This is a genomic window from Sphingomonas sp. SUN019 (assembly GCF_024758705.1).
GTDB lineage: Bacteria > Pseudomonadota > Alphaproteobacteria > Sphingomonadales > Sphingomonadaceae > Sphingomonas.
In genome coordinates this window covers 624,100-681,282 of the sequence record NZ_CP096971.1, presented here as the reverse complement: position 1 = coordinate 681,282, position 57,183 = coordinate 624,100, and the positions used below count along the sequence as shown (strand labels likewise).

At 66.3% G+C, this 57,183-nt stretch carries 51 protein-coding genes and 1 tRNA gene (2 of these 52 cut by a window edge); 29 read left to right on the top strand and 23 right to left on the bottom strand.

The window, feature by feature from the left end; translation table 11 throughout:
* The 4 genes from M0208_RS03310 to typA form a co-directional block, all read left to right on the top strand.
* A protein-coding gene (locus tag M0208_RS03310) for a TonB-dependent receptor (RefSeq protein WP_258890310.1) crosses the window boundary here: on the top strand, window positions 1–2,186 show its 3' portion. 184 nt of this gene lie to the left of the window's left edge; the window shows 2,186 of its 2,370 coding nt (coding positions 185–2,370); its start codon lies off the left edge, out of view; the stop codon is at window positions 2,184–2,186.
* A 66-nt stretch (window positions 2,187–2,252) separates the two neighbouring features.
* A complete protein-coding gene (locus M0208_RS03305) occupies window positions 2,253–2,498 on the top strand; it encodes an antitoxin (protein WP_258890309.1) in 246 nt (81 codons plus the stop codon).
* Window positions 2,399–2,890: a type II toxin-antitoxin system VapC family toxin gene (locus tag M0208_RS03300; RefSeq protein WP_309546976.1), complete on the top strand. Its 492-nt coding sequence runs from the start codon at window positions 2,399–2,401 to the stop codon at window positions 2,888–2,890. Before M0208_RS03305 ends, M0208_RS03300 begins: the two co-directional genes overlap by 100 nt.
* A 70-nt stretch (window positions 2,891–2,960) precedes the next feature.
* The gene (typA, locus tag M0208_RS03295; protein ID WP_258890307.1) at window positions 2,961–4,799 is read left to right on the top strand and encodes a translational GTPase TypA; all 1,839 of its coding nucleotides are present in this window, start codon (window positions 2,961–2,963) and stop codon (window positions 4,797–4,799) included.
* 1 nt (window position 4,800) lies between these two features.
* On the opposite strand, the gene M0208_RS03290 is transcribed toward typA, so the two are convergent.
* The 3 genes from M0208_RS03290 to M0208_RS03280 form a co-directional block, all read right to left on the bottom strand.
* The gene (locus tag M0208_RS03290) at window positions 4,801–5,829 is read right to left on the bottom strand and encodes an NAD(P)H-binding protein (protein ID WP_258890306.1); all 1,029 of its coding nucleotides are present in this window, start codon (window positions 5,827–5,829) and stop codon (window positions 4,801–4,803) included.
* A gap of 21 nt (window positions 5,830–5,850) precedes the next feature.
* Window positions 5,851–8,166 (bottom strand): TonB-dependent receptor, encoded by a 2,316-nt coding sequence (locus M0208_RS03285; protein WP_258890305.1) that lies wholly within the window; start codon window positions 8,164–8,166, stop codon window positions 5,851–5,853.
* A 133-nt stretch (window positions 8,167–8,299) separates the two neighbouring features.
* Entirely contained in the window at window positions 8,300–8,698 is a 399-nt protein-coding gene (locus M0208_RS03280; protein ID WP_258890304.1) for an EVE domain-containing protein, read from the bottom strand.
* A 138-nt stretch (window positions 8,699–8,836) separates the two neighbouring features.
* Here M0208_RS03280 and M0208_RS03275 point away from each other — a divergent pair, with 138 nt between their 5' ends.
* Complete coding sequence (locus M0208_RS03275; protein ID WP_258890303.1) at window positions 8,837–9,214, top strand: hypothetical protein; 378 nt, start codon at window positions 8,837–8,839, stop codon at window positions 9,212–9,214.
* Between the two features lie 76 nt (window positions 9,215–9,290).
* On the top strand, window positions 9,291–9,548 hold the full coding sequence (locus tag M0208_RS03270) for a DUF3297 family protein (RefSeq protein ID WP_258890302.1): 258 nt from the start codon (window positions 9,291–9,293) through the stop codon (window positions 9,546–9,548).
* A gap of 7 nt (window positions 9,549–9,555) precedes the next feature.
* On the opposite strand, the gene M0208_RS03265 is transcribed toward M0208_RS03270, so the two are convergent.
* The 3 genes from M0208_RS03265 to M0208_RS03255 all read right to left on the bottom strand — a co-directional run bounded on the left by M0208_RS03265 (window position 9,556) and on the right by M0208_RS03255 (window position 11,409).
* The gene (locus M0208_RS03265) at window positions 9,556–10,575 is read right to left on the bottom strand and encodes a hypothetical protein (protein WP_258890301.1); all 1,020 of its coding nucleotides are present in this window, start codon (window positions 10,573–10,575) and stop codon (window positions 9,556–9,558) included.
* A 77-nt stretch (window positions 10,576–10,652) separates the two neighbouring features.
* Window positions 10,653–10,976, bottom strand: coding sequence for a helix-turn-helix transcriptional regulator (locus M0208_RS03260; protein WP_258890300.1), 324 nt, complete (start codon window positions 10,974–10,976; stop codon window positions 10,653–10,655).
* Window positions 10,963–11,409: an SRPBCC family protein gene (locus tag M0208_RS03255; protein ID WP_258890299.1), complete on the bottom strand. Its 447-nt coding sequence runs from the start codon at window positions 11,407–11,409 to the stop codon at window positions 10,963–10,965. The genes M0208_RS03260 and M0208_RS03255 overlap by 14 nt, the downstream gene beginning before the upstream one ends.
* 95 nt (window positions 11,410–11,504) lie before the next feature.
* On the opposite strand from M0208_RS03255, the gene M0208_RS03250 reads away from it, so the two are divergent.
* Both M0208_RS03250 and M0208_RS03245 read left to right on the top strand, forming a co-directional pair.
* Window positions 11,505–12,779: a cyclopropane-fatty-acyl-phospholipid synthase family protein gene (locus M0208_RS03250; RefSeq protein ID WP_258890298.1), complete on the top strand. Its 1,275-nt coding sequence runs from the start codon at window positions 11,505–11,507 to the stop codon at window positions 12,777–12,779.
* A 107-nt stretch (window positions 12,780–12,886) separates the two neighbouring features.
* Complete coding sequence (locus M0208_RS03245) at window positions 12,887–13,843, top strand: isopenicillin N synthase family oxygenase (RefSeq protein WP_258893156.1); 957 nt, start codon at window positions 12,887–12,889, stop codon at window positions 13,841–13,843.
* Between the two features lie 3 nt (window positions 13,844–13,846).
* On the opposite strand, the gene M0208_RS03240 is transcribed toward M0208_RS03245, so the two are convergent.
* The 5 genes from M0208_RS03240 to M0208_RS03220 form a co-directional block, all read right to left on the bottom strand.
* Window positions 13,847–15,112: an HD-GYP domain-containing protein gene (locus M0208_RS03240; protein WP_258890297.1), complete on the bottom strand. Its 1,266-nt coding sequence runs from the start codon at window positions 15,110–15,112 to the stop codon at window positions 13,847–13,849.
* A gap of 115 nt (window positions 15,113–15,227) precedes the next feature.
* Entirely contained in the window at window positions 15,228–15,749 is a 522-nt protein-coding gene (locus M0208_RS03235; protein ID WP_258890296.1) for a hypothetical protein, read from the bottom strand.
* Window positions 15,750–15,808: 59 nt separating this feature from the next.
* Window positions 15,809–17,239 carry an AMP nucleosidase gene (locus tag M0208_RS03230; RefSeq protein WP_258890295.1) on the bottom strand — a complete coding sequence of 477 codons (1,431 nt, stop codon included), beginning with the start codon at window positions 17,237–17,239 and terminating at the stop codon, window positions 15,809–15,811.
* Between the two features lie 73 nt (window positions 17,240–17,312).
* Window positions 17,313–17,657: a hypothetical protein gene (locus M0208_RS03225; RefSeq protein ID WP_258890294.1), complete on the bottom strand. Its 345-nt coding sequence runs from the start codon at window positions 17,655–17,657 to the stop codon at window positions 17,313–17,315.
* A 142-nt stretch (window positions 17,658–17,799) separates the two neighbouring features.
* Window positions 17,800–18,279, bottom strand: coding sequence for a peroxiredoxin (locus tag M0208_RS03220; RefSeq protein ID WP_258890293.1), 480 nt, complete (start codon window positions 18,277–18,279; stop codon window positions 17,800–17,802).
* A gap of 109 nt (window positions 18,280–18,388) precedes the next feature.
* Here M0208_RS03220 and M0208_RS03215 point away from each other — a divergent pair, with 109 nt between their 5' ends.
* The 9 genes from M0208_RS03215 (at window position 18,389) to trxA (ending at window position 31,939) form a co-directional block, all read left to right on the top strand.
* A complete protein-coding gene (locus tag M0208_RS03215; protein WP_258890292.1) occupies window positions 18,389–18,949 on the top strand; it encodes a YqgE/AlgH family protein in 561 nt (186 codons plus the stop codon).
* Window positions 18,950–19,072: 123 nt separating this feature from the next.
* Window positions 19,073–20,485, top strand: coding sequence for an adenosylhomocysteinase (gene ahcY / locus M0208_RS03210; RefSeq protein WP_408988133.1), 1,413 nt, complete (start codon window positions 19,073–19,075; stop codon window positions 20,483–20,485).
* A gap of 157 nt (window positions 20,486–20,642) precedes the next feature.
* Entirely contained in the window at window positions 20,643–22,991 is a 2,349-nt protein-coding gene (locus M0208_RS03205; RefSeq protein WP_258890290.1) for a PAS domain-containing sensor histidine kinase, read from the top strand.
* Complete coding sequence (gene tsaE / locus M0208_RS03200) at window positions 22,988–23,434, top strand: tRNA (adenosine(37)-N6)-threonylcarbamoyltransferase complex ATPase subunit type 1 TsaE (RefSeq protein WP_258890289.1); 447 nt, start codon at window positions 22,988–22,990, stop codon at window positions 23,432–23,434. Before M0208_RS03205 ends, tsaE begins: the two co-directional genes overlap by 4 nt.
* A complete protein-coding gene (locus tag M0208_RS03195) occupies window positions 23,431–24,399 on the top strand; it encodes an aminoglycoside phosphotransferase family protein (RefSeq protein ID WP_258893155.1) in 969 nt (322 codons plus the stop codon). Before tsaE ends, M0208_RS03195 begins: the two co-directional genes overlap by 4 nt.
* Complete coding sequence (locus tag M0208_RS03190; RefSeq protein ID WP_258890288.1) at window positions 24,396–25,151, top strand: nucleotidyltransferase family protein; 756 nt, start codon at window positions 24,396–24,398, stop codon at window positions 25,149–25,151. Before M0208_RS03195 ends, M0208_RS03190 begins: the two co-directional genes overlap by 4 nt.
* Window positions 25,152–25,216: 65 nt before the next feature.
* Window positions 25,217–28,147 (top strand): double-strand break repair protein AddB, encoded by a 2,931-nt coding sequence (gene addB, locus M0208_RS03185; RefSeq protein ID WP_408988132.1) that lies wholly within the window; start codon window positions 25,217–25,219, stop codon window positions 28,145–28,147.
* Window positions 28,131–31,568, top strand: a complete 3,438-nt coding sequence (addA, locus tag M0208_RS03180; protein WP_258890286.1) for a double-strand break repair helicase AddA — start codon at window positions 28,131–28,133, stop codon at window positions 31,566–31,568. The genes addB and addA overlap by 17 nt, the downstream gene beginning before the upstream one ends.
* A 47-nt stretch (window positions 31,569–31,615) precedes the next feature.
* On the top strand, window positions 31,616–31,939 hold the full coding sequence (gene trxA / locus M0208_RS03175) for a thioredoxin TrxA (RefSeq protein WP_258890285.1): 324 nt from the start codon (window positions 31,616–31,618) through the stop codon (window positions 31,937–31,939).
* On the opposite strand, the gene M0208_RS03170 is transcribed toward trxA, so the two are convergent.
* Window positions 31,936–32,346 (bottom strand): GFA family protein, encoded by a 411-nt coding sequence (locus tag M0208_RS03170; RefSeq protein ID WP_258890284.1) that lies wholly within the window; start codon window positions 32,344–32,346, stop codon window positions 31,936–31,938. The genes trxA and M0208_RS03170 overlap by 4 nt on opposite strands.
* A 10-nt stretch (window positions 32,347–32,356) precedes the next feature.
* Window positions 32,357–33,583, bottom strand: coding sequence for a bifunctional glutamate N-acetyltransferase/amino-acid acetyltransferase ArgJ (gene argJ / locus M0208_RS03165; RefSeq protein WP_258890283.1), 1,227 nt, complete (start codon window positions 33,581–33,583; stop codon window positions 32,357–32,359).
* Between the two features lie 44 nt (window positions 33,584–33,627).
* Here argJ and M0208_RS03160 point away from each other — a divergent pair, with 44 nt between their 5' ends.
* From M0208_RS03160 to secA, 3 genes are all read left to right on the top strand, one after another.
* On the top strand, window positions 33,628–34,206 hold the full coding sequence (locus tag M0208_RS03160; protein WP_258890282.1) for an energy transducer TonB: 579 nt from the start codon (window positions 33,628–33,630) through the stop codon (window positions 34,204–34,206).
* A gap of 55 nt (window positions 34,207–34,261) precedes the next feature.
* A complete protein-coding gene (locus tag M0208_RS03155) occupies window positions 34,262–34,516 on the top strand; it encodes a hypothetical protein (RefSeq protein ID WP_258890281.1) in 255 nt (84 codons plus the stop codon).
* Between the two features lie 97 nt (window positions 34,517–34,613).
* Window positions 34,614–37,349, top strand: a complete 2,736-nt coding sequence (gene secA, locus M0208_RS03150; protein ID WP_258890280.1) for a preprotein translocase subunit SecA — start codon at window positions 34,614–34,616, stop codon at window positions 37,347–37,349.
* 62 nt (window positions 37,350–37,411) lie between these two features.
* Here the strand turns inward: secA and M0208_RS03145 are convergent, their stop codons facing one another.
* Window positions 37,412–38,020: a CC0125/CC1285 family lipoprotein gene (locus M0208_RS03145; RefSeq protein ID WP_258890279.1), complete on the bottom strand. Its 609-nt coding sequence runs from the start codon at window positions 38,018–38,020 to the stop codon at window positions 37,412–37,414.
* A gap of 278 nt (window positions 38,021–38,298) precedes the next feature.
* Between M0208_RS03145 and M0208_RS03140 the strand changes: the two genes are divergently transcribed.
* Complete coding sequence (locus tag M0208_RS03140) at window positions 38,299–38,571, top strand: DUF1488 family protein (RefSeq protein ID WP_258890278.1); 273 nt, start codon at window positions 38,299–38,301, stop codon at window positions 38,569–38,571.
* A 25-nt stretch (window positions 38,572–38,596) separates the two neighbouring features.
* On the opposite strand, the gene M0208_RS03135 is transcribed toward M0208_RS03140, so the two are convergent.
* From M0208_RS03135 to moaA, 3 genes are all read right to left on the bottom strand, one after another.
* Window positions 38,597–38,671: transfer RNA gene (locus tag M0208_RS03135), tRNA-Asn, on the bottom strand.
* 50 nt (window positions 38,672–38,721) lie between these two features.
* Complete coding sequence (locus tag M0208_RS03130; RefSeq protein WP_258890277.1) at window positions 38,722–39,501, bottom strand: NAD kinase; 780 nt, start codon at window positions 39,499–39,501, stop codon at window positions 38,722–38,724.
* Window positions 39,498–40,514: a GTP 3',8-cyclase MoaA gene (gene moaA, locus M0208_RS03125; protein WP_258890276.1), complete on the bottom strand. Its 1,017-nt coding sequence runs from the start codon at window positions 40,512–40,514 to the stop codon at window positions 39,498–39,500. The genes M0208_RS03130 and moaA overlap by 4 nt, the downstream gene beginning before the upstream one ends.
* 141 nt (window positions 40,515–40,655) lie before the next feature.
* Between moaA and M0208_RS03120 the strand changes: the two genes are divergently transcribed.
* Window positions 40,656–42,161 (top strand): bifunctional diguanylate cyclase/phosphodiesterase, encoded by a 1,506-nt coding sequence (locus M0208_RS03120; RefSeq protein ID WP_258890275.1) that lies wholly within the window; start codon window positions 40,656–40,658, stop codon window positions 42,159–42,161.
* Window positions 42,162–42,254: 93 nt separating this feature from the next.
* Here the strand turns inward: M0208_RS03120 and mfd are convergent, their stop codons facing one another.
* Window positions 42,255–45,710 carry a transcription-repair coupling factor gene (gene mfd, locus M0208_RS03115; RefSeq protein WP_258890274.1) on the bottom strand — a complete coding sequence of 1,152 codons (3,456 nt, stop codon included), beginning with the start codon at window positions 45,708–45,710 and terminating at the stop codon, window positions 42,255–42,257.
* A gap of 25 nt (window positions 45,711–45,735) precedes the next feature.
* Window positions 45,736–46,002, bottom strand: coding sequence for a succinate dehydrogenase assembly factor 2 (locus tag M0208_RS03110; protein ID WP_258890273.1), 267 nt, complete (start codon window positions 46,000–46,002; stop codon window positions 45,736–45,738).
* 102 nt (window positions 46,003–46,104) lie between these two features.
* Between M0208_RS03110 and recG the strand changes: the two genes are divergently transcribed.
* The gene (gene recG, locus M0208_RS03105; protein ID WP_258890272.1) at window positions 46,105–48,156 is read left to right on the top strand and encodes an ATP-dependent DNA helicase RecG; all 2,052 of its coding nucleotides are present in this window, start codon (window positions 46,105–46,107) and stop codon (window positions 48,154–48,156) included.
* 38 nt (window positions 48,157–48,194) lie between these two features.
* Here recG and M0208_RS03100 read toward each other — a convergent pair whose 3' ends face one another.
* The 4 genes from M0208_RS03100 to serS form a co-directional block, all read right to left on the bottom strand.
* The gene (locus M0208_RS03100) at window positions 48,195–48,503 is read right to left on the bottom strand and encodes a PilZ domain-containing protein (RefSeq protein WP_258890271.1); all 309 of its coding nucleotides are present in this window, start codon (window positions 48,501–48,503) and stop codon (window positions 48,195–48,197) included.
* Between the two features lie 84 nt (window positions 48,504–48,587).
* On the bottom strand, window positions 48,588–49,820 hold the full coding sequence (tyrS, locus tag M0208_RS03095; protein WP_258890270.1) for a tyrosine--tRNA ligase: 1,233 nt from the start codon (window positions 49,818–49,820) through the stop codon (window positions 48,588–48,590).
* A 153-nt stretch (window positions 49,821–49,973) separates the two neighbouring features.
* On the bottom strand, window positions 49,974–51,029 hold the full coding sequence (locus M0208_RS03090) for a M23 family metallopeptidase (RefSeq protein WP_258890269.1): 1,056 nt from the start codon (window positions 51,027–51,029) through the stop codon (window positions 49,974–49,976).
* Between the two features lie 69 nt (window positions 51,030–51,098).
* On the bottom strand, window positions 51,099–52,376 hold the full coding sequence (gene serS / locus M0208_RS03085; RefSeq protein ID WP_258890268.1) for a serine--tRNA ligase: 1,278 nt from the start codon (window positions 52,374–52,376) through the stop codon (window positions 51,099–51,101).
* Window positions 52,377–52,467: 91 nt separating this feature from the next.
* Between serS and M0208_RS03080 the strand changes: the two genes are divergently transcribed.
* From M0208_RS03080 to M0208_RS03055, 6 genes are all read left to right on the top strand, one after another.
* Window positions 52,468–52,908: a host attachment family protein gene (locus M0208_RS03080; protein WP_258890267.1), complete on the top strand. Its 441-nt coding sequence runs from the start codon at window positions 52,468–52,470 to the stop codon at window positions 52,906–52,908.
* Window positions 52,909–52,974: 66 nt separating this feature from the next.
* Window positions 52,975–53,280: a hypothetical protein gene (locus M0208_RS03075; protein WP_258890266.1), complete on the top strand. Its 306-nt coding sequence runs from the start codon at window positions 52,975–52,977 to the stop codon at window positions 53,278–53,280.
* A gap of 39 nt (window positions 53,281–53,319) precedes the next feature.
* On the top strand, window positions 53,320–53,676 hold the full coding sequence (locus M0208_RS03070; protein WP_258890265.1) for a hypothetical protein: 357 nt from the start codon (window positions 53,320–53,322) through the stop codon (window positions 53,674–53,676).
* 650 nt (window positions 53,677–54,326) lie between these two features.
* Window positions 54,327–54,785, top strand: a complete 459-nt coding sequence (gene dksA, locus M0208_RS03065; protein ID WP_258890264.1) for an RNA polymerase-binding protein DksA — start codon at window positions 54,327–54,329, stop codon at window positions 54,783–54,785.
* A 52-nt stretch (window positions 54,786–54,837) separates the two neighbouring features.
* A complete protein-coding gene (locus tag M0208_RS03060; RefSeq protein ID WP_258890263.1) occupies window positions 54,838–55,182 on the top strand; it encodes a PilZ domain-containing protein in 345 nt (114 codons plus the stop codon).
* A 372-nt stretch (window positions 55,183–55,554) separates the two neighbouring features.
* On the top strand, window positions 55,555–57,183 hold the 5' portion of the coding sequence (locus tag M0208_RS03055) for a TonB-dependent receptor (RefSeq protein ID WP_258890262.1). 1,128 nt of this gene lie beyond the right edge of the window; 1,629 of the gene's 2,757 nt are visible here — the first part of the coding sequence; the start codon lies at window positions 55,555–55,557; the stop codon falls past the right edge of the window.

The following is a 57,183-nucleotide window of genomic DNA, read 5'->3' as shown; positions in this document are numbered from 1 at the left end:
GGATGCGCGAGATCGGGGTCAATTCGCTCGCCGAAGTCGCGCTGTTCGTGCCGGGCCTGCGCATCCAGGAGCAGAGCGCGAACAATCCGGGCTTCGTCATCCGCGGCATCACGTCGGATTCGGGATCGGCGCAGCAGGGCGCGCGGGTCACACTTTACTACAACGGCGTTGACATCAGCCGGTCGCGCGGGGCGTATCAGGATCTGTACGATCTGGAGCGGCTGGAGGTCGTGAAGGGGCCGCAGGCGACGTTGTTCGGGACCGCCGCCGCGATCGGCGCGGTCAGCGTCATCTCCGCCAAGCCGCAGCCGGGTTTCTCGGGCGAATTGCTCGCCAGTTACGGCAATTTCAACCGCACCCAGGTGGCGGGGTTCATCAATGCGGGCAACGATGTGCTGAGCGGCCGGCTGGCCTTCGCGTATAAATATCGCGACGGTTATGTCCGCAACATCGCTGGTGACCCGGATGTGCCGAACCAAAATCAGGGCCGTGTCGATCAGGACGATCTGAACGGACAGGATCAGCGCGGCATCCGCGGGTCGCTGCGCTTCACGCCGAACGACGCGATCACCGCCGATCTCGTGCTGACCTATGACGGTCAACGCAATCCCGGCACCGCGTTCAAGAGCCGCGCCTTCGCGCCGACCGGCGGGCAGACCGGCGATTATGGTTACGCCGAACTGTCGGGATCGCCGTTCAGCGAGAGCGTGCTGGGCAAGCGCAAGCTTGGGCTCGACCGCAACGTGTATGACGCGAACCTGACGGTCAGCGTCGATCTTGCGCCGGGCGTCACCTTCACGACGGTCAACGGCTATCGCCGCTTCGACAGCCTGGAGACGTTCGACGCCGACGGCGGCCCGGCCTGGTATCTCGAATTCGCCGAGGATGCGAAGGGCGATCAGTGGAGCCACGAAGGGCGCTTCGCGTTCAGCGGCGATACGTATCGCGCGTCGTTCGGTTGGAATGCCTTCTTCGAGAACGGCCAGCAGCGCGTGCCGTTCTCGACCGAGGAGGGCACGTATATCGCCTGTTCGGTGGCGACCGGGTTTGCGACCGTGCGTGGCATCCTGAATGGTGCGGGGGTGACAACCGGGCCGAATTGCGTCGCGCCGAACGGCACGATCCCCGCCACCCGCGCGACCGGGATCCTGACGCGCGGCGCGGCGACCGCCATTCCCTATGCGGCGGAGTTCACCAATTACGGCAACAACGACACCTATTCGGTATTCGCGGACGGGACGTGGATTCCAACCCCGGCGGTGGAGATTACGGTCGGCGCGCGCGTACTGATCGAGGACCGCCAGTCCGGCTACAGCTCGGTCCAGCCCAATTCGGTGATCGCGGGTGTCAGCCTGCTCGGCACCGCCAATACAGGGGGGCGCAAGTTCGAGGCGGACAGCAGCTTCACCGCGATCCTGCCACGGTTCAATGCGCTGTATCGCGTGACCGACCAGCTCAATCTGTATGCGACGGTTAGCAAGGGGCGGCGCTCACCGATCGTCCAGCTTGCCGCGCGCGCGGCGGGCGGCGTGGTCGTGCCGAACCTGCAGATCGTGCCCGACGAAGTGGTGTGGAACTACGAGGCCGGGCTGAAGCTGGGCCGCGGGCCGCTGACCGGCACGCTATCGGCCTTCTACCAAACGTACCGCGGGTTCCAGGTGTCGGTGACCAACAACGGCGTCACCACGACGCAGAGCGCCGGGTCAGCGAAAAACCCCGGCGTCGAGGCGGAAGCGACCTACCGCATCGCCGACGAACTCTCGTTGTTCGGCAGCTTCGCTTACATCGACGGCAAGATCGATGAGGGCGGCAATGTCGCGCCGACCTTTGCGGGCGCACGCTTCCGGCTGCAACCGAAGGTTACCGCATCGGGCGGCGCGACGATCCGCCTGCCGTTCACGAACGGGGTCGAATTCTACGCCACGCCGTCCGCCAGCTACCAGAGCAAGGTGTTCTTCGAACTACCCAATTCGGAGGCGATCAGCCAGGACGGCTATGTGCTGGTGAACCTTCGCGCGGGCGTCGAGTTCGCCGAGGGACGCTACCGGATCGGTGGCTTCGCGCGGAACCTGACCAACCGCCGTTACCTGATCGATGCCGGGAACACCGGCGGCGGGTTCGGCGTCCCGACCTATATCGCGGGCGAGCCACGCTTCTACGGCGTGGAGGTTGCGGGGCGATTCTAGGGCTGATTGCGATGGTGCGCGTGCTGCTATATACCAATGATATATAGCAGCACGCGAGGCCTTCCGATGAACGACATGGCCAAGATATTCTGGAGCGGCCGCAGTCAGGCGGTCCGGCTGCCGAAGGAATATCGCTTCGAGGGCGAACAGGTCAGCATCCGCCGTGAAGGCGACAGGGTGATCCTGGAGCCGGTGCCCAAAGACGGCTGGGCATGGCTTTCACGCCTACAACCGATGGATTCCGATGCGGTCCAAGCCACGCTCGATCGGCCGGGGCCAGAGGTGATGCCCGACGGTCCTTCGTTCGATTGATGCTGTATTCGCTCGACAGCAACATCGTCATCGCGCTGATGGCGCATCATCCCGCAGCGCTGAAACGAACGATGCGTCACCGGCCCGGCGATGTCGTCCTTTCCAGCATCGTTGTTCACGAACTGATGTTCGGCGCCTTCAACAGCGAGCGGGTCACGGCCAACCTCGATCGCCTATCCGCTCTGGATTTCCCCGTGCTGTCGTTCGATGCGGACGACGGGCGTGTCGCCGGTGAAATACGCGCGCGGTTGAGGCGCACCGGAACGCCGATCGGGCCGTTCGATGTCCTGATCGCAGGACAATCGCTGGCGCGAGACCTCACCCTGGTCACTGCCAATACGCGCGAGTTCGCCAGGATTAAGGGACTGCGCCTCGAAAACTGGATGGAGTAACCCTTCCCGCAATGCAACAAATGCGCTAGGGGCGCGCGCTACCCAGTCTTACGCACATCGAGAGAATTTCATGAGCCTCCGCAACGTGGCGATCATTGCGCACGTCGATCACGGCAAGACGACCCTGGTCGATCAGCTTTTCCGCCAGTCCGGCACGTTTCGCGACAATCAGCGCGTCGAGGAGCGCGCGATGGATTCGAACGATCTGGAAAAGGAGCGTGGCATCACGATCCTGGCCAAGCCGACGTCGATCGAATGGGACGATCACAAGGGGCACAAGACCCGCATCAACATCGTCGACACGCCCGGTCACGCCGATTTCGGCGGCGAGGTGGAACGCATCCTGTCGATGGTCGACGGCGTAATCCTGCTGGTCGATTCGGCCGAAGGCGCGATGCCGCAGACCAAGTTCGTGACCGGCAAGGCGCTGGCGCTGGGGCTGCGTCCGATCGTCGTCGTCAACAAGGTCGACCGGTCGGACGCGCGTATCCAGGAAGTGCTGGATGAGGTGTTCGACCTGTTCGTCTCGCTGGAGGCGACCGACGAGCAGCTCGATTTTCCGGTGTTGTACGCATCGGGGCGCAATGGTTACGCCTCCACCGACGAGAATGCGCGCGAAGGCACGCTGACGCCGATGTTCGAGACGATCGTCAGCCACGTGCCCGAACCGACCGTCGACGTGGACGCGCCATTCACCTTTCTGGTGACACTGCTGGATCGCGACAATTTCCTTGGCCGCATCCTGACCGGGCGCGTCAATTCGGGCACGGTGCGGTTGAACCAGCCGATCCACGCGCTGGATAACGACGGAAAGATCGTCGAAACCGGCCGCGCGTCGAAGATCATGGCGTTCCGCGGGCTGGACCGCGTGCCGGTGGACGAAGCGAAGGCGGGCGACATCATCTCGATGGCTGGCCTGACCGTCGCCACCGTGTCGAACACGATCGCAGACACGTCGGTCAGCGAACCGCTGCACGCTCAGCCGATCGATCCGCCGACGCTGTCGATGCGCTTTGCAGTGAACGACAGCCCGATGGCTGGGCGCGAGGGCAGCAAGGTCACGTCGCGCATGATCCGCGACCGCCTGCTCCGCGAAGGCGAATCGAATGTCGCGATCAAGGTGACCGAAGCGGCCGATCGCGACAGCTACGAAGTCGCGGGTCGCGGCGAATTGCAGCTTGGCGTGCTGATCGAGACGATGCGCCGCGAGGGTTTCGAACTCGGCATCAGCCGTCCGCGCGTGCTGTTCGGCGAGGACGAAAACGGCGCGAAGACCGAGCCGTATGAAACCGTCATCATCGACGTGGACGAGGAATATTCGGGCACGGTCGTCGAGAAGATGAACGTCCGCAAGGCCGAGATGACCGATATGCGCCCGTCGGGTGGCGGCAAGACGCGCATCACGTTCAGCGCACCCAGTCGCGGCATGATCGGATACCACGGCGAATTCCTGTCCGACACGCGCGGCACTGGGATCATGAACCGGCTGTTCGAGAAATACGGCGCGCACAAGGGCAAGATCGAGGGCCGCAAGAACGGCGTGCTGATCTCCAACGGATCGGGCGAAGCGAACAGCTATGCGCTGGGGCCGCTGGAGGATCGCGGCATTCTGTTCGTCGGCCACGGCGAGGCGCTGTACGAGGGCATGGTGATCGGTGAGAACGCCAAGACGGATGACCTGGAGGTCAATCCGATGAAGGCGAAGCAGCTGACCAACTTCCGCGCATCGGGCGGCAAGGACGATGCGATCCGCCTGACCCCGCCGAAGAAGATGACGCTGGAACAGGCGATCGCGTACATCGACGACGACGAACTGGTCGAGGTAACGCCGAAGTCGATCCGGCTGCGCAAGCGGTTCCTGGACGCGAACGAGCGCAAGAAGGCGAGCCGGGCGAAGGTCGCCGCGTAAGTCAGAACACTGCGTGGGCGCCGCGCTCGGGCGTGGCGTCGCCGCGGATCAGGCCTTCGTAATAGTCGAACAGCGTTTCCGTCCCCGTCGAAGGCGTGGCGTCGGCGTCGTATCGACCGGTCGCGGGATCCAGCACGAGCATCGATTCGGTCGCATAATAGCGGCCGATCCGCGCCAACTCGGCCTTGTCGGCCAGCGCCGGTACGACGCGGCCGAGCGCGCCGAGCACGGTGATGATCGTGTCCAGCAACTTTACGGGCACCTGGCGGAACCGCGGCGGCTGTCCGAGCAGCGCAAACAATCTTTCGCCCTGTTGCCTTGGCGTGATCGCCGCGCCGGGGCCACCGATCGGCAATATCCGGTTCCAGCGCGCTTCATCGGTCAGGCAGTCGGCGATATACGCCCCCAGATTGGCATCGCTGATCGGCTTGCACGCGGTGAGCGCACCGTTTCCGAACAACAGGAACGGTTTGCCACGCTGGACGCGCGCCACTTGCCCCGACAAAGATTTGAAGAACGCGGTCGGGCGGACGATCGAATAGCGTACGCCGGAATCGATCAGCGCCGCCTCGAACGCCAGCTTCGCGTGCTGAAACGCGAGACGCGGTTTCTGCACGCAGATCGCGGACAGCAGGACAAAGTGCGGGATGTTCGCCGCCTTGGCAGCCGCCAGCGCGTCGATGTGCGCCCGATAGTCGACCGCCCAGGCGTCGCCGGGCCTGCCGGTGCGCGAGGCGAGGCACGATATGAGGGCATCGAATCGTTCGCCACGGAGTCCGTCGCGGACGAGTGATCCTGAATCGGTCGCGTCGCCGTAGCGAATGGTCGCGCCGCCGGGCAGTGACTGTCCCGAACCCGGCCGTATCAGGCACACCAATTCATGGCCGCGGTCGATCAGCGCGCGAACCGTCGCGCGGCCGATCGTGCCGGTAGCGCCGAGCATGAAGATGCGCAGTCGTGGCGAGGTGTCGCTTCCGCCTGTCGTCACCGCCGCCTCCCCCGGTAGAGTTTCCGGGGGAAGCACTGTCACGTCATGCGGGATGGAGACAAGTCAGTCGAACCGTCCGCTGAGCGAGACGCCGATGATGCGCGGTTCGTTGAAGACCGCGGCGTTGTAGTTCTCGATCACGCCCTTCAAATTCTTTTCGCCGGTGATGTTGCGGGCGAATGCGGCGATTTCGTATTTCTGGTCCGGCGTGGTGTAGCCGACCTTCAACCCCGCCTCGAGATTGCCATCGGCGTAGAATTCGCGCGTCCGGTACAGCACGAAGTTCGTGTAGCCCTGCACGTTCGCATCGCCGGAAACGAACAGCGCGCCATCGTTCCACAGCGGAATGTCATAGCGCACCGCGGCATTGAGTTGCCATTTCGGCGCGTTGGGCAGGGGGTTGCCGTCGACCTGCGCCAGCGTCGCGGGCTGGCCGAAGATCGTGCGGACGATCGTCGGGTCCAGCACGGTGCAGGTGGTGCGGCCGTTCAGCGCGCAGACCTGAGCGAAGACGCGCTTGTCCTTGATCTCGGTATGCAGCGCGCTGGCGCCGAGCGAGAACGAGATGTTGCGGATCGGCCGCCACTCCGCCTCCGCTTCGATCCCGTACGCGTTGGCGTGATCGGCGTTGAACAACACGCCGTTGCCGTCGGCGTCGTTACCGTTCAGCTGGATGTCATCGACACGCCACGTGAAGGCGGTGGCGTTGAAGCGCAGGTTCGATGTCGGCTGGCTCTTGAAACCCGCCTCATACGACACGATCGTTTCGGCGTCCGCGGTCGTGAACGGCGAGTTGAACACCGCCGAACGCCCCTGGATCGTCGGGCCGCGGAAACCGCGCGCGACGCGGGCGTACAGGTTCAGGTCCGGGTTGACCGTGTAGAGCGCCGACACGTCGAAGCTCGGCTCGGTCGCCTTCAACCGCACGTCGCGCGGCGCGGTCGCGGGGAACAGGTCGACCGTGCCCGCCGCGTTCCGGGTGGAGCGCACGAGCGCCGTGCGCTTCTTGTCCTCGGTGATGCGGCCGCCGACCGTCAGCGTCAGCGCGTCGGTCAGCGCATAGCTGCCCTGCGCGAACGCCGCCCACGACGTGTTGACGTTGTGCAGCCGGACGAAATTGTTCGGATTGTTGGCAGGCGGTGTCAGGAAGAATGCGCGCTGATAGAATTCGGTGTCGTCGCGGCTGTCGAAATAGAAACCGCCGACCTGCCATTTGAACGGCCCATCGCCGTTGCTGGCGAGGCGCAGTTCCTGCGTCCACTGATCGAGATCGCGCACGTTGCCCTGGCTCTGCCCGAACCCGTTGGGCAGGCCGTTGACCGGGAAGTTCGCCGCCGCGCCGCCATCGGTATCGCCGCGGCTGAAACCGGCGGTCGTCTCGTACGCCGTGATCGAGGTCAGCGTGACGCCGCCGAGTTCGAGCGCGGCGTTCACCGAACCGCCGTAGGTCGTATAAGCCTGTGGGTTGCCCTGTCCCTCGTCGAGCGCGATCTTGTCGCGCGGTTCGCTCTGAACATTGTTGCCGCCGCGCTTGATCGCCTGACGGTGGAAGATCGTCGAGGTGCCGTCATAGTCGCGTGCATGGCCCGACACGTTGATCGATAGCGCCTCGGTCGGGGTGAACAGCAATTGCAGACGGACGTCCTTCTCCTCGAACCCGCCGAGCGCATCCTTGCCGCCGCGCGTGCCGTCCGCACCGGTGCCGGTGAAGGTATTGTCGACCCAGTCGTCGCGGCGCTGGTACAGGCCCGACAGGCGGAACGCGACCTTGTCGGCGACGATCGGCCCGCCGACGCCCGCATCCAGCGTCGCGGTATTGTAGCTGCCGTAGCTGGCGGAGGCGCGGCCGTTGAAGTCCATCGACGGACGGATCGTGTCGAACTTGATGATGCCCGCGGTCGTGTTGCGGCCGAACAGCGACCCCTGCGGTCCGCGCAGCACCTCGATCTGGTTCACGTCGAACACCGGGTTCGACTTCAGGACGACGTGTTCCAGCACGACGTCGTCCTGGATGATCGACACCGGCTGCGACGCGCCGAGATAGAAATCGATGTTGCCGAGACCGCGGATGTAGAAGCGTGGGAAGATGCGGCCGGTGGTCGTTTCGGCGTACAGGCCGGGGACGCGGCCTGCCAGAGCCAGCGCATCCTCGCCACCCGCCTGGAACGCGCGGATGTCGTCGCCCTTCACCGCGGCGACCGAAACCGGCACGCGCTGCAGGTTTTCGCTGCGGCGTTCGGCGGTGACCACGATGTCGCCCAGCGCGCTGCTGTCGGCGGTCTCGACCGGCGCCTGGTCGGCGGTCTGCGCATGGGCGGCGGTGGCGAGCGAGAAGGCGGCACCCAGAAGAAGGGCGCGCTTGATGATGCGTGTCGACATGATGTTCCCCGAAGATTCCCTGAACCGGGTGGCGCGCCGTATCGGATTCGCTCGAGTCGAATCGGCCAGCGTCGTCCCCGCTGCCGAACGCGCTAGGGAAACATTGTGTCGGATTCGTGAAACAATCCGGCCATCAGCCCGACAGCGCCAAGATCGCCTTCCATTCCTCCGCCGTGACGGGTGAAACAGACAGCCGCGACTGGCGGATCATCGACATCTGCGCGAGCCGGGCGTCGCCTTTCATGGCCGCCAATGTGACGGGCGCGGGCAGCGGCTTCACCGGTTCGATCGCGACCGATACCCAGTTTCCGTCATCGCCATCCTTGCGCGCAATGCGCGAAACGCGCGCGATGCCGACGGCAGCCTTGTCCTTGCCGCTGTGGTAGAACAACGCCTCGTCACCGGCCTTCATCGCGCGCAGATGCGCCGCGGCGGCGTTGTTGCGCACGCCGTCCCACTCCGTCGCGCCGTCGCGGATCAGATCATCCCAGCCATACGTTTCCGGTTCGGATTTCAACAGCCAGAACGCCATCGCATATTCCCTAAACGCCACATGAACGCCATATTCTGCACCGGTTCAGACCGACTCGGCCATAGCTTTGAACACGCTCGCAGCCTTGTGCGTTACACCTCGAGCGGAACCGAGCGTAACAGTATGAGGAGGTTCGAGATGAATGGATTGCTGATGAAGGCGGGCCTCGGCACCGCCATGGCTGCTACCGCGCTGTCGGCCGCCGCCCCGGCAGATGCGCAACGCTGGCGCGGACGCCATTATGACCGTGGCGGTGATGTCGCAGCGGGTGCGCTGATCGGCGGCGTGATCGGGCTTGGCCTGGGCGCGGCGATCGCGTCGAACAATCGCGACCGTTATTACGACCGCGGCTATTATTACGACCGTGGGTATTACGGTCCGCCGCCGCGGGTCTATTACCGCGAGCGTTACTATCGCCCGCGCGCTTACTATCCGCGCCGCAGTTATTATCGTGATTATGGGTACGGCGACTATGGATATCGCGCACCACCTCCGGGCTATTACGGCGGCTGGTGATTGATCGAAGGGCGGCGCGGGGAGCGATCCTCGCGCCGCTTTTTTTGTGCGCGCGGATCGGCTAGGCACCCGCGCCATGACCGATACTCCTCCCGATCGCCTGTCGATCGACCCGAACAGCCCGCATTTCGACCAGGCCGCGCTGGAGCGCGGGATCGGCATCCGCTTCAAGGGCGCCGAGCGCAAGGATGTCGAGGAATACAGCATCCCCGACGGCTGGATCCGCGTCGCGCTGGGCAAGAAGGTCGACCGCAACGGCCGCCCGCTGACGATCAAGCTGCAAGGCGAGGTCGAATCCTGGTTCGAACGTCCGGCCGAGGGCACCGAAGACTAGTTTGACCCTAGGCCCAGCCGCGTGTCTTGATCCGCGCGACGACGCGCCCGGCCCAGATCGCCTGGCCGGTGCGCAACAGGTGGGTCGCGTCCTGAAACATCCCTGACGGAAAGACTCCGGCCGCAATGTCGGCGCGATCCGACACGTCGGGCGTATAGCCAATCGCCAGCATCTCGGCATCGCTCGGCGGAGTCGAGAGGTCTAGATAGGCCGACGCGTGGCGCGATTGCAGCGCGGCGTTGAGCCGGTCGTAGGGTATTCGTTCGGGCAGACCGATACGAACGCCGCGATCGGGCATGACGCCCGCGACCATGTAGCGCGGTGATCCGGTCAGATAAGCGACTGCCTGCGCGGTCAGCGTGACCGTTTCGGCGGGATCTTCCAGTTCGATCCCGTTTCGTCCGGCGCACAGGAACATGATCGAGCTGCGTTCCGCCACCGCTTGATCGGGGATGAACGGCGTTCCGGCGGGGCAGGGGACCGCGTTTCCCGCTGCGGAGCGGATGAAACTGGTGGTCCCGCCGCCGTCGCTGGCACAAATACCGGCGACGCCCGCCAGCGTGCCCGCGATGTCGCCGCGCGCGTTCGGATCGCCCGCGTAGAAGAAGATGTTGGCGCTCGCCGATACGACCATGACCGGTCCGGCGGCGGGGATGGTGTTGGCGGCGACCGTGAGCAAGGCGGGTGCGCCACCCTGACGCGCGACGATCTGCGCGGCGTTCTGGCCCGATCGCCCGGCGTTGATGACGGTCAGCGACGGCAGTTGCGCGGCGACGACCGCGGGAAAAACGTCGGGAGCGACCGCGCCGATGCCTTCGGTGCGGCTGTCGCCCCACAGGATGAGGCGGGCGGCGGTTGTGGTCGGCGTTGGCGTGGGCGACGGGCTAGGACTGGGCGCAGGCGTCGCCGTGGTCGACGGCACGACCGCTACGCCGCCTGTGCCGCCGCCGTCACCGCCGCAACTGGTCAGCGCGACCGCCGCGGCAAGCGTGCCCTGCGCCAGAAAGTCGCGCCGTCGCAAATCCATCGTGATCCCCCGGCGCGTTGCGGTCGCCCGGAACGCTCCGTGTCGAAGCGCGTGGCTGCTGTCGAGCCGTGCGATCGCTATTTTTCCTCGACCAGCATACGCAGGCGATCGAGCGCGGCGTCCCATTGTCGCGTCACGTTCTCGAGGAACGCGCGTGCCGGGCCGAGCGCGTCGGCGCGCGCGACGAAGCGGGTTTCGCGGCCCACCGGCGCGCTCTCGACCAGCCCGGCACCCTGCAGCACCCGCAGATGCTTGGTCACCGCCTGCCGCGTCAGCCCGGTGTCGATCGCGAGGTTGGCGATCGACAGATGCGCACCGCCCGCCAGCCGCAGCATCAGCGTCAGCCGCGTCCGATCCCCCAGCGCGGCGAAAACCGGGGCGAGCGCTTCAGCTTTCGACATGGCGGCGGACGTTTTCCATCTGCTCGATCCAGCCGCCTTCGTTTGATCGCAGTGCGCTGTCGCGGACATCGGGGGCAAGCTGGTCGAAGCCCGATTCGGTCACCGTCAACCGCGTGCCGTCGCCGTTGGGCGCAAGGACGAATTCGACCAAAGTCGTCGGCCACTCCGAATAATCTACCGCGGTGTCGGTGGCGTTCGGCACCCAACGGAAGGCGAAGCGGTGCGGCGGCTCGATCGCGACGATCGTCGCCGCCCACGGCATGTTCTCATAGCCGGGATAGGTCATGTGCCCTGTCGAGGGCGTGCCGACCGCGAACGGCTGGTCGAGCGCGACGCGGAACCATACGCCGAATTCGCGGTGGTCACTGATCGCGCGCCACACGCGGTCGACGGGCGCATTCAGGTCGATGATGCGTTCGATCGTATCGGACATGAGCAACCTCCTGGTTGCGTATTACTTATAAGCAACCGATTGGTTGCGCAAGTGGCCGGTTGTCGCGTCCGCGTACCGCTGCCATCGTCGTCGCGATGGGGGACAGATTGCCACACGCCCGCGCGTTGATCGCGCATATCGCCTTGCATCTGCAGGCGGATTGCTCGGTCGAATTGTGGAACAGAGAGGTGCTTCCGCTGGGGCGGGATGCGCGCGACGACATCCGCATCGTCATCGCGTCGCCCGCGGCGATCGGGCGACTGGTGCGCTCGCCACGGCTGACCACCTTGGTCGAGGTGTATCTGGCGGGCGGGATCGACATCACCGGCGGCAGTCCGCTGGAGGCGCTGGGGCGGTGGGAGCATCTGCGCGCGGTGCATCTGAAGCGACATGTCGATCGTGCGCTGGTGCTGCGCCATGCCCTGCCGTTCCTGCGGGAGCGAACGCCCGAGGATGCGGGGCTGGGCTTTGCCGCGCGGGTGAAGCGCATCGCCGGGCGCGGGCGCGACGATCAGGCGATGATCCAGTTTCACTACGACGTCTCGAACGCCTTCTACGCCCTGTTTCTGGGTGAGGAGATGCAATATTCGTCCGCGGTCTTCGCCGATGTCGACGAAGATCTCGACGTGGCGCAACGGCGAAAGCTCGATCTGATCTGCACCAAATTGCGGCTCGCGCCGGGAAAACGGCTGCTCGACATCGGCTGCGGCTGGGGCGGTCTGGCGGCACACGCGGCGGACCATTATGGCGCAACCGTCCACGGCGTTACCTTGAGCGCGGCGCAGCTAGAGGCGGCGCGGGCGCGGACCGAGCGGTTCGGGGACCGGGTGACGCTGGAATTGCGCGACTATCGCACACTGGATGCGCCCGAAAGCTATGACGCGATCGCACAGATCGGCATGTTCGAACACGTCGGGATCGACAATCACGACACGTTCTTCGCCCAGATGGCGCGGCTGTTGACGCCCGGCGGGCTGTATCTGCATCAGGCGACGACACGGCGCGCGACCCGCGACTTGAGCAAGTTTCGGCGGCAGTCGGCGTATATGAAGGTCATCAACCGCTGGATCTTTCCCGGCGGCGAACTCGATTATGTCGGCATGACCGCGACGAATGTGGAACGCTGGGGGTTCGAGGTGCGCGACGTCGAGACGATGCGCGAACATTATCACCTGACGCTGAAGGCGTGGAGCGAACGGCTGTATGCACGCCGCGACGAGGCTTCGACGGAGGCGGGGGTAACCCGCACGCGGCTGTGGCTGCTGTATTTCGCCTTGTCGTGCATGGGTTTCTGGCGCGGGGTGCTGTGTGATTTCCAGACGCTGGCGCAGAAGAAGGTGACCGGGCTGTCGGGGCTGCCGCTGCGGTAAATGCCCACACTGGTGAAGCGATGACCGGTCCCGGTTAGTGGCGTATGGCCGATCGCGCTGGCGCGGCCTATATCCGGACATTCCCCGATCTGATCCGGATGCGTTTGATGCTCGATTCCCCGCTGGCCCAAGTGCCGACACTGTCGCTCGACGATCAGGCGACCGATCCCGATGCGTTCGCCGCGGCGCTGGGCGGATCGTTCGAGCGGTTCGGCTTTGCGATTGTCGCCGATCACGGCGTGCCGCACGATCTGGTCAAGCGCGCATGGGCCGAAACCGCCGAACTGTTCGCGTTGCCCGATGACGAGAAGCGCGGGTACTTCGTCGCGGGCGGCGGCGGCGCGCGCGGCTATACGCCGTTCAAGACCGAGATCGCCAAAGGCGCGAGCGCGGTCGACCTGAAGGAATTCTGGCACGTCGGGCGCGAACTGCCTGCCGGGCACCGCTTCGCCGACAGGATGGCCTCGAACATCTGGCCAGCGCGACCCGAAGGGTTCCGCGACACGTTCGTCGAACTGTTCGCCGCCTTCGACACCGCAGGCGACAAGTTGCTGTCGGCGATCGCGCGGCATCTGGAGCTTGCCCCAGACTGGTTCGACCATGCGGTGAAGGACGGCAATTCGGTTCTGCGCCTGCTGCACTATCCGCCGATCCCGGCCGATGCGGAAGGGGTGCGCGCGGGCGCGCATGAGGACATCAACCTGATCACGCTCCTGTTGGGCGCGGAAGAGGCCGGGCTGGAGCTGTTCGACCGCGCGAACGGCCGCTGGCTGGCGATCAAGCCGCCGGAGGGCGCGATGGTGGTTAACGTCGGCGACATGCTGCAGCGGCTGACCAATCATGTCCTTCCCTCGACCACGCACCGCGTCGTCAATCCGCCGCCCGAACGCCGCGGGCATTCACGCTATTCGATGCCGTTCTTCCTGCATCCTGCGCCAGATTTCCTGATCGAGACGCTGCCGCAGACGATCACGCCGGAGAACCCGAACCGTTACCCCGAGCCGATCACCGCCCATGACTACCTGCATGAACGGCTGGTCGAGATCGGCCTGGTCAAGAAATAGGCGTCAGGCCGCGGCGGCGAGCGGCGGCTGGCCGGCCACGATTCGCTCGCACATCGCGGGCCAGTCGGCGAACCCGAATGTCGTGGGATCGGCCTCCTCGATCACCTGATCGCCCGACAGATCGTCGGCGATCTGCACGTCGCGCACCGGGACGAAGGCGCGATCGGTGACCGCGTAGAAGGCGCGAAAGCGCGGGCGCGAGGCGCGGCGGCCGTTGTCCAGCGCCACCGCCAGCAGGTTCGACCGCAGCCGGACCAACGTGCCGACCGGATAGATGCCGACGCTGCGCATGAAGCGGAACAGCAGCACGGGATCGAAATGCCCCTCCCACGATCGCATCGCGGCGATCGTCTCGACCGGTTTCCACGCCACCTTGTACGACCGGTTAGACGTCATCGCGTCGTACACGTCGCAGATCGCGCCCATCCGCGCGCTGAGGCTGATCTCGTCGCCGCCGAGCCGAAACGGATAACCCGAGCCGTCGATCTTTTCGTGGTGGTGCAGGCATACGTCGAGCGCGACGTCGGGCACGGCGTCGCTTTCGCTCAGCAACGCATGGCCGCGGCTGGTATGGTGGCGGATCTCGGCGAATTCCTCGTCGGTCAGCGGCCCTGGCTTGTCTAGGATCGCGTCCGAAACCGCCATCTTGCCGACATCGTGCAGCAGGCCCGCCATTCCCAGCTCGCGGGTGGCGGCTTCGTCCATCCCCAGCTCGCGCGCGAAATTGACCATCAGCGCGCAGACCGCGACCGAATGGAGGTAGGTGTATTCGTGCTTCGCCTTCAGCCGCGTGACGCCGATCAGCGCGTGGCGATTGTGGTCGAGCGAGGCGGAAATGTCGTCGACCACCGACACCACGTCGGCCGAACGGATCGCGCGACCCAGTCGCGCGCCGTCGAACACCTGCTTCATCACGCGTTTCGCGCGGCCGACGGTTTCGCGCGCGAGCGCGTGGTCGCGGTCCTGCGCGGCCTTTGCGCGATCGGCCGCGCGTTGCGGGGCGGCGCGCACGGGACCGACGTAGGTGATGCGCGACGGCGCGTCGCGGTGGTCCGTTGCAGCGGCGGGCGGCGGCGCCTCATCCGGTCCTGGCCCTTTCGACACGTCGATCACGACAGCCGCCACATCGCTGTCGCGGACTTTCGCCAGGTCGGCCGGGTCGGTCAGATGGAATCGCGAACGCCAGAACGGGTGCGAGAACCAACCGCCGTCGAAACCGTGAATGTACATCCCCAGACGCGCCTGTCCGGGTTTGATCCGCAGCAGCATGGTCCCCTGCCTTTCCCAACGGGCACCATACGTATCTTACGTAAAAATCGGGTGAATGGACTTCACGGCGGGGAGTTGGCGGGAGGACCGCGGAAACGAGCCGGTGTCGCCCCGTTCACGCCTTGCCGGGGATCGTGCCTTCGTCGGCGATCCCCGCGCCGAACGATTTCGACGCGTCGGCGCCGTCGGCAGTATGCGCGCGCTTGGGATTCTTCGCCGGTTTGGGCGTCGATCCGCGCAGCGACAGCAATGCCGCAGTCGCCGCGACGCCGATCGCGGCGACGCCGCCTGCGACCGCCGCTGCACCCCATTTGCCGCCGACCTTGTCGGTCGCTTTGGCGAGCGTGGTCTTTGGCGTGGCGGGCTTGGCAGCGGCTGGTTTCGCGGTGGCGGCTGGTTTCGGCGCAGCCTTGGGCGCGGCGCGCCGCGTCGGGGCCGGGGTCGCGCGCTTCGTCGATCGCGGTTTCGGGGTCGTCGGACGCTTCGCCGGCGCAGGCTTCGCGTCGCTCGCGTCAGTCTTCACTGCGGGCGTTTTCGCCGCGGCGGGCTTCGCCACGGTCTTGCGTGTTGCGGCGCGACGGCGCGGCGGAGCCGGGGCCTTGGCGGGGGTCGGCGGTGTTTCGGGCGTGTCGGCCATCAGTTGCTCCCTGAACTTGTTCGGGTAGCGTAACGCTAACGCCACCGCTTCGTTTCACATTATCGGAACGGCGGCTCGTTGAACGCGCGCAGCTTGCGGCTGTGGAGCCGTGCGCCCTCTCGCCGAAGCTCCTCGCAGGTTTCGATCCCGATCCGCATATGTTCGGAAATCGCGCGTTCGTAGAAGCGGTTGGCCTGTCCGGGCAGCTTCAGTTCGCCGTGCAGCGGCTTGTCCGACACGCACAGCAACGTGCCATAGGGTACGCGGAAGCGATAACCCTGCGCCGCGATCGTGGCCGATTCCATGTCGATCGCCACCGCGCGGCTGAGCGAGAAGCGCAATGCCGATCGGCTGTACCGCAATTCCCAGTTGCGATCGTCGGTGGTGACGATCGTGCCCGTCCGCAGACGGCGCTTCAGTTCCTCGCCCGACTGGCCCGAGACGGTCTCCGCCGCGCGCGCCAGCGCCTGCTGCACCTCGGCGATTGCGGGGACGGGAATTTCGGGCGGCAGCACGTCGTCCAGCACATGGTCGTCGCGCAGATACGCGTGCGCGAGGACGTAGTCGCCGATCCGCTGGCTGGGTCGCAATCCACCACAATGCCCGATCATCAGCCACGCATCGGGGCGCAGCACCGCAAGGTGATCGGTGATCGTCTTCGCGTTCGACGGCCCGACCCCGATGTTGACCAGCGTGATGCCCGTCCGGTCGTCCGCCATCAGATGATAGGCCGGCATCTGCAGCCGCCGCCACGCGCTGTCGTCGATCGTCGCGGGATCGTCACCGGGGCGGAACATCACGCCGCCCGCGCCCGACAAAGCGGTGAAGCGCGTATCGCCCTCCACCTGCTGAATCGCCCAGCGGACGAATTCGTCGACGTAGCGATGATAATTGGTGAACAGCACGTAACGTTGGACGTGCTCGGGCGGCGTGCCGGTGTAATGCCGCAGCCGCGCGAGGCTGAAATCGGTGCGCAGGCCGTCGAACAGCGCCAGCGGCCGGGTGGCGTCGACCGAGGCCCACATCCCGTCCGCGATTTCGTCGCCGATATGCGCCAGTTCGGTCGCGGGAAACCAGCGCGCGAGTTCGGACGCCGACACCTCGTCCAGCCGCAGCGCGTGGCCGGGATCGAGCACATAGGGGAAGGGGATTTCGGTGCGGCCCGCGACCGCCTCGACCTCGACGTCGTAATCTTCCATCAGCAGCGTAAGCTGCTCGATCAGATAGTCCGCGAACACCGCCGGCTTCGTCACGCTGATGCGGTAATCGCCCGCGGTGATCAGGCGGCCGAACGAACGCAACGGCGTCGGGCGGTCGTCGCCGCCGCGAAACTTCAGCCGGATTTCGGGATAGGCGAACGATCCGTCGCGCCGCGTTTCAGGATCGGGGGGCGTGCCGTCGGTGAGATAGATGGTCAGCGCGGTCTGCAGCCGTTCGACGGCGCTGGTGTAAAGCCGGTCGAGTTCGGCGACGATATCTGAAGCAGTCATCGCAAGCGATTAAGGCCCGCGCATGACGCTGGCAAGACACCGCCCCCGACGAATGCCGGGGGCAGTAGACAACTTATTTCTTCGGTGCAGCCTTCGGCTTGGCGGGCGCGCGTTTGCGCGGGGCTGCGCGTGGCTTCGGCTTGGGCTTGTCGGCGGCGGCAAGCTTGCTGACGCCATATGCGACTGCGCCCACCGCGGCGACCGCCGCGACGGCGACACCCGCCGCAGTATAAGGATTGTCCTTCGCCGCCTCGACCGTTGCGCTCGCTGCGGACTTCGCCGCGTCGCGCGTGGACGACGCGGCGCTCTTGGCGGCATCGGCGGTTGCGCTTGCTGCGGCGCTGACCTTTTCCTGCGCTGTCGTGGCGGCGTCCTTGGCCTTCTCGGTCAGCGATTTGTCGAGCGCGGTATCGGTCATGAAATTACTCCTTACGGTTCCGTGACGATCAACGCGCGCTGGCTAGATAGGTTGCGGTGCCAGCCCGCTCCCCCACCCCGCCTCCCACAACAGTAGGCGGGGTGGGGGAGCGGGCTGGCACCGCCTTATCGGCGTGAGCCGATCAAAGTTGCCCGATCAGGTGCTCGGCGGAGCTGACCTTGAATTCGCCCGGCGCTTCGACGTTCAGCTGTTCGACGACGCCGTCGTTGACGATCATCGAATAACGCTGGCTGCGCGTACCCATGCCGAACTTCGATCCATCGAACGAAAGCCCCAGCGCCTGCGCGAACTCGCCATTGCCGTCGGCCAGCATCGTGATGTCGCCCGCATTCGCCGATTTCGACCACGCGCCCATGACGAACGGATCGTTGACCGATGTGCAGACGATCTCGTCGACGCCCTTCGCCTTCAGGTCGGCGCCCTTCTCGACATAGCCGGGCAGATGCTTGACCGAACAGGTCGGGGTGAACGCGCCGGGAACCGCGAACACGGCGACTTTGCGGCCCTTGAAGAACGCCTCGGTATCGACCGCATCGGGGCCGTTCTCGGTCGCCTTCACAAGGGTCGCCTTGGGCAGTTTGTCGCCGACGTTGATCGTCATGGGGGATGTCCTCCAGCCGCGGGAATGCGGTTCGAGGCGCTACCTCGGCGCGATGCGGCGGGATTTCAAGCGTGGCGGGCCGCGGCGACGCGCGCTATTGTCGGCGCGCATGGATTCTTCTCCGTTCCTGACCGGCCAATTCCTGCTCGCGATGCCGGGAATCGGCGATCCGCGCTTCGATCGCGCGGTGATCGCGATCTGCGCGCACGATCCAGAGGGCGCGATCGGCGTCGGGGTCGGGGCGACGATCGCCGGACTGGGCCTCCACGATGTGCTGGAACAACTGGAGATCGCGCCGGGCAAGGCCCCCGATGCGCCGATCCATTTCGGCGGCCCGGTAGAGACGCGTCGCGGTTTCGTCCTCCACTCGCGCGATTGGAGCGGTGAGGATACGATCGACGTGGCGGGCAAATGGTCGCTGTCGGGCACGCTCGACGCGCTGCGCGCGATCGCCGCGGGGACCGGGCCGACGCAGTGGCTGGTCGCCCTTGGCTATGCCGGGTGGAGCGCGGGGCAACTCGATGGCGAGATGACGCGACACGGCTGGCTGAACGTCGCGGATGACATCGGGCTGCTTTACGACACCCCCGCGGGCGAACGGTGGACGCGCGGTTTCGGCGTCGCAGGGATCGACCCGCGCCTGCTCGCCACCGAAAGCGGGCACGCCTGATCCTCATATAAAGATATCTTTATATTTGCATGATCGGTGCGCGATCGGTAAAGGCGCTATATGTCGATCGGCGTGACGCGCCTTGGTCGGCCCAATCGACCTGGAGACTGCCCCGTGGCCACTGTGCTCGACCGCACCATCAACGATTATGTCGTGAAGGACATTTCGCTTGCCGACTTCGGTCGCAAGGAAATCGACATCGCCGAAACCGAAATGCCCGGCCTGATGAGCCTGCGCACCGAATTCGGCGCGTCGCAGCCGCTGAAGGGCGCGCGGATCACCGGATCGCTGCACATGACGATCCAGACCGCGGTGCTGATCGAAACGCTGACCGCGCTCGGCGCCGACGTCCGCTGGGCGACGTGCAACATCTTCTCCACGCAGGATCACGCCGCCGCCGCGATCGCCGCGACCGGCGTGCCCGTGTTCGCGGTGAAGGGTGAGAGCCTGGCCGAATATTGGGACTATGTCGGCGACATCTTCAGCTGGGATGGCGAAGTAGAAGGCCAGACCTCGAACATCATCCTGGACGACGGCGGCGACGCGACGATGTTCGCTTTGTGGGGCGCGAAGCTCGAGGCCGGTCACACTCTGGGCGAGCCCGAGAATGACGAGGAAGTCGAGTTCCAGCGTGCGCTGAAGGCGTTCATCGCCAAGAAGCCGGGTTACCTGACCGAGACCGTCAAGAACCTGAAGGGCGTGTCGGAAGAAACCACCACCGGCGTGCACCGCCTGTACGAGATCGCCAAGAAGGGCGAGCTTCCCTTCCCCGCGATCAACGTGAACGACAGCGTCACCAAGTCGAAGTTCGACAACCTCTACGGCTGCAAGGAATCGCTTGTCGACGCGATTCGTCGCGCGACCGACGTGATGCTGGCGGGCAAGGTCGCCTGCGTGGCGGGCTTCGGCGACGTCGGCAAGGGGTCGGCGCAGTCGCTGCGTAACGGCGGCGCGCGCGTGATGGTGACCGAAGTCGATCCGATCTGCGCGCTGCAGGCGGCGATGGAGGGCTTTGAGGTCGTGACGATGGAAGAAGCGGTGCAGCGCGCCGACATCTTCTGCACCGCGACCGGCAATGCCGACGTCATCACCGCCGAGCACATGGCGGCGATGAAGCCGATGTCGATCGTTTGCAACATCGGGCATTTCGATTCGGAGATCCAGATCGCCGCACTGTCGAACTACGAATGGGATGAAGTGAAGCCCGGCACCGATCTGGTGAAGTTCCCCGACGGCAAGCAGATCATCATCCTGGCCAAGGGCCGGCTGGTGAATCTGGGCTGCGCGACGGGTCACCCGTCGTTCGTGATGTCGGCCAGCTTCACCAACCAGACGCTGGCGCAGATCGAACTGTGGACGAAGGGCGAGAACTACCAGAATCAGGTCTATGTCCTGCCCAAGCACCTCGACGAAAAGGTCGCGGCGCTTCATCTGGAAAAGCTCGGCGTGAAGCTGTCGCAGCTGACCCCGAAGCAGGCGGGCTACATCGGCGTGCCGGTCGAAGGGCCGTTCAAGCCGGACCATTATCGCTACTGATCGTTCTCTGAACGACGTGCGACACGAAGGGCGGGAGCTGCGGCTTCCGCCCTTTTTCGTGGGTGTTGCAGCGTTGAGGGATGACGCCCCTTTCAAATCCGCGCGTCCGGCCTAGAACCGCGTACATGATCGCACAGACCTGTCCGGCGGCGGGCGCATGATCGAAATCGGGACGACGGCGGCGGTGCTGGGCGGGGTCGTGCTCGCGCTATTGATCGCGGCGGCCGGTTACGCCTTGTACCGCGGGCTGGGCGCGCAGGCGGGGGCGGTGGAAGCGGTGAACGACGCCGCGCGGTTGCAGGCGCTGCTGGCCGCCGCGCCCGCCTCGGCGCTGATCGTGCAGCCCGACGGGCAGATCGACATGGCGCGGCCGCTGGCCGATTGGCTCGGATTGGCGGGCATTCCGGACAGCCTGCGCGATCTGGGCGGTGCGGAAGGCTTGACCAGCGCCGATCTGGAGGGGCTTCGCGCCGACGTGGTCGCGGCGCAAAAGGCCGGGCGCGGGTTCACACGCGTGGCCGTGCCGCAGGGATCGGCGCGGACGCTGCTGATGCGCGGCGGTCGCGCGCCGTCCGCGGTCGGCCCCGGCAACGTCCTGGTCTGGGTCTTCGACGTGACGGAGAGTGAACGCGAGATCCTCCGCCTACGCCAAGACCAATCAACCCTTCGAGAGGCGTTCGAGGCGCTGACGGGACTGATCGAGGCTGCCCCGCTGCCGATGTGGTATCGCGGCCCCGACCTGCGGCTGGCGATGGTCAACAGCGCTTATGTCGGCGCGGTCGAGGGCAGCGATGCGGCCGACGTGGTCGCGCGCGGGGTCGAACTGGTCGAGGGGTCGGGGCAGGGCGGACCGCTCGCCGGCGCGGCCGCGGCGCGCGAGCGTGACGGCATCGAGGAACGCGTGTTGCCCGCGACGATCGGCGGCGCGCGGCGTTCGTTGAAGCTATATGACGTGCCGTTGCCGACCGGCGGGGTTGCGGGCTTTGCGATCGATATCGAGGAGCTGGAACAGGCGCACGTCCGTGAAAAGCAGTTTGCCGATGCGCAGCGCGCGATGCTCGACCGGCTATCCGCCGGCGTCGCTCAGTTCGGTCGCGACCGTGCGATGGTCTTCTGCAATCAGCCATTCCGCCGGATGTTCGCGATGCGCAGCGAATGGCTGGCCGATCGGCCTGAATTCGATCGTGTGCTGGAACGGATGCGGGAGGCGAATCGCGTGCCCGAGGTGCGTGACTTTCCCGGCTGGAAGGCCGAACGCCGCGACTGGTTCGTGCGCACCGACGAACAGGTGGAGGAGGCATGGCATCTGCCCGGCGGCACGCACGTCCGCGTCGTCGCGCAACCGTTGCCGGACGGCGGGCTGCTGCTGATCTTCGAGGATCGCACCGAGCAGGTCCAACTGGCCAGCGCGCGCGACACCCTGCTCCGCGTGCGCACCGCGACGTTCGACAATCTGTTCGAGGCGCTGGGCGTGTTTGCCGCCGATGGCCGCCTGCAATTGTGGAACAACCGCTTCCGGGCGTTGTGGGGTCTGGAGGAGGAATTCCTTAGCGGTCACCCGCGTGTCGATGCGGTCGCCGAAAAGGTTGCTTCGAAATTCGCCAGCCCCGGCCGCGCGAAATATATCGCCGAACTCGTGCGCTCCGCGACGGTCGAGCGGCAACAGCGCGGCGGGCGGGTGGCGCTCGCCGACGGACGGCATTTCGAATTTGCGGTCGTGCCGCTACCCGACGGCAACGCATTGTTCACGATGCTCGACATTTCCGACAGCCGCCGGATCGAACGCGCGCTGCGTGAAAAGGCGGATGCGCTGGAGGCGGCGGACCGGGTGAAGACGACTTTCGTCGCCAACATGAGCTACGAACTGCGCACGCCGCTGACCTCGATCAGCGGCTTCGCGGAGATGCTGCACGGTGGCTATGCGGGCAAACTGACCAGGCAGGCCGACAGTTATGTCGAGGCGATCATGGAATCGGTCGACCGGCTGAGCGTGCTGGTCGACGACGTGCTCGACCTGACCTTGCTGGAGGCCGACGAAGGACGGATCGAGCGCACCGACGTCGATCTCGCGGTCGTGGCGCGTGAGGCGGCGGACGGGTTGCGCGATTCGGCTGAGCGCCGGAAACTGGATTTCGCGATCGATGTCACACGGTCGACCGGACGGCTGAGCGGCGACACGCGTCGCATCCGTGAGATGATCGAACATCTGCTGCGCCACGCGATCGCCTCCACGCCGGAGAAGGGCCGTGTGCTGCTGCATACCGACGGCAATGCGACGCGGGCGCGGATCGTCGTTTCGGACGATGGCGCCGGGATGAGCGCGGAGGCCGCGGCGCACGCTTTCGACCGCTTCGCGCAGCCTGGAATCACCAGCGGCGGCGAACGCGCGCTGGATCTCGGCCTGCCGCTCGCCAAACAATTCGTCGCGGCGCACGGCGGGACGATCGCGCTGGTCAGCGAACCGGGCGAGGGCACGCTGGTCACCGTGGAATTGCCGCGGCGATGATCCGCCTTGCCGATCCGGTCGCGACCGAAGCCATCGGCGCGTCGCTTGCGGGCGTCGTTGCGCCCGGCGATGTCGTCACGTTGGAAGGGCCACTCGGCGCGGGCAAGACGAGCATCGCGCGCGGGCTGCTGCGCGCGCTCGGGCTGTCCGGCGAAGCGCCGAGTCCCAGCTTTGCGATCGTCCAGCCTTACGCCCCGCCCGAGGTTCGCCTGCCCGTGCTGCACGTCGATCTCTACCGCATCGACGATCCGGCCGAGATGGAAGAATTGGGCCTCGACGAGGCGCTGTACGATTCGGTGCTGCTGATCGAATGGCCTGAGCGGGCGGGGCCGGACGCCTGGCTGAATGCGTTGCGCCTGGCGCTCGCGATCGAACCGGACGGCGCACGTCGCTTGACTTGGGAAGCGCCCGCGGCTTGGGAGCGGCGATGGCGACCGACATGATTCCGCCGACCGGCGCGCCCGCGTTCCTGGCTGCACACGGCTGGGGCGGGGCGACGATCCTGCCATTGGCGGGCGACGCGTCGTTCCGGCGCTATTTCCGCGTGGTGGACGGAACTCGCAGCGCGGTGCTGATGGACGCGCCGCCGCCGCACGAAGATCCGCGCCCGTTCGTCTCGATTGCGCGCTGGTTAATTGCGAAGGGTTTCTCCGCCCCCGCGATCCACGCCGCGGACGAGGCGCAGGGCCTCGTGCTGCTGGAGGATTTCGGGGACGATCGCATGCGCGAGGCGATCGACTCCGACCCTGTGGTGACGTTGCCGCTATACGAGGCCGCGATCGACCTGCTCGTAAGGTTGCGCGCGCATCCGGCCGAGGGTTTGCGCCCCTATGACTTGGCCGAGTTGCAGCGCGAGGCGGCGTTGTTGGTCGAATGGTATTGTCCTGCAGTCGGACTGGGGGTCGATACCGAAGACTACCGCGCGGCGTGGGATTTGGTGCTGGGGTCGGCGCTGACCGACGCGCCCGTCACCGTCCTGCGCGATTATCATGCCGAGAATTTGATGCTCGTCGGGGACGCTCGCACGCTCGGCCTGCTCGATTTCCAGGACGCGCTGGCCGGGCATCCGGCGTATGATCTGGTGTCGCTACTGCAGGATGCGCGGCGAGACGTCGATCCGGGTCTGGAGGAGGCGATGTTAGCGCGTTACGCCGCAGCCACCGGCGAGGGCGACGCGTTCCTCAACGCCTATCATGTTCTCGGCGCGCAGCGGAACGCGAAGATCATCGGCATCTTCGTGCGGCTGTGGAAACGCGATGGCAAGCCGCGTTATCCGTCGATGTGCCCGCGTGTGTGGAGCTATCTGGAACGCGATCTGTCGTTCCCCGCGCTCGCCCCCGTCGCACGCTGGTTCGACGAGAACATCCCCCCGGAATTGCGCGGCGATCCGCTGGCGATGCAGGCATGACGCGGTTGCGGATGTTTCGGCCCGACCCCGGCGGTCGGGTGCCAAAGACCGCGATGGTGATGGCGGCGGGGCTGGGCAAACGGATGCGCCCGCTGACCGCGACACGACCCAAGCCGCTGGTCGAAGTGGCCGGAAAGGCGCTGCTCGACCACGTGTTCGATCGGTTGCGCTCGGCCGGGGTCGACCGCGCGGTGGTCAACGTCCACTATCTCGCTGACGCGCTCGAGGCGCATCTCGCCAATCGCGTAAAGGGTATCGAGGTGGTCGTGTCCGACGAACGCGGGAAGTTGCTCGAAACCGGCGGTGGGATCGTGAAGGCGCGCGATCTTATCGGTGACGATCCATTCCTTGTCGTCAACAGCGACAACCTCTGGATCGACGGCCCGACCGACGCGATCCGCATCCTCGCGTCGCGCTGGGACGATGCGACGATGGATGCGTTGCTGCTGCTGGTCCCCTTGGCGCGCGCGCACAATCATCCCGGGCAGGGCGATTTTCACATCGATGCGCACGGCCGCATCGTCAGCCGGCGCAAGCCCGGCCGGATCGCGCCGTTCGTCTACACCGGCGTGCAGATCCTCTCTCCGCGCCTGATCCGCGACTGGCCCGACGGCGCGTTCTCGACGAACCTGTTTTGGAACCGCGCGATCGAAAGCGGCCGCGCATTCGGCGTCGTCCACCAAGGGCTGTGGTTCGACATCGGTCATCCCGGTGCGATCCGCGCGACCGAGGCGATGCTGGCCGATGGCTGAGGGCCGCGTCGACCCTAACCAAGAACCCGTCACCCCAGCTTTCGCTGGGGTGACGGGTTGAGCGGCTGACGCGCTTGTCGACGCCCAAACTCTACACCATCCCCGCCCACCGCGCGTTCGCCAACACGCTCGCGGCGGGGCTGATCCGGCGCTTCGGCGCGGATCGCCTGACGCTGGCTCGCGGACTGGTATTGCTGCCCAACAATCGCGCGAAGATCGCGGTCTCCGAAGCGTTCGTTCGCGCGAGCGGCGGCGCGTTGCTGTTGCCGCGGCTGGTGGCGATTGGCGCGGATGATCTGGGCGAGGCGGTCGGCGTCGCGCTCGACCCGGTCGACGATGCCGAACCCGTCGCGCCCGCGGTGTCCCCGCTCGCCCGCCGGATGATCCTCGCACGGCTGGTGCAGGAGGAGCGCCCCGATCTCGACGCCGCCGAAGCGGTGCGGTTGGCGGGCGAACTGGCGCGGACGCTCGACCAGTTGATCGTCGAGGAAGTGCTGCCGTCGGCGCTACACGACATCGATCTCGGCCCCGAACTGTCCGAACACTGGCAGCGCGCGTTGGCGCTGTTCGGTATCGTCACGGACCGCTGGCCGCGCGAACTCGAACGGCTCTTCCGGATCGATCAGGCCACGCGGCGCGCGGCGTTGCTGCGGCGGCTGGCGGCGCTATGGAAGGACGCGCCGCCGCCCGGTTTCGTCTGCGCCGCCGGCATCACCGATTCCGCGCCCGCGGTTGCGCGATTGCTGCGCAGCATTTCGGAATTGCCGCAGGGCATGGTCGTGCTGGCGGGTCTCGGCCTTACGATGCCGCTCGAGGAGTGGGACGCGCTTGGTCCGCACAAGCCCGACCCCATCACAGGCGCAATCAAGCGGTCGATCGAGGTGCATCCACAATTCCATCTGAAGCTGCTGCTCGAACGGATGGGTGTGGCGCGCGACGAGGTGTCGGTATGGCAGGGCGGCAGCGATCACGATGCGTCGGCCATCCGTGGACGCGCGATCGCCAACGCGCTCGCCCCGGCAGAATTTACCGGCAAATGGACCGATCTCGATTCCGCGCAGCGCCGCTTGACCGGCGTGACTGCGGCCGAACTCGCAACCCCGGCGGAGGAAGCGCAGGCGATCGCGCTGGCGCTTCGCGGCGCGCTGGAGGAGCCCGGCAGGACCGCTGCGCTCGTCACCCCCGATCGCGCGCTGGCGCGTCGCGTGGCGGCGCATTGTCGGCGTTGGAACATCGATATCGACGACACCGCGGGGCGGCCGCTGTCGATCCTGCCGCCGGGAACGTTGCTGATCGCGATCGTCGAGGCCGCGGCGCAGGATTTTGCGCCGCTCGCGCTGCTGACCCTGCTCAAGCACCCGCTGGTGCGGTGGGGCGTGGTGCGGCGATCGTGGCTGGAGGGCGTGCGGCGGCTGGACCGGGCGTTGCGCGGGCCGCGGCCGGGGCCGGGCCTGAACGGCATCGACGCGCATCTGGGTGACAAGGCGACCGATTGGTGGCGCGAGGCGCGCGCCTTGTTGACCCCGATCGCGGAAGCCTTCGGCGACGGCACGCGTCCGCTTGCCGATCGCGTCGCGGCGCTGCGCGATGCGGCATCCGCGCTGGCGGGGGACGAGGTTTGGCGAGGACCGGCAGGCCGTGCTGCGGCGGACCTGCTCGCCGATCTGGAGGTGGAGGCGCCGTCCGGTCCGCGCGACGTAACCGCGGACGGTTTCGCGCCCTTGCTGCGGCTGTTGATGGACGAGGTCGCGGTGCGACCCCAGCAGGGCGGGCATCCGCGCCTCGCAATCTACGGCCTGATCGAGGCGCGGCTGCAGTCCGCCGATCTGATGATCCTGGGCGGGCTGAACGAGGGCGTTTGGCCGGGTAGCCCGGCGCCCGACCCTTGGCTCGCGCCGCGCATCCGCAGCGAACTGGGGCTGCCGGGGCTGGAGCGCGGAATCGGCGTGGCGGCGCATGATTTCGGGCAGGGCTTGGGCGCGCCGACCGTCCTCATCACGCGCAGCCGCCGCGATGCGCGCTCGCCCGCGCTTGCCTCGCGTTTCTGGTTGCGGCTGGAGGCGATGGCGGGGGAGCGGTTCGCGCGCGCAAACGACCTAGAGGGCTGGACCCGCGCGCTCGATCGCGCGGACGCGCACCGTCCCGCCGACCGCCCCGCGCCGATGCCGCCCAAGGCGCTGCGCCCGACCGAAATCTCGGTCACGCAGGTCGACCGGCTAAAGGCCGACCCCTACGCCTTCTACGCGCAACGCATCCTGCGGCTCGCGTCGCTCGATCCGGTCGACGCCGATCCGAGCGCAGCGTGGCGCGGGACCGCCGTTCATGACGTCCTCGAACGTTGGGCGAAGGAGCATGACTGCCGCCTCGACGCGCTGCGCCCGATGGCGCTGGCGATGCTCGACGATCCCGCCGCGCATCCGCTGCTCCGCGCGCTCTGGCAGCCGCGGCTGATCGCGGCAATCGACTGGATCGCCGAACGGCTCGACCGCGACCGCGCGGAAGGACGCGAGGTGCTGGCGTCCGAAGGAAAGGGCGGCACGACGATCGCGGGCGTCACGCTGTCGGGCCGCTTTGACCGGGTCGACCGGATGCCCGGCGGCGGGATCGGGATCGTCGACTACAAGACCGGCAAGGCCCCGTCCCCCGTCGCGGTGAAGGCCGGCTTCTCGATGCAACTCGGTTTGCTTGGCGCGATCGCCGAGCGCGGCGGGTTCGCCGGGATCGGGGGGACCGCGACCGATTTCGAATACTGGTCGCTGGCGAAAAAAGGCGATGCGTTCGGATCGGTCACGTCGCCGGTCGATCCGGTCGGCAAATCGGGCAAGATCGTGACGAGCGAATTCGTCGCCAACGCAGTCGCGGTGTTTACCGACGCCGCGCAGACTTGGCTGACCGGCGACGAGCCCTTCACCGCGAAACTGCATCCCGAATTCGCGCCGTACGCCGAATACGACCAGTTGATGCGCCGCGACGAATGGTATGGCCGTGACCGCTGAACTCGCACCCCTGCCACCGCTGGCGGGCGACCAGACGATCGCCAGCCGCCCCGACGCGCACGTCTGGCTCGCCGCGTCCGCTGGCACCGGCAAGACGCAGGTGTTGGCCGCGCGAGTGTTCCGGCTGCTGCTGCGCGGGGTCGATCCGTCGGCGATCCTGTGTCTGACCTTCACGAAGGCGGGCGCGGCCGAGATGGGCGAACGGATCAGTCGCCGTCTGGCCGCTTGGGTACGCGCGAAGGACGCCGCGCTGGGGCAGGATCTGATCGCGTTGGGAGAAGAACCGACGCCGCAGCGGATCGCGCGGGCGCGGACGCTGTTCGCTAAGGTGCTCGATGCGCCGGGCGGTGGCGTGCGCATCCAGACGATCCACGGCTTCTGTCAGGGATTGCTCGCGGCGTTTCCGGTCGAGGCGGGACTGGTCCCGGGCTTCCGCCCGATCGAACCGCGCGAGGAAGCGTTGCTGGCGCGGCAGGCGTTGTCCGACCTGCTGGTAAATGCGCAGCGTGAGGGCCGCGGCAAGCCGGTCGCGACGATCGGCGCGCTGTCGGTGCGGATGGGCGAGGAGGGGGCTGAGCGCTTCCTGCGCGATTGCGCGCGCGCCGGGCCTGCGCTGGAGGCGTTGCCCGCGGGCGTGCAGCCGTATCTGCGCCGCGAACTCGGGCTGCCGTCGGGCGATATCGAGGAAGCGATCGCCGCGGGTTGCGCAGATCTCGATTGTTCGGTGATCGAGCGAATCGGCGCGGCGAACCGCGCATGGGGCACCGCGACCGGTTCGGGCTATGCCGACAGAGTATCGAGTTGGCTCGCGGCGGAAGCGGAGGGGCGCGTCGCCGCGCTCGCCGATCTGCTTGCCATCGTGCGAACCGGCACGGGCAGCGCGCGAAAGGCCTCGGCAAAGCTGATCGCGGCCGATCCCGATTACGTCGAACTGGCCGCCGAACTTGGCGACGCCTGCGCCGAACTCCTTTCGCTCCGCGTCTGCGCCGCCTACGCCGATCTGCTGGCCGACGCGTTGGAGGTCGGGCGCGACTACGCCCGCGGTTATGCGGCGGCGAAGCGGCGGGTTGGCGCGGTCGATTTCGACGATCTGATCCGCTCGACCGTCGATCTGCTCGACACGCCCGGTATCGGCGAATGGGTGCGTTATAAGCTCGACCAGATCACCGAACACGTCCTGATCGACGAGGCGCAGGATACCAACGCGAACCAATGGCGGATCGTGCGCGCGCTGGTGGACGAATATTTCGTCGGGCGCGGCGTCTATGCGCCGTCGGTCCGTACGTTGTTTACGGTCGGCGACTACAAGCAGGCGATCTTTGGGTTTCAGGGCACCGACCCCGATTTCTTCGCCGCCGCCGAACGCTATTTCGCGGACAAGGCGGAGGAGGTCACCGGCGACGACCGGATGCCCGCGCACGAGCGAGGATTGCCATTCGAGAAGCTGTCGCTGGTCACCTCGTTCCGCTCGACCGCGCCGGTGCTGGAATTCGTCGACGCAGCCGTGGTCGCGGTCGGGGAGGGCGCACTCGGGGCGGTGGGGGAGGTTGCGCAACACGCGACGCGGGTGGATGGGCCGGGCTTTGTCGAGCTGTGGCCGACGGTCTGCGCGGGCGCGAGTGAGGGCGACAACGGGGAGGAGGGCTGGATCGACGACGCGGTGCGCGAGAACGCGACCCGCATCGCGCGGCAGGTGAAGCAATGGCTCGATGACGGCCTGATGCTGGAGAGCAAGGGTCGGCCGCTGCGGCCCGAGGACGTGATGATCCTCGTCAAGCGCCGCGGCGATCTGGCGCAGTTGCTGGTGGCGCGGCTTTATGCGGAGGGCGTTCCCGTGGCCGGCGTCGACCGGTTGCGGCTGAACGCGCCGCTGGCGGTACAGGATCTGCTCGCCGCGATCCGCTTCGTGCTGCAGCCCGACGACGATCTCAGCCTCGCCAGCCTGCTCGTCTCGCCGCTGATCGGCTGGACGCAGGACGAATTGCTCGCGCGCGCGATACCACGCGCGGTCAGCCTGTGGCGTCACCTGTCGACGCACCACCGCGAGCATCTCGGCGTGCTCGACGCGATGCTCGCACGCGCCGATTTCACGACGCCCTACCAGTTTCTCGAGGCGCTGTTGCACGACGGACGCCGCAAGATGCTCGAACGCCTGGGCGAGGAAGCGCGCGATCCGATCGAGGAATTGCTAAACGCCGCGCTCGACTTCGAGACGTCCGCGACCCCATCATTGCAGAGGTTCCTAGACTGGTTCGACCGCGGCGAAGTCGAGATCGTGCGCGACTCCGCCGCCCCGCTCGACGCGGTGCGCGTGATGACCGCGCATGGCGCCAAGGGGCTGCAGGCCCCGCTCGTCATTCTTGCCGACGCGACCGCCGATCCCGATGCCGCGCCGCGTTCCACGCTGATGTGGACGCCCGAGGGAGCCGACGCCCCGATCCCGGTGTTCCGCCCACGTGCCGCCGAACGCGCCGGGGCGATCGACGAGGCGATGGCGCTGGTTGCCAGTCGAGAACGCGCCGAGCATTGGCGGCTGTTCTACGTCGCCGCGACGCGCGCGGAGGAACGGCTGGTGATCGCGGGGTCACTCAGCGCGAAATGGCAGGGCCAACCGCCACCGGCGAGCTGGTATGCCGCGTCGCGCGCCGCCTTCGACCTGATCGAAGCGCCCGAGGGGGAGGGCGCGCGCATCTATACCGGCTGGGCGAAGACCACCCCCGCCAAGCCACGCGCGACCGCGCCCCCGGTCGTATCCGATCCGATCGCGCTGCCGGACTGGGCGCGCCAGGCTGCCCCGGTCGAAGCGCGTCCGCCACGCCCGCTCGCGCCGTCCTCGTTGGGCAAGGATGCGGTCGCCGACGCCCCGCCTACACCTGCCATGCGCGCAGCGGCGGAGCGTGGGCGGCGGATGCACGCCTTGTTCGAACGATTGCCCGCGGTTGCGCACGAAGACCGGCAAGCGGCGGCCGATCGCTGGCTGCGGCAGGTCGAGCATATTGAGGCGGCGGACGAACGCGCGCCGATCATCGCCGCGGTTCTGGCGGTCCTCGACGATCCCGCCTTCGCCGACATCTTCGGCCCGCAATCGCTCGCCGAAGCGCCGATCAGCGCGGTGCTCGACGATGGATTGGTCGTTGCCGGAACGGTCGACCGGCTGCTGGTCACCGACGACCTCATTGCGATCGTCGATTTCAAGACCGGACGGCAGGCTCCCGCCTCGCTCGACGCCGTCCCTTCATACCATCTGCGCCAGATGGCCGCTTACGCCGCTGCCCTAGCCCGCATCTTCCCCGACCGCGCGATCGAGGCGGCACTGCTATATACGGCCGGGCCGACGTTGATCCCGATCCCGGCCGAAACGCTTGCCGCGCGCAAGCCCGGCTATCCCGCGGCGGAGCAAAGCTTGCGCGTGGATGGTTGAGTGCGTGCACACGGCCTCTTAGGTAGGTCGCAACAAGGAGATTTCAGATGGCCACCAAACAGATCACCGACGCGAGCTTCGACGCCGACGTCCTCAGCGCCGATAAGCCCGTGCTGGTCGATTTTTGGGCCGAATGGTGCGGGCCGTGCAAGATGATCGGGCCGAGCCTGGAGGAATTGAGCGATGAGCTTGGCGGGCAGGTGACGATCGCGAAGATCAATATCGACGAGAATCCCGAGGCTCCCGGCAAATACGGCGTGCGCGGCATCCCGACGATGATCCTGTTCAAGGCCGGCGCTCCCGCGGCCACGAAAGTCGGTGCGGAGCCAAAGGGCCGGATCAAGGCCTGGCTGGAGGGCGAACTGGCCTAAATAGCGTTCGGGTCGCGGCGGAATCCGTCGTAGCGCGGCAGATCGTCGCCCGCGGGCGCCCACGGAATATGTTCGGCGTAAAAGATGTGGAAGCCCGGCGGAACCCCCGCCGGGTCGTCCAGCGTCACTAGGCTGACGTACAGGTTTTCGGGTTCGCGCAGATCGGCGACATACAGCGGCGTACCGCAATTGCCGCAGAAGTGGCGGCGCGCCGCTTCGCTCGATGCGAAGTAACGGATCACATCCTCACCCGCTTCAAGCACCAAGTCAGCGGCCGGGACGGTGGCGAAGGCCATCGCCGGGCTGCCGGAATTTAGCTGGCAGATGCGGCAATGGCACCATGCCGGGTCGCGCGGCGCAGATCGCAGCGCGTAGCGCACGACTCCGCAGGCGCAGCCGCCTTTCATGATCGCCTCCTCAGCTTCTGTAATCCGCGTTGATCGAGATGTACCCGTGCGTCAGGTCGCACGTCCATACCGTCGCGCGGCCCTCGCCCAGCCCTAGTTCCACGCCGATCTCCACCTCACGGCCCTTCAGATGCGCCGCGACCGGGACTTCGTCAAACCCCTCCACCGCCACGCCGTCGCGCGCGACCTGCGTCGCGCCGAAGCGGATCGACAGTTTGTCGCGGTCGGCGGGTTCGCCCGCCTTGCCGACCGCCATGACGACGCGGCCCCAGTTCGCGTCCTCGCCAGCGATCGCGGTCTTCACCAGCGGCGAATTGGCGATGCTCATCGCGATGCGGCGCGCCGAGGCGTCGCTTTCCGCGCCCTCCACGGTGATCTCGATCAGTTTCTGCGCACCTTCGCCGTCCCGTACGACCAGCATCGCGAGTTGGCGGCACAGATCGGACAGCGCCGCGCGGAACGAGTCCGCGCCGACGCTGTCGTCGTCGGTCAGCGGCGCATTGCCTGCCTTGCCCGTCGCGAAGGCCAGCACCGTGTCGCTGGTCGAGGTATCGCCGTCGACCGTGATGCACGAAAAGGTCTGCGCGTTCGCCGCCGCCAGCGCATCGTGCAGGAACGCCGGATCGACCGCGGCGTCGGTGAAGACGAAGCCCAGCATCGTCGCCATGTCGGGCGCGATCATCCCCGATCCCTTGATGATGCCCACGAGGGTCACCGTCCGCCCGTCGACGATCGCGCTTGCCATCGCGCCCTTGGGATAGGTGTCGGTCGTCCCGATCGCGTCCGCCGCGGCGCGCCAGTCGCACGGCGTCTCGGTCAAGGCGGCATCAAGCCCCGCTTCCGCCTTGTCGATCGGCAGCGGTACGCCGATCACGCCGGTCGACGCGACGAACACGTCCGACGGTTGGCATCCGACATGCCCGGCCACCCGCGCCGCGATCGCCTCCACCGCCGCACGCCCGCGGTTGCCGGTAAAGGCGTTGGAATTGCCCGCATTCACAACCAACGCGCGCGCCTGACCCAGCACCAGCGCCTTGCGGCACCATTCTACCTCCGGCGACGGGCATCTGCTTTGCGTCAGCACCCCCGCGACGACCGTCCCCTCATCGAGTTCGGCCAAGGTCAGGTCGCACCGGTCCCACTCCTTGTACCGCGCCCGCGCCGTCCGCAGCGTGACGCCGCGGATCGCGGGGAGGGCGGGGAACGGCGTGGCGAGCGGAGAGATGGACGTGGACATGACGCTCCCATAGTCTCGCTTTGTCAGGGATCGAAGGGGTTTGCGTGTCGGAGAACGAGTCGGGACAGTCGAAGGGCGATGAACGCCTTCTGGTGCTGAAATCGGACCCGCGCATCGCGAATGGTTTGGTCGCCCCACGTTCCGGAACCGGCGTGATCGCACTCGTCATCGGCGCGTGCGTGGCGATCGCGCTGGTCCTGCTCGTGCTTTCCGCACTGGCGGTCGAGCGATGGATCGATCGGCACCGAAACGCCATGCAGGACGTATCGGCGACACAAGCCGAGGAAGCACCAGCGCCAACGCGTTCTATCCCGCCGCCCGACCCAATGAAGGCGAACGCAACATTGCGCGGTAATCCCGGTGCCGCGTTCAGCGCAGACAACTACCCCTTCGAAGCCTTGCGCCGTCGCGAGCAGGGGCGAACCGTCGCCAGGCTGTCGATCGATGCCAGCGGCACGCCTGTAAGATGCGCGGTGGAAACGAGCAGCGGCTCGTCCAGTCTGGACGAAACCACCTGCCAGATCGCGCTGCGCAGCGTTCGTTTTGATCCGGCGCGGGACAGTGCGGGCGTACCCAAGGCGAGCGAGTACAAGCTGCCCGTGCGCTGGCAGATCCCGCAATAGCGATGTTCTGCCAATGGTGGACGCTCGGCCCTGCAACCCCTATGTCACACTCGCAATGAACCTGCTGCTACTCCTCTCCGCGCTGCTGTCCGCTCTTACGGGTGTCGGCACGCGTGTGGGTGGCCCGGAGCCAGTACAGGCAGTGGCGCGGGAGAATGCGCAGGTCGCGGTTGCCGCGGAGGTCGCCAAGCGCCTTTCAGTGCGCCCGGTTTCCGCGCTTCCCCAACTCGCAGAAGTCGCCTTCGTAACGCCAGTTGCAGCATTCACGGTCGCGACCGTCCCCGCCTGGGCAACCCGTCGGCGCGAATAGCGTTCTTCCGTCGCGGTCACGCGGCGTAAACCCGACATTTTATCAGCGCGGGGGCCGGCGTGGCCCGCCGCGCCATTGCCAGATCAGGAATTCGCTTATGTTCGGCGGCCTTGCCAAATCCATGTTCGGTTCGTCCAACGACCGGTACGTCAAATCGCTCAACCCGATTCTCGCGAAGATCGCGTCGTTCGAACCGGCGCTGCAGGCGATGGACGACGCGACGCTGGCGCATCAGACGGTACTGTTTCGCGAACGGCTCGCGAACGATGAACCGCTCGACAAGCTCCTTCCCGAGGCGTTCGCCACGGTGCGCGAGGCATCGGTGCGCGTGCTCGGGATGCGCCATTTCGACGTGCAGATGGTCGGCGGCATCGTGCTTCACCGCGGCGAGATCGCCGAGATGCGCACCGGTGAGGGCAAGACGCTGGTCGCCACGCTCGCCACCTATCTCAACGCGCTGCCGGGGCAGGGCGTGCACGTCATCACCGTCAACGACTATCTCGCCGCGCGCGACGCGGAGTGGATGGGGCGGGTGTACACGTTCCTCGGGTTGACCGTCGGCGTCATCATCCCGAACCTGACCGACGATCAGCGCCGAGCCGCGTATAATTCGGACATCACGTACGGCACGAACAACGAGTTCGGCTTCGATTACCTGCGCGACAACATGAAGTACGAACGCGCCTCGATGACGCAGCGCGCGTTCAGCATGGCGATCGTCGACGAGGTCGATTCGGTGCTGATCGACGAAGCGCGCACGCCGTTGATCATCTCCGGCCCGACCGACGACAAGTCCGATCTCTACCTGCAGGTCGATGCGGTCGTGAAGCAGTTCGCGGCGGAGGATTACGAAAAGGACGAGAAGCAGAAATCGATCATCCTGACCGAGGATGGCACCGAAAAGGCCGAACGGATGCTGGAGGCGGCTGGGCTGCTCGAAGGGCAGAACCTGTACGATTTCGAGAATACGCAGGTCGTCCATCACCTGAATCAGGCGCTGCGCGCGAACATGATGTTCAAGCGCGATACCGATTACATCGTGAAGGATGACAAGGTCATCATCATCGACGAGTTCACCGGCCGCATGATGGACGGCCGCCGCTGGTCGGATGGCCTTCACCAGGCGGTCGAGGCGAAGGAGGGCGTCCAGATCGAGCCCGAGAACCAGACGATGGCCTCGATCACGTTCCAAAACTACTTTCGCATGTACCCGAAGCTGTCGGGGATGACCGGCACCGCGGCGACCGAAGCGGCCGAATTCTACGACATCTACAAGATGAACGTCGTCACGATCCCCACCAACGTCGAGGTCAAGCGAGTCGACGAAGAGGACGAATTCTACAAGGATACGCAGGACAAATTCCGCGCGATCGCCAAGCGCATCCGCGAACACGCCGAAAAGGGCCAGCCGGTGCTGGTCGGCACGGTCTCGATCGAAAAGTCCGAATTGCTCAGCGAATTCCTCAATCAGGAGGGCGTCGATCACTCGGTCCTGAACGCGCGCCATCACGAGATGGAGGCGCATATCGTCGCGCAGGCCGGACGGCTGGGTGCGGTGACCATCGCCACCAACATGGCGGGCCGCGGGACCGACATCCAGCTCGGCGGCAACTTGGAGTTTCGTATCAACGACGAACTCGACGGGATGCCGGAGGGGCCGGAGCGCGACCAGGCGATCGCGCAGATCAAGGGCGAGATCGGGGCGGAAAAGGCGCGCGTGCTGGAGGCGGGCGGGCTTTTCGTACTCGGCACCGAACGCCACGAAAGCCGCCGCATCGACAACCAGCTGCGTGGCCGTTCGGGGCGGCAGGGCGACCCCGGCCTCAGCCGCTTCTACCTCAGCCTCGATGACGATCTGTTGCGTATCTTCGGTCCGGACACCTTGTTTGCAAAGATGATGCGCAACAACATCGGCGACGGCGAGGCGATCGGCAGCAAATGGCTGACCAAGGCGATCGAAACCGCGCAGAAGAAGGTCGAGGCGCGCAACTACGACATCCGCAAGCAGGTCGTCGAATATGACGACGTGATGAACGATCAGCGCAAGGTCATCTACGAACAGCGCGCCGACATCATGGATGCGGAGACGGTCGGCGATGTGGTGGTCGACATGCGCGCCGAGACGGTCAACGCGATCGTCGGCGAGGCGTGCCCGCCCAATTCCTATCCCGAACAGTGGAACATCGCGGGGATGAAGGAGAGACTCGCAGAGATCCTCAACCTCGAACCGCCGATCGACGACTGGCTGACCGAAGAAGCGATCGACCCCGAACTGGTGACCGAACGTGTCCAGGCGGAGGCCGATACGATGGTCGAGGCCAAGGCTGCCGATCTGGAGCCCGAGACGTGGACGTCAGTCGAGAAATCGATCCTGCTGCAGAATCTGGATCACCACTGGAAGGAGCATCTGTCGACGCTCGATGCGCTGCGGCAGGTCGTTCATTTGCGCGCCTATGCGCAGAAGACGCCGATCAACGAATACAAGCAGGAGGCGTTCGCGCTCTTTCAGCGGATGCTCGATCACATCCGTGAGGACGTGACGAAGACGATCGCGCACGCGCAGTTCCAGATGCAGCCGCTGCCCGAATTGCCCGAACTTCCCGACTTCATCACGACGCACTTCGACCCGTTCTCGGGCGAGGACAATTCGAACGATTGGGATGCCGGGAGCGCCGGGTTGATCCAGACGCAGTTGCCGCCGATGCAGATACCACAGCCGACTGCGGTCGACCTGGGCGAGGATCCGGCAAGCTGGGAAGGCGTCGTCAGCCGCAATGCGCCATGCCCGTGCGGGTCGGGCCGCAAATACAAGCACTGCCACGGCGCGGTATGACGTGAAAAAGGGCGGCGGGAGTGATCCCGCCGCCCTTTCGGTTTCTACCGTCGGCGTAGCGCCTACGGCTTGGGCAGAACGATACTCGGCCCGATCGACTCGGTTACCGCACGCGCATTGAAGGCGCGGACGTCATCCCTGGCCGGTGCGCCGCGGCGCATCACGATCTCCGCCGAAGCCTCGTAGCGGTCGATCGTGCGGACGTCGAAATCGTTGAAGCCGCCGAAGCCGCCAAACCCGCCGTAGCCGAACCCGCCGCCAAAGCGGCGCCAGCCGTAGCCGCGGCCATAGAAGCCCCAAGACGGACCCCAATATCCGTTCCCGAACCCACCGCCGAAGCCGCCGCCACCGAAGCCGGTGGAATAGGTGCGCGCCTGACGATCGGTATCGCGGTCGACCATCACGAAATAATCGTAGCCGTTCTGGAGGGTCAGTTCGGCCGCGCGGAACAGCAGATAGCGCTCGACGATATCGCGATCGGTTATCGTGTTGCCGGCGAACGTCACGCGGTAGCGATTCGGCTCGATCCGGATGTCGGTGTAACCGGTGCGGCTGAAGCCGGAGCCGGTGGCGGGGCGGTAGGTGGTGGGGGTGGCACAGCCCGCGACCAGCAGCGCGCCGCCCGCGACCGTGGCCAGAATGACGCCCCGACCCAATCGGAATGTTGTCATTGTAACGTCTCCGTGTCCGCCAATTCGGCGGGACGCCCGCAAAATAGGCACTGTCGATGGAACGTGCGATGAACGGGATAGGTTTCCGTCCGTCATTTAAGGAACCAGATTAACAATCTGCCGACATTTTCGCTCGGGAACAATGCGTTCGAGATGGCCGGCAACGATTCGACACCCGCCAATGCGATCCGACGGCGGGTTGAAGGGGAACCTCCGTCCTTCTCTTGCGCTTGCTCGCCTTCATACGGTCGAACGGCGCCGCGATAAGGGAGCGAATTGTGACAGCGAATCAACTGGAGATCGACACCGCGTCGATCCTCGACAATGTCGATGAAGCGCAGGTGGAATTTGCCGGGGAAGTGGACGGCGACGAATATCAGTTCGCCGCGCAATACGATCTGCTGGAGGCGTTGAGCGGCGACCGGCCGGAAAACGACGCGGTCGACATGTTCAACCGCTTTGTCGACCAGATTTCGGAAGCCGCATTGTCCGCATTGTCGCGGAACGCCGATCAGGCGTTGATCGTGGTGAGCGAAAACGATCTGGAATGACCGCGGGTTTTGTCCGCGCGATCGGTGGCTCCCTGAGTAGGATTCGAACCTACGGCCGCTCGATTAACAGTCGAGAGCTCTACCGCTGAGCTATCAGGGATCGTTGCCGAGGGCGGCTCTATAACCGGGTCGAAGCAGGATGCAAGCTGCTCAGGCGATGAATTGCTCCATCGTTATGCGGTCGTCGAGCGCGTGTTCGGGATCGAACAGCAACGTCAGTTCGCGTGAACGGTCCAGCGCGATGTCGACTTGCGCCACATCGCGGATTTCGTGCTGGTCGGCGACCGCGGAAACGGGGCGCTTGTCCGCGTCTAGAATGGTCAGCCCGATCCGCGCCTTGTCGGGCAGGATCGCGCCGCGCCAGCGCCGCGGGCGGAACGCGCTGATCGGGGTCAGTGCGATCAAGGCCGATCCCAGCGGCAGGATCGGGCCGTGCGCCGACAGATTGTACGCGGTCGAGCCCGCAGGCGTCGCCGCCAAGATGCCGTCGCACGCGAGTTCGTCCAGCACGACGCGGTCGTTGACCGTCACGCGCAGCTTCGCGGTCTGTCGCGTTTCACGCAGCAACGACACTTCGTTGATCGCGGGCAAGGTGTGAATGCGTCCGTCGACGCCACGCGCGGTCATCATCAACGGAATGACCTTGAACGCCTTGGCGAGCGACAGTCGCTGGTCCAGGTCGTGCAGCCGCCATTCGTTCATCAGGAAGCCGACGGTGCCGAGGTTCATGCCGAACACCGGGATCGGCGGGCGGCGCTGTTCAAGCATCGTGTGCAGCGTCTGCAGCAGGAAACCGTCGCCGCCGAGCGCGATGACTACGTCGGCCTCGTCGAGATTGCACCAGTCCCACGCGTCGGCAAGTTCGGCGCGCGCGATCTGGGCCGGTGGAGTGGGCGACGCGACCAGCGCGCGCCGCGGGTAATCGGTCATCCGCCGGTCACGCTCATATGCCGCGCTACTGCCGGGGCCGCCCCACGCTCGACGCTGAAATCGTGACGGCGCGGCTTGGAGGCGATACCAGCCAGGATCGTCTCGTCGAGCGCGGGCAGGCCGCCGTCGCGCAGCGCCGCCTTCAGATCGACCTGATCGTCGTGGCCCAGACAGCCGTACAGCTTGCCCTCGGTCGTGAGCCGGACGCGATTGCAGCCATCGCAGAAGTTGGCGGTTAGAGGGGAAATCAGGCCGAGCTTCGTCCCGGTGCCAGCGACGCGCCAGTAGCGCGCCGGGCCGCCGGTGCCGGTCGTTTCGCGCTCCAGCGCGAAGGCGGCGGACAATTCGTCGAACACCGCGGTCAGCGGCAGGAACCGGTCGGCGCGGTCCTCGTCGATCGCGCCCATCGGCATCGTCTCGATCAGCGTCAAATCCAGTCCCTGATCGACGCACCATGCCAGCATCGGCGCGATTTCGTGGTCGTTCAGGCCGTTCAGCGCGACCATGTTGACCTTCACCGTCAGTCCCACGGCTTGCGCGGCGGCTATTCCGCTTAGCACCTGCGTCACGTCGCCGTGGCGGGTGATGTGGCGGAAGGTGTCGGGATCGCGGCTGTCGAGGCTGACGTTCACGCGGCGTACGCCTGCATCGAACAATGCCTCCGCGTGCTGCGCGAGCCGCATCCCGTTGGTCGTCATCGTCAGTTCGTCGAGATCGCCCCCGACGTGCCGCCCGAGCCGCCGCACGAGATCGATCACATCGCGCCGCACCAGCGGTTCCCCGCCCGACAGCCGGATTTTCCGCACGCCCATCGCCATGAAGCGTTCGGCGATGATCGCGATTTCCTCCAGCGCGAGCAGCTTTTCGCGCGGCAGGAAGGTCATTTCCTCCGCCATGCAGTAACGGCAGCGCAGGTCGCAGCGATCTGTCACGGATATCCTCAGATACCGAATGGCGCGGCCGAACCCGTCGACCAGCGGCGCGGCAACGGAAGGGGACAGGGGTGCCATCATACGGAGTTAGGGGTTCGCGCAGAGAGCGGCAAGCCTGCAAGCCCGATTGGCGGCGGCGCGGCGGCCCGCTACGGTCCCGGGATGGCGGGGAAAGAACAAGGGCGTGGGACGGTGGCGGTCGCGCCGTCATCCGGTGGAGAAATGCTGGCCGCGGTCCTGGGAACAGGTTGGAGCGTGGTCGATCGCGATCCGCTCGTCTGGCTGGCCGATGCGAATGCGGTAGCTGAAGTCGACGGCGTGGCATCGGCGGCGCGCGCCGCTTTGCTGGCGGTCGTGCCGGATGCTGCTGCGGCCGATCGCGCTTATGACGATGGCGCGACCCATGTGATGATTGGCGAGCCGGCCGGTGCGGCGTTGCTGCAGTCGCTGCGCTTTGCCGGGAGATACGCGCGGCGGCTGCGCGGGTTCGGGCGCGATCGTAGGGCCGGCGACGGGGGCGTGTCGGCGATTGACCAGTTTTTCGCGCATCACGGCGAATCGCCATCGACGATGGCGCGGGTCGCACTGACGCGGTTCGATGTGGTCAACGAAGCGTTCGGTCGCGCAGCGGGCGACGCCCTGATGATGGCGGCGGCGGCGCGGATCGGGGATGTGCTGCCCGACGATGCGGTAATTGAGCGGGGCGATGGCGCGACATTCGTGATCGCCTTCGCCGGGGACGAGGCGGGAACGCAGCGTGTCATCGGGGAAATCGAGAATGCGCTGACCCGCGCGTTCGAGGCAGACGGGCAGGCGGTGAACCTGGGCGCGCGGATCGGCGTGGCGCGGCGGGTGGCCGGGGAGGATCTGGCGCATTTGACCCAACGCGCGCTGGATGCGCTGAGCGATGCGCTGATGAGCGATGGCGCGACGACCTTGGCGGCGGACGAGCCGCGCGAGGCGCCCATGCTGCGGCTGGCCGCCGACCTGCACCGCGCGATCGATGGCGGCGAGATCGGGGTGCTGTTCCAGCCGCAGGTAAGGGCTGCGACCGGCGAAATCGTCGGGGTGGAGGCGCTGGCGCGGTGGGAGCATCCCGAGTTGGGGCCGCTCGGTGCGGACACTTTGTTCGCCGCGGCCGAACGCGCCGATCTGGGCATCGCGCTGTCGGAGCATATCCAGGCACTGGCGCTCACGCGCGTCGCGGCGTGGCCGGACACGCTGGCGCATCTGCGGGTCGCGATCAACGTGACCGCAGCCGACATCGCGCGGCCCGAATTCGCAAGGCGCTTCCTGGCGCGGCTCGATGCGTCGGGGGTGGCGCGGAACCGGGTGACGGTGGAGATCACCGAAACCGGGCTGATCGGGGAGCTGGAGGCGGCGGCGGCGCATCTGGTGAAGTTGCGTACCGCCGGGTGTCGAATCGCGATCGACGATTTCGGAACAGGCTATTCCAGCCTGGCGTATCTGAAGGCGTTGCCGTTGGACTATTTGAAGATCGACCGGTCGCTGGCGCAAGATATCGCGGGGTCGGAACGCGACCGGATCGTGGTGCGCGCGGTGCTGACGATGGCGTGGTCGCTGGGGCTGGAAACTATCGCGGAAGGGGTCGAAACCGCGGAGCAACGCGATTTGCTGGCGGCGGAGAGTTGCACGTATTTCCAGGGGTTTCTGTTTGCCGGGCCGGTGGATAGCGCGGCGTTGGCGGGGTTGATGGGCGGATCCTAAAGCCCGTTCGTGCTGAGCGAAGTCGAAGTACAAGCCCATGTGCTTCGACTTCGCTCAGCACGAACGGAGGGGGTGTCGCTCCCGCGGAGTGCGCTACCCCGCTGCCTTCGCCAAGCCCTTCGACAATTGCAGTGCGCCGTGCAGCCGCGCTGCGGGGTCTGGCCACACGCGGTTTAGGACCAGTTTGGAATCCGGACGCAGCTTCGCGATCCCGCCCAGCCGTTCGACATAGGCCAGCAGCCCCGGAACATTCGGCGGCTTGTCGTCGTGGAACGACACCAAGGCGCCTTTCGGCCCGACGTCGATCTTCGACACGCGGGCCTTCTTCGCGTTCAGCTTGATCTCGATGACCTTGATGAGATTGTCGGTCGCCTCCGGCAGCGGGCCGAAGCGGTCGATCATTTCCGCCGCGAAGGCCTCGATCTCGCGCACCGCGTCGAGGTCGTTCAGGCGGCGGTAGAGGCCCATGCGCAGGTCGAGATCGGGGACGTAATCGTCGGGGATCAGGATCGGCGCGTCGACGCTGATCTGGGGGCTGAAATCGCGCGGGCGTTGCGCCATGCCGCCGGCCTTGGCGTCCATGATCGCCTCCTCCAGCATCGCCTGATACAGTTCGTAGCCGACCTCGCGGATGTGCCCGGACTGTTCATCGCCCAGCAAATTGCCCGCACCGCGGATATCCAGATCGTGGCTGGCGAGCTGGAACCCCGCCCCCAGCGAATCGAGATCGGACAGCACCTTCAGCCGCTTTTCCGCAGCATCGGTCATCTGCCGTTCGGGCGGCGCGACCATATAGGCATAGGCGCGCGTCTTCGAGCGCCCGACGCGGCCGCGGAGCTGGTAGAGCTGTGCGAGGCCGAAGCGGTCGGCGCGGTTGACGATCAGCGTGTTGGCGGACGGAATGTCGATCCCGCTTTCGATGATCGAGGTCGAGATCAGCACCTCGAACTGCTTTTCGACGAAGGCGCTCATCCGTTCCTCGACCGCGGTCGGCGCCATCTGACCGTGCGCGATGACGTAGCGGATTTCGGGCACTTCCTTGCGCAGGAACTCCTCGATATCGGGCAGGTCGGCGATGCGCGGGGTGACGAAGAAGCTTTGCCCGCCGCGATAATGTTCGCGCAGCAACGCTTCGCGCAGCACGACCGGATCCCACGGCATGACATAGGTGCGCACCGCGAGACGATCGACCGGCGGGGTCTGGATGACGCTCAGTTCGCGCAGACCCGACATCGCCATCTGCAGCGTGCGCGGGATCGGGGTGGCGGTGAGGGTCAGCAGGTGGACCTCGGCCTTCAGCGCCTTCAGCCGTTCCTTATGCGTGACCCCGAACCGCTGTTCCTCATCGACGATCACGAGGCCGAGGCGCTTGAAGTCGACGTTCTTCGCCAGCAATGCGTGCGTGCCGATGACGATATCGATCTTGCCGTCGGTGAGACCGTCCTTGACCGTCTTCGCCTCCGCCGCGGGAACGAGCCGCGACAGACGGCCGATCTCGATCGGGAATCCGTCGAAACGCGTCGTGAAGTTCATATAGTGTTGCCGCGCGAGCAACGTCGTCGGGCACACGACCGCGACCTGCATTCCCGCCATCGCGGCGACGAACGCAGCGCGCAACGCGACCTCGGTCTTGCCGAAGCCGACGTCGCCGACGATCAGCCGGTCCATCGGGCGGCCCGCGCCGAGATCGCCGAGCACGTCGTCGATCGCGCGGTCCTGATCGTCGGTTTCCTCATAGGGAAAGCGATCGACGAAGCTGGGGTAGCCGCTCGAATCTGGTTCGGCGACCTCGCCCGGTCGCAGCGCGCGTTCGGCGGCGGTGGCGATCAGCGCGCCTGCGATCTCGCGGATGCGCTCCTTCATCTTCGACTTGCGGCGTTGCCATGCCTCGCCGCCGAGGCGATCGAGCGCCGCGCCGTCCTCGCCCGATCCATAGCGCGAGAGGACTTCGAGATTTTCGACCGGCACGTACAATTTGTCGCCGCCGGCATATTCCAGCGCGACGCAATCGTGCGGCGCACGCGCGACCGGGATCTGCGTCAGCCCGATATAGCGGCCGATACCGTGATCGACGTGGACGACGAGATCGCCGGGCGACAGCGTGGCGAGTTCGGCGAGAAACGCGTCGGCCGATTTCCGCCGTTTCGCGCGCCGGACGAGCCGGTCGCCCAGCATATCCTGTTCGGTCAGCACCGAGACGCCGGGCGCGGCGAAGCCGTGATCGAGCGGCAGGACGATCAGCGCAACCTGTGTTTCGCCGACGCCCAGCGCCTGCTGCCACGTCTCGACCGGCTTCGCGCCAGTCAGCCCGTGGTCGGTGAGCAATGCGCTCAACCGGTCGCGCGCGCCGATCGAATAACTGGCGAGAACGGGCTTCACCCCGTCCCTGCGCAGCTTCGCGATGTGTGCGACGACTGCCTCATAAACGTTTTCATGCGCCGCGCGCTCGGGTGCGAAATCGCGCGGGCCGTCGACCTGGAAGTCGAGCACCTTCGCCGATTCGGGTTCGTGGAACGGCGTCACCAGATGCGCGGTGGTTGTGATCAGCGCGGCCTGCCACTCGGCATCGTCGAGGTAGAGCGTCTTCGCGGGCAGCGCGCGATAGCTGCCGGGCTGCGCGGCCTCGGCGCGCTTGCGGTTCTCGTAATAGTCCGCGATCGATTCGAGTCGACTTTCCGCCGCCGCCGCAACGCCGTGATCGCGCACGATCATCGCATCGTCGCCGAGGTGCTCGAACAGCGTCGCCAGTTTGTCCTCGAACAGCGGCAGCCAGTGTTCCATCCCCGCGAGGCGACGGCCTTCGCTTACCGCCTGATACAGCGGGTCGCCGGTCGCGGTGGCGCCGAATTTCTCGCGATACCGGCTGCGGAACAGTTTGACCGATTCGTCGTCGAGCAGGGCTTCGGACGCTGGCAGCAGGGTGAAACCGTCGATACGCCCTGTGGTGCGCTGATCGGCAGGGTCGAAGGTGCGGACGCTTTCGATCTCATCGCCGAAGAAATCGAGCCGTAGCGCGTGGTCCTCGCCGCTGGGGAACAGATCGACGATGCCGCCGCGGACGGCATATTCGCCCTGGTCGTGGACGGTGTCGGTGCGAACGTAGCCGTTCGCTTGCAGCAACGCGGCCAGTTTATCGCGATCGATCCGCGCGCCGGGCTTCAGCGTCGCGACAAGCTGGCGGATGCGGAACGGCGTCAGCGTGCGCTGTGTCGCGGCGTTGGCGGTGGTCAGGACGAGTTGCGGCGCCTTGGGCGTCGCCTGAAGCCGGTGCAGCGCGCCGATCCGTTCGGCCATCACCCGCAACGTGGGGGAGGCGCGATCGTAGGGCAGGCAATCCCACGCCGGTATCTGCACCACCTCAAGCTCGGGCGCGAAGAACGGCGCGGTGGCGGCAATCGCGCGCATCGCATTTTCGTCCGGCGCGATAAACACCGCGCGCGTCTTCGCCGCGCGCGCGAGGTCGGCGAGCAGCGACGGCAGGAATCCACCCGGCACGCCCGACAGGGTCAGCGGCGCGCGGGCGGTCAGGATCGTCTTCAGGTCGGGCAAATCGAAATCCGAACGGGAGGAATGGTCAGCGGCTGACGGGCACGAATTTCAGCGTCCGCATCCGCTGCATCATCGCGCCGTCCCACTCGGGCGGGCAGGCGATCGATCCGATGGCCCAGCCCATGATGTCGACGTCCTGCTCTTCCAGCAAAGCCTCGAACCAGTCGAGCTGCTCGGTCGTCAGGTCTGCATGATGCGCGTCGAAGAAGCCCCCGATCATCAGGTCCGCCTCGCGCGTGCCACGGTGCCAGCTACGGAAGCGCAGGCGTTTCAGGCGGGTCTCGTGGTCCATGCGGCTCCTTGAGCAGACGCCCTCGCGGGCTTTGGCAAATGCAAAATACCCGGCGGGCGCTGGCGGCGCACGTCGGGGGCGGGTATCGCATGACAGATAGTCATGCGACCTGACATCCTCAATCCACTGTTCGCCGAAGTCACCGCGTTGAAGGGCGTGGGACCGGCGCTGGCCAAGCCGCTCGACCGGCTCGGGCTGGCGCGCGTCGTCGACGTGGCGTTTCACCTGCCGACCGGCTGGGTCGACCGGCTGCCGCGCGACGAACTCGATATGGCGGACGCGGGGCGGACGATCGCGATCACGCTGACGCCGCGCGATTACCGCGTGTCGAGCGGGCGCGGGCCGACGCGGGTTCATGCGGTGGACGCGCTGGGGAATTACGTCAGCCTGGTCTATTTCGGCGGATCGTCGGGCTGGGTGAAGAAACTGCTGCCGCTGGGCGAACCGAAACGCGTTTCGGGCAAGCTGGAGCAATATGGGCAGGAATTGCAGATCATCCACCCCGACCTGGGCGAACCGGGCGAGGAGTTTCGCGAGCGCGAGGCGATCTATCCATTGTCGGAAGGGGTCACGTCGCGGCGGATCGGCGCGCTGGTCGATCAGGCGCTGGAGCGGGCGCCCGACCTGCCCGAATGGATCGAGCCGAGCCTGAAGGCGCAGCGCGGCTGGCCCGCGTGGCGCGAGGCGCTGACGCGTATCCACGCCGATCCAGCGGATGCGAAGGCGCGCGAGCGGCTGGCCTATGACGAGGTGTTCGCGAACCAACTCGCGCTCGCGCTGGTGCGGCAGGACACGCGACGGCGGCGGGGCAGGGCGCTCGCCGGGGACGGGCGGCTGCGCGATGCGTTGCGATTGCCCTATGCGCTGACCGGGGCACAGGCGCGGACGGTGCGTGAGATCGAGGGCGATCTGGCGCAGGAATCGCCGATGCTGCGGCTGCTGCAGGGCGATGTCGGGTCGGGAAAGACACTGGTCGCGGCGATGGCGCTGCTGATCGCGGTGGAGGCGGGCGCGCAGGGCGCACTGCTCGCGCCGACCGAAATCCTCGCGCGGCAGCATTTCGATTCGCTCCAGCGGCTGATGGCGGGCGTGGGCGTGAACATCGCGGTGCTGACCGGACGCGACAAGGGACGCGCGCGCGAGGCGACGTTGATGGGGCTGGCGTCGGGCGCGATCGACATCTTGATCGGCACGCACGCGATCTTTCAGGAGGCGGTCGGCTACCGCGATCTCGCGCTGGTGGTGGTCGACGAACAGCATCGCTTCGGGGTGGCCGAGCGGATGATGCTGCAGGCGAAGGGCGCGCGCCCGCCGCACCTGCTGGCGATGACCGCGACGCCGATCCCGCGCACGCTGACGCTCGCGCACCACGGCGAGATGGACCAGAGCCGCCTCGACGAAATGCCGCCGGGGCGCGAGCCGATCGAAACCCGCGTCATCAGCGAGGAGCGAGTCGACGAGGTCGTCAACGCGCTCGGCCGCCATCTTGCGGAGGGTAAACAGGCCTATTGGGTATGTCCGCTGGTCGAGGAGAGCGAGAAGTCCGATCTCGCCGCGGCGGAGGCGCGCGCCGAGGCGCTGACGCAGCGGTTCGGGGATCGCGTCGGGCTGGTCCACGGGCGGATGCGCGGGCCGGAGAAGGATGCGGTGATGGCGGATTTCTCTGCCGCGCGCACCGGCGTGCTGGTCGCAACGACGGTGATCGAGGTGGGCGTCGACGTGCCCAATGCGACCTTGATCGTGATCGAGGCGGCGGATCGGTTTGGCCTTGCGCAATTGCACCAGTTGCGCGGTCGCGTCGGGCGGGGTGGCGGCAAGTCGGTATGCCTGTTGCTGCGCGGCAATGCGCTCAGCGAAACGTCGCGCGCGCGGTTGGCGCTGATGCGCGAAAGCAACGACGGTTTTCACATTGCCGAGGAGGATTTGCGGCTGCGCGGTGGGGGTGAATTGCTGGGAACACGGCAATCGGGGGAGGCGCTGTTCCGGCTCGCCACGCCCGAGATGTTGGGCGATCTGCTGCCTCCTGCGACCGACGATGCGCGGCTGCTGATCGACCGCGACGGCGGGCTTGAGGGGCCGCGCGGGGAGGCGGCGCGGGTGGCGCTGTATCTGTTCGATCGCGACGCGGGGGTAGCGTTGTTGCGATCGGGGTGACCAAAATTCCTCCCCGTGCCGGGGAGGAATGAGAGTGGCTATGCCATCGCACCCAGCACCTGATGATAACGGTTCGCCGGGATCGCTCGCTCCAGCTGGCACCCGATCCGGCCACCCAGCGACCAGCGGACCACTGCAGTGACGATCCCGATCGCGGGAAGCGCGACACTCAGCCGCTCGCCTTCGGGATAATCCTGATCGCAGCGCAGCATCATTCCGTGCGGCGATACGTTCACCACGGTCACCGACAAGTGCCGCCCGTCTGGACCGACCGCACGGGCACGGTGCATCACCTCATCGCGCGGTTCGCTGCGGTCGTGCCAGATAGTCGCCGCCGCTGTCGCCATCAAAATACCCCCGTAATCCCGACCTTCGGGTTAGCGCTGCGGCCGTGAAGCATGACGCAACGGAAAGGGTGAATCGCGCGCTAGCTATCCCGCGACAAGCAGGCCGTGGCGCTTCTTGCCCAGGCTGATCTTCACCGGACCGTCGCCGTCGAGCACGACCTCATACGCCGCGTCACGGATCGCGATGTCGTTCAGCCGCACCGCGCCCTCTGCGATTTTTCGGCGCGCCTCGCCATTGGACGCAGCGAATCCCAACGCGGTCAGCGCGACGACGATCGGAATCTGTCCGCCCTGCACGGTCAGGCTGGGGAGCGAATCGCCCGCCGATCCCTCCTCGAACGTGCGCCGCGCGGTCTCCGCCGCCTGCTGCGCCGCGTCGCGTCCGCGACACATGGCGGTCGCTTCGTTCGCCAGCACGATCTTGGCGGCGTTGATCTCCGCGCCTTCCAGCGCCTCCAGACGGGCGATCTCGGCCAGCGGCAGGTCAGTGAACAGGCGCAGGAATTTCCCCACGTCGCGGTCGTCGGTGTTGCGCCAGAATTGCCAGTAATCGAAATGCGGCAGCTGATCCTCATGCAGCCACACCGCGCCCGACATCGTCTTGCCCATCTTGCCGCCGTCCGCGGTGGTGATGAGCGGGGTGGTGATGCCGAATACTTCAACCCCGTCCATCCGGCGCGTCAGTTCGATGCCGTTGACGATATTGCCCCATTGATCCGATCCACCCATCTGCAGGCGGCAGGCGTGACGCGCGTTCAGCTCGCGGAAGTCATAGGCCTGCAGGATCATGTAGTTGAATTCGAGGAACGACAGCGATTGTTCGCGGTCCAGCCGCAGCTTCACGCTGTCGAAGCTGAGCATACGGTTGACCGAGAAATGTTGCCCGACCTCGCGCAGGAACGGGATGTACTCAAGCGCATCGAGCCATTGCGCGTTGTCGAGCATGATCGCATCGCTGGGGCCGTCTCCGAAGGTCAGGAAGCGTTCGAAGATGCGCTTGATCGAGGCGATGTTGGTCGCGATCGTGTCGTTGCTCGACAGTTTGCGGGCTTCATCCTTGAAGCTGGGGTCGCCGATCTTGCCCGTCCCGCCGCCCATCAGCACGATCGGCTTGTGTCCGGCCCGTTGGAGGCGGCGGAGCAGCATGATCTGGACCAGGCTGCCGACGTGGAGCGACGGCGCGGTGGGATCGAAACCGATGTAACCGGGGATGACCTGGCGCGACGCCAGCGCGTCGAGCGCCGCGGCGTCGGTGGTCTGGTGGATGTAGCCGCGCGAGGAGAGCGTGTTGAGGAGATCGGAGGCGAAATCAGTCATGGTGGGGCGATTAGCGCCGTCCACCACCTTCTACCACCCCGGCGAAAGCCGGGGCCCAGTTGCGGCGAAGGCAATTGGCTGGCGGCATCCGCAGTTACATGGCTCGTTGCAACTGGGCCCTGGCCTTCGCCGGGGTGGAGTTGTTGGTCGAGGTTACTTCGCGCCCAATTGCCCGACCGGATCGACCGGCGTCCGCCCGCGGCGCAGTTCGAAATGCACCTCGGGCCGGTCCGCGAAGCCCGTGTCGCCCGACAACGCGATCGTCTGGCCTTTCTTCACCGCTTGCCCGCGCTGGACGGTCAGTTTCGACGCGTGGCCGTACACGCTGGTCCAGCCGTCGCCGTGCTTGACGATCACCAGTCCGCCCAGCGCCGCGATGCCGTCGCCGACATAGGCGACGGTGCCGTCGGCGACGGCGCGGATCGGCGTGTCGATCGGCACCGCGATCTTGATCCCGTCGTTGCGCTCCCCGCTCGCGCCGGGACCGAAGCGCTTCACGATCTGGCCGTCGACCGGCCACAGGAAGCGGCCGGGCCGTCCGATCGGTTGCGTCACCGCCGCGGTCGTCGGCAGCACGCGGCGCGGGGTCGCGACGGGCGTTGCTGGGGCTTGGTTGACGGCGAGCGCGGGTTCGCCCCCGGTCAGGATGTCGTCCACGTCGAGCGTGAAGGCCGCGGCGCGTTCGGCCGCGCTGCGCACGCGGTCCGCGCCGGGGATCAGCACGCGCTGCCCGACGCGCAGGATGTACGGTTCCTCCAGCGCATTGGCGGACACGACGCGCGACCATTCCACCCCGTAGGCACGCGCGATCGCGATGCCGGTTTGACCCTGCCGGACAAGGTGATAGCGCCCGCCGGGGATCGTCAGCCGCTGACCGCTGCGGATCGTGAACGGCTGTTCGAGCGCATTGGCGCGCGCGATCGCCTCCGATCCCGCACCCGTCCGGTCCGCCACGGCGCGCAAGGTGTCGCCGGGGGCGACGGTATAAGTTTGCGCTTCGATATCGCGCGCGTCGGGCGTAACCGGCCGCGCCTCCCACGCCGGTCGCGGCGCGGGAAGTTGCGTCACGTCGTCGGCACGCTGACGTTCGTAATCCGCCGCGGGTTCGTCGGATGGTCCATAGACCGGCGCGGGCGGGGCGGGACGGTCGACCGAGGGAATGCACCCCGCGAGCAGCAGCGCCGCGGGCAGCACGATACGCAAACTCATTCCCGACCCCCGGTTATTATTCCCGCACCTTAGCCAACGGTTGCGGTCGAAGTCGAGGACGGCGCAGCGTTACCGCGGCTCCAGCCGGTTCAGCCCGCCCAGATACGGCTGCAGCACCTCGGGCACCGCGACCGATCCGTCCTCCTGCTGATAATTCTCGATGATCGCGACGATCATGCGGCCGACGACAAGGCCCGACCCGTTCAGCGTATGGACGAAGCGTGTCGCTTTTTCACCCTCCGGCCGATAGCGCGCGTTCATGCGGCGCGCCTGGAAATCGGTGCAGGTGGAACAGGACGAAATCTCGCGGTAGCGCGCCTGGCCGGGCAGCCAGACCTCCAGATCGTAGGTGCGCGCGGCGGTGAAGCCCATGTCGCCGGTGCACAGCTTCATGCGGCGGAACGGCAGGCCGAGCCGCGTCAGCACATCCTCCGCCGCCGCGGTCATGCGTTCGTGTTCGGCCTCCGACTGATCGGGTTCGACGATCGAGACCATCTCCGCCTTTTCGAACTGATGCTGGCGGATGAAGCCACGTGTGTCGCGCCCGGCCGCGCCCGCCTCGGACCGGAAACACGCGGTCAGCGCGGTGAAGCGCAACGGCAGGTCGGACGCGGCGAGAATCTTTTCGCGCACGATGTTGGTCAGGCTGACCTCGGCGGTGGGGATCAGCCAGCGGCCGTCGGTGGTCTGGAACAGATCCTCGGCGAATTTCGGCAGTTGTCCGGTGCCGAACATCGCCTCGTCGCGCACCAGCAGCGGCGGGACGACTTCCTCGTAGCCGTATTCGCGCGTCAACAAGTCGAGCCCGAATTGCCCGAGCGCGCGGCTGAGGCGCGCCATGTGCCCGCGTACGAGCGTGAAGCGCGCGCCCGAGATCGCAACGCCGGTCTCGAAATCGAGACCTAGCGCGGGGCCGATCGTGTCGTGCTCCTTCACGTCGAACGCGAACGTCGGGCGCTGTCCGCGTTCGTGGACGAGTTCGTTGTCGTCCTCGTCCGCGCCATCGGGCACGTCGGGCAGGGGTATATTGGGAAGCGAGGCTAGCAGGCCGTCGAGTTCCGCGCTAAGTCGTTCATCTTCTGCCGTCAGTTCGGGCAGCCGCTCCTTCAGGGTCGCGACTTCGGCCATCAGCGCGTTCGCGGTCGCTTCGTCCTTTGCAGCCTTCGCCGCACCGATCGCTTTCGACGCTTCGTTTCGGCGCGCCTGATCGGTCTGGAGTTGCGTCACGACTTCGCGGCGACGCTTGTCCAATTCGAGGATCATCGCGCTCTCGGCAGGATTGCCACGCTTCGCCATGCCGGCGTCGAAAGCTTGCGGATTCTCTCGGATCAGGCGGATGTCGTGCATCGCGCGGCTATGGCGAGCGCGTCGGAGGTAGGCAACCCGGCGGTGCGTGCGCGCGTTGACGGGTCAGGCATAACCATAAGGAGATACGCCCATGCAGCTTCCCTACAACTCCGTCGTCCTGGTCGCAGACGGACGAAAGATGCTGTTTCTCCGAAACGAGGGCGATGCGGTGCACCCGCATTTGACGGTCGAGCACGCGCGGGAACAGGACAATCCAGCAACGCGCGATCAGGCGACCGATTCGGCGGGCCGCGCCTCATCGCCGCAGGGGGCCGCGCAAAGCTCAGTCGAGCCGACCGACTTCCATCAACTGGAGGAGGATCGCTTCGCCGCCGAGGCCGCGGCGATGCTGAAGAAACGCGCGCTGTCGAACGATTACGAATCGCTCATCATCGTCGCCCCGCCGCGGACGCTGGGGGAACTGCGCAAACATTATCACAAAGAGGTGAGCGACCGGCTGAAGGGCGAGATCGACAAGGATCTGACCGGCCACCCGATCGCCGATATCGAAAAGGCGCTGATCGCGGCGTGATTTGTCGCGGTGCCAGCCCGCTCCCCCGCCCGCCTCTCATGTCAGTATATTTGATTGGGAGGCGGGGTGGGGAGCGGGCTGGCACCGCTTTATCGGCGTGATCCGATCAAACAAAAAGCAAACGACCCCCGCGCCGTTACGCGCGCGGGGGTCGTATCGCTGCCCGAAAAAAGGGTAAATCAGGCCGCGATAGCTGTTTTCTTCGTCAACCGCTTCCGAGCGACCAGCCCGGCCGCCGCGGCGCCGAACAGGATCAGCATCGGCGGGGCGGGCACAGGTGAGGGATTGCCGCTGCTGCTGCCCGAACTCGACGGCGGTTTCCCGCTCGACGTCCACCCGCTCGATCCCCAGCCCTTGGAGCTCGACCCATAGGACGAACTGCTGGTCGACGAAGAGGTCGAGGAGGACACGTTGCCGCTCGAACTGGACGAGGTGGAGGTTGAAGACGACACATTGCCGCTGGAGCTGGACGACACGTTGCCGCTGGACGACGACGTGCTGCTGACGTTCCCGCTCGACGATGTGCTGCTGACGCCGCCGGTCGAACTGGAAGTCGACGAGCCGCCGGTCGACGTGGACGAACCGCCCGATGACGTGGAGGTCGATCCGCCGCTGCTGCTCGACGTCGAGGAAATCAGGATCCCGCTGGAACCGCCGCCCGAACCGCCGCCGCTGCCGCCGAAGAACCCGCCGGCGAAGAAGCCGCCGCCGCCGCCGAAGCCGCCGCCGCCGATGGCCGGCGCGAACCCGCCGCCGCCGCCCGCATAGACCGGTGCCTCAGGCAGCGGCACGGGGATCGGCGCGGCCTGCGACGCGACGGTCACGACCGTGGGGGCGCACGTCGTCGTGGTCCGCATCACGCGCCGCACCTTGCCGCGCTTGGCATATGTGCGCTTCACGATACGCTTCGTGGCGACCTGCTTCTTGCTGTAGGCGGTCCGCGCTTTCGAGGTTTCGGCGACGTGCACAGCGCCACCGCCGACCAGCGCACCACCCGCGGCGCATGCACAAAGTTTCGCCATCGCCATCCGCACCGACATGATGTCACACCCCTTGATCGACGGGTTTCCACGCGCCGCTTGTGAACTTCAGCAGCTATCTCACCGCTATCCTTTAAAGTGCGAAACAAAGGATTAAGTGCAACGATATTAACCATCTTTGCTCCTTCATTTGCACGAAGGGGAGCAAGTGCTGCGCCAACATTATGGTTAACGTGCCAGCGTGGTACGGATTCAGGTTGAGGCGGACGCCGACGGACCACGCGATGTACCGCCATTTCGTTCACCTCCCGGCAATTCGTTTCGTGTCAGGGGGTTGTCGTCCGCCATCGCTTGTCGAGACCGCAACCTGAGACTATAGGCGCGGCCCAGGGGCGCACGGGGTGCTGAACGACATCCTGGCGCGGGCGGGAGACGGTCATGGCGACGGCGTACAATGTGCGAGATGAAGGTTCGGAACCGGAGGCGGCCAACGACGGCGGCGGCTATCGCCCGCACACCGACGAACCGTTCATGAATCCACGCCAGCAGGCGTATTTTCGCGACAAGCTGTATCAGTGGAAGGACGCGTTGCTGCGCGAATCGCAGGGCACGCTATCGCAACTGCAGGTCGATTCGCTGCGCGAGGCGGACCTGACCGATCGCGCATCCAGCGAGACCGACTGGTCGATCGAACTGCGTACGCGCGACCGGCAACGCAAGCTGGTCGGCAAGATCGACGCCGCGCTGCGCCGGATCGAGGATGGCGAATACGGTTATTGCGAAGTGACCGGGGAGCCGATCAGCCTGGCCCGACTGGAGGCGCGGCCGATCGCGACGATGACGGTTGAGGCGCAGGAGCGCCACGAACGCCACGAAAAGGTTTCGCGCGAGGAATGACCGGGGCATCGGTTGGTGATTCGTCAATGATTGGGCCGATATGATCTCGCGCATGGACCAGCCTGATCCCTGCGCATTGGCGAGCGCCGAATCGCCTGCCGGAAACAGCGGACGGCAGCGCGACAGCCTGTTCCTGCTTGCGCAATTGCATGTGGAGGGTCGCGCCGAACCGATCGCGGTGCGGGTGCGCAATCTGTCCGCCGGTGGCCTGATGGCGGAACTGCCGCATCCCGTCCCGACTGATCGTGCGATCGATATCGACGTGCGCGGGATCGGGCGGATCACCGGCCGCATCGCCTGGCAGACGGCGGGCCGAATCGGCGTCGCCTTCGATCAGCCGATCGATCCGCAACGCGCCCGCAAGCCGGTGAGCGGTACCGCGACCGCCAAACGATAAGGCCGCGCGCGGACGCTTTTCTCGCCGAATAGATGAGCGGCGGCGGGCGATCGATGCGATTCGCGCGCGTCTCACGGTGTATCCGTGACGGCCAGGGCGACGCCCGGCTTACGTCGTCTGCAAAGCCGACATTCCAATCGCCATTGAGCACGCCCCCGGCGACCCCACCCGCATATCTCACCGGGATAAAATCCCGCGAACCTGATCCCAAGCCGATCGCCGCGACGCCACCGATTGACGGTGCTTCAATTGTATTATAATTCACATAATCAAGTCGGGCCATAAGGGTTGGATCCGCGCGCCGGCATGATCGGCATGAAGGGGAGAGGGGCTATGGTTTCACAGTTCAACGCAGTCGCGCGAAATCGGCGTATGCATCTTTTGGCCGGCATCGGCGCCGCCGCGATCGTACAACTGCCGCTGGCCGCGCAGGCGCAGGTTGCGCCCAGCGATCCGGTCCCGACAACATCGCCAGCGCAGGATCCCGCTCTGGCCGGCGGTGAGAACGACATCGTCGTCACCGGCCTCCGCGCCAGTCTTCAGCGCGCGATCGACGTGAAGCGAAATGCCGACGTGATCGTCGATTCGATCGCGTCGGAGGATCTGGGCAAGTTCCCCGATTCCAACGTCGCCGAATCGCTCCAGCGCATCACCGGCGTGTCGATCGATCGTTCGGGCGGCGAAGGACAGTTCGTCACCGTCCGCGGCTTCGGTCCGTCGTTCAACACCGTGCTGGTCAACGGCCGGACGATCGCGACCGAAAATGCCGGGCGCGCGTTCAGCTTCGACCTGCTCGCCGCCGAGCTGATCTCGGGCGCCGACGTGTACAAGAGCAGCAACGCGGTCCTGCAAGACGGCGGGATCGGCTCGACCATCAACGTCAAGACCGCGCGGCCGTTTGACATTCCCGGCACTAAGATCGTGCTGTCGGCGAAGGCGAGCTACGAGGATATCGCGGACAAGTTCGCGGGCGAAGGGTTCGGCCTGATCAGCACAACGCTGGCCGACGGCCGACTGGGCCTGTTGCTGGCGGGCTCCTATCAGCGGCGCAAGGCGCAGGTGAACACCGTCGCGACCAACGGTTATTTCCGCACCAACCTTCCGCAGGCGGGGCTGACCAACGTCTATTTCCCGCAGAATCTGGACCAGATCGTCGACCGTCAAGATCGCGAACGCATCGGCATCAACGCAACCGCGCAGTTCCGCGCGACCGATACGCTGACGCTGTCGCTGGACGGGCTCTACAACAAGTTCACGGTCGAATCGAACGCCAGCAGTCTGGGCCATTTCTTCTCGCCCGGTGAAATCACGTCGGCGACGCTCGACGACAACCGCACCGTCACCAGCATGGCGCAAAGCATCAACGGCAAGACCGACTACATCAGCCGCACGTTCAACCGGCCGACCGAAGTCTATGGCGCCGGCCTGAACCTGGAATGGAAGCCGACCGACCTGATCACGGTTGTGTCCGATTCCAGCTATTCGAAGGCGGTGTCGAACAACGGCGGCAATGAAGTGTTCGCGGTCGTCGGATTCCCGAATCGCGTGACCTTTACGAACAACGGCGGCATTCCGTCGGTGGTCGGCCAGTCCAGTTTCACCGATAATGTGACCGGCCGTGCGCACTTCGCGACGCGCGAAGGCATCGACACGTCGGAGGAGCTGTACGAACAGCGGCTGGAGGCGACGTTCAAGACCAATGGTGGTTTCGTGAAGGACGTGAAGGTCGGCGGCTATTTCCTCGACCGGACCAAGGAAAACGCGCTGATCCGCAGCGAAAACAATGTCGGTTGCGCCTATTGCGGGTACGCGATTCCGGTTCCGAACGGACTGCTGCAAACGTTCAACGCCGGTAATTTCCTGAAGGGTGAGGGGGCGGACCTGCCGCGGCAGTGGCTGACGTTCGATAGCGAAGCCTATTTCAGCTTTCTGGAATCGACCGCCGCCGCCAATGCGCAGGACGCCGCGGTCGGCCGCCCGGTCGGCTCGCTCGCCGCCTTC

What these genes read in the sequence shown, in the direction of transcription:
- M0208_RS03305 (WP_258890309.1), top strand. Translation starts at nt 2,253, where the DNA reads ATGAACGACATGGCCAAGATATTCTGGAGCGGCCGCAGTCAGGCGGTC.
- M0208_RS03300 (WP_309546976.1), top strand. Translation starts at nt 2,399, where the DNA reads ATGGCTTTCACGCCTACAACCGATGGATTCCGATGCGGTCCAAGCCAC.
- typA (WP_258890307.1), top strand. Translation starts at nt 2,961, where the DNA reads ATGAGCCTCCGCAACGTGGCGATCATTGCGCACGTCGATCACGGCAAG.
- M0208_RS03285 (WP_258890305.1), bottom strand. Translation starts at nt 8,166, where the DNA reads ATGTCGACACGCATCATCAAGCGCGCCCTTCTTCTGGGTGCCGCCTTC.
- M0208_RS03280 (WP_258890304.1), bottom strand. Translation starts at nt 8,698, where the DNA reads ATGGCGTTCTGGCTGTTGAAATCCGAACCGGAAACGTATGGCTGGGAT.
- M0208_RS03275 (WP_258890303.1), top strand. Translation starts at nt 8,837, where the DNA reads ATGAATGGATTGCTGATGAAGGCGGGCCTCGGCACCGCCATGGCTGCT.
- M0208_RS03270 (WP_258890302.1), top strand. Translation starts at nt 9,291, where the DNA reads ATGACCGATACTCCTCCCGATCGCCTGTCGATCGACCCGAACAGCCCG.
- M0208_RS03265 (WP_258890301.1), bottom strand. Translation starts at nt 10,575, where the DNA reads ATGGATTTGCGACGGCGCGACTTTCTGGCGCAGGGCACGCTTGCCGCG.
- M0208_RS03260 (WP_258890300.1), bottom strand. Translation starts at nt 10,976, where the DNA reads ATGTCGAAAGCTGAAGCGCTCGCCCCGGTTTTCGCCGCGCTGGGGGAT.
- M0208_RS03255 (WP_258890299.1), bottom strand. Translation starts at nt 11,409, where the DNA reads ATGTCCGATACGATCGAACGCATCATCGACCTGAATGCGCCCGTCGAC.
- M0208_RS03250 (WP_258890298.1), top strand. Translation starts at nt 11,505, where the DNA reads ATGGGGGACAGATTGCCACACGCCCGCGCGTTGATCGCGCATATCGCC.
- M0208_RS03245 (WP_258893156.1), top strand. Translation starts at nt 12,887, where the DNA reads ATGCTCGATTCCCCGCTGGCCCAAGTGCCGACACTGTCGCTCGACGAT.
- M0208_RS03240 (WP_258890297.1), bottom strand. Translation starts at nt 15,112, where the DNA reads ATGCTGCTGCGGATCAAACCCGGACAGGCGCGTCTGGGGATGTACATT.
- M0208_RS03235 (WP_258890296.1), bottom strand. Translation starts at nt 15,749, where the DNA reads ATGGCCGACACGCCCGAAACACCGCCGACCCCCGCCAAGGCCCCGGCT.
- M0208_RS03230 (WP_258890295.1), bottom strand. Translation starts at nt 17,239, where the DNA reads ATGACTGCTTCAGATATCGTCGCCGAACTCGACCGGCTTTACACCAGC.
- M0208_RS03225 (WP_258890294.1), bottom strand. Translation starts at nt 17,657, where the DNA reads ATGACCGATACCGCGCTCGACAAATCGCTGACCGAGAAGGCCAAGGAC.
- M0208_RS03220 (WP_258890293.1), bottom strand. Translation starts at nt 18,279, where the DNA reads ATGACGATCAACGTCGGCGACAAACTGCCCAAGGCGACCCTTGTGAAG.
- M0208_RS03215 (WP_258890292.1), top strand. Translation starts at nt 18,389, where the DNA reads ATGGATTCTTCTCCGTTCCTGACCGGCCAATTCCTGCTCGCGATGCCG.
- M0208_RS03205 (WP_258890290.1), top strand. Translation starts at nt 20,643, where the DNA reads ATGATCGAAATCGGGACGACGGCGGCGGTGCTGGGCGGGGTCGTGCTC.
- tsaE (WP_258890289.1), top strand. Translation starts at nt 22,988, where the DNA reads ATGATCCGCCTTGCCGATCCGGTCGCGACCGAAGCCATCGGCGCGTCG.
- M0208_RS03195 (WP_258893155.1), top strand. Translation starts at nt 23,431, where the DNA reads ATGATTCCGCCGACCGGCGCGCCCGCGTTCCTGGCTGCACACGGCTGG.
- M0208_RS03190 (WP_258890288.1), top strand. Translation starts at nt 24,396, where the DNA reads ATGACGCGGTTGCGGATGTTTCGGCCCGACCCCGGCGGTCGGGTGCCA.
- addA (WP_258890286.1), top strand. Translation starts at nt 28,131, where the DNA reads ATGGCCGTGACCGCTGAACTCGCACCCCTGCCACCGCTGGCGGGCGAC.
- trxA (WP_258890285.1), top strand. Translation starts at nt 31,616, where the DNA reads ATGGCCACCAAACAGATCACCGACGCGAGCTTCGACGCCGACGTCCTC.
- M0208_RS03170 (WP_258890284.1), bottom strand. Translation starts at nt 32,346, where the DNA reads ATGAAAGGCGGCTGCGCCTGCGGAGTCGTGCGCTACGCGCTGCGATCT.
- argJ (WP_258890283.1), bottom strand. Translation starts at nt 33,583, where the DNA reads ATGTCCACGTCCATCTCTCCGCTCGCCACGCCGTTCCCCGCCCTCCCC.
- M0208_RS03155 (WP_258890281.1), top strand. Translation starts at nt 34,262, where the DNA reads ATGAACCTGCTGCTACTCCTCTCCGCGCTGCTGTCCGCTCTTACGGGT.
- secA (WP_258890280.1), top strand. Translation starts at nt 34,614, where the DNA reads ATGTTCGGCGGCCTTGCCAAATCCATGTTCGGTTCGTCCAACGACCGG.
- M0208_RS03145 (WP_258890279.1), bottom strand. Translation starts at nt 38,020, where the DNA reads ATGACAACATTCCGATTGGGTCGGGGCGTCATTCTGGCCACGGTCGCG.
- M0208_RS03130 (WP_258890277.1), bottom strand. Translation starts at nt 39,501, where the DNA reads ATGACCGATTACCCGCGGCGCGCGCTGGTCGCGTCGCCCACTCCACCG.
- moaA (WP_258890276.1), bottom strand. Translation starts at nt 40,514, where the DNA reads ATGATGGCACCCCTGTCCCCTTCCGTTGCCGCGCCGCTGGTCGACGGG.
- M0208_RS03120 (WP_258890275.1), top strand. Translation starts at nt 40,656, where the DNA reads ATGCTGGCCGCGGTCCTGGGAACAGGTTGGAGCGTGGTCGATCGCGAT.
- M0208_RS03110 (WP_258890273.1), bottom strand. Translation starts at nt 46,002, where the DNA reads ATGGACCACGAGACCCGCCTGAAACGCCTGCGCTTCCGTAGCTGGCAC.
- recG (WP_258890272.1), top strand. Translation starts at nt 46,105, where the DNA reads ATGCGACCTGACATCCTCAATCCACTGTTCGCCGAAGTCACCGCGTTG.
- M0208_RS03100 (WP_258890271.1), bottom strand. Translation starts at nt 48,503, where the DNA reads ATGGCGACAGCGGCGGCGACTATCTGGCACGACCGCAGCGAACCGCGC.
- tyrS (WP_258890270.1), bottom strand. Translation starts at nt 49,820, where the DNA reads ATGACTGATTTCGCCTCCGATCTCCTCAACACGCTCTCCTCGCGCGGC.
- M0208_RS03090 (WP_258890269.1), bottom strand. Translation starts at nt 51,029, where the DNA reads ATGAGTTTGCGTATCGTGCTGCCCGCGGCGCTGCTGCTCGCGGGGTGC.
- serS (WP_258890268.1), bottom strand. Translation starts at nt 52,376, where the DNA reads ATGCACGACATCCGCCTGATCCGAGAGAATCCGCAAGCTTTCGACGCC.
- M0208_RS03080 (WP_258890267.1), top strand. Translation starts at nt 52,468, where the DNA reads ATGCAGCTTCCCTACAACTCCGTCGTCCTGGTCGCAGACGGACGAAAG.
- dksA (WP_258890264.1), top strand. Translation starts at nt 54,327, where the DNA reads ATGGCGACGGCGTACAATGTGCGAGATGAAGGTTCGGAACCGGAGGCG.
- M0208_RS03060 (WP_258890263.1), top strand. Translation starts at nt 54,838, where the DNA reads ATGGACCAGCCTGATCCCTGCGCATTGGCGAGCGCCGAATCGCCTGCC.